41 protein-coding genes and 1 pseudogene (1 of these 42 only partly in view) are annotated in these 44,914 nt (G+C 35.6%); 24 read left to right on the forward strand and 18 right to left on the reverse strand.

Annotated features, from left to right (window positions below; genetic code table 11):
• Nucleotides 1-96: the 3' portion of a D-arabinono-1,4-lactone oxidase gene (locus ACLBWW_RS24465; RefSeq protein WP_098048178.1), read on the forward strand. 1,218 nt of this gene lie to the left of the window's left edge; only the last 96 of its 1,314 coding nucleotides appear in the window; the start codon falls outside the window, past its left edge; the stop codon is at nucleotides 94-96.
• A 7-nt stretch (nucleotides 97-103) separates the two neighbouring features.
• Here ACLBWW_RS24465 and ACLBWW_RS24470 read toward each other — a convergent pair whose 3' ends face one another.
• Nucleotides 104-1,255, reverse strand: coding sequence for a VanZ family protein (locus ACLBWW_RS24470; RefSeq protein ID WP_048541767.1), 1,152 nt, complete (start codon nucleotides 1,253-1,255; stop codon nucleotides 104-106).
• 172 nt (nucleotides 1,256-1,427) lie between these two features.
• On the opposite strand from ACLBWW_RS24470, the gene ACLBWW_RS24475 reads away from it, so the two are divergent.
• On the forward strand, nucleotides 1,428-1,631 hold the full coding sequence (locus ACLBWW_RS24475; RefSeq protein WP_001268332.1) for a hypothetical protein: 204 nt from the start codon (nucleotides 1,428-1,430) through the stop codon (nucleotides 1,629-1,631).
• Between the two features lie 118 nt (nucleotides 1,632-1,749).
• Here the strand turns inward: ACLBWW_RS24475 and ACLBWW_RS24480 are convergent, their stop codons facing one another.
• Nucleotides 1,750-2,562, reverse strand: coding sequence for an undecaprenyl-diphosphate phosphatase (locus ACLBWW_RS24480; protein WP_048541769.1), 813 nt, complete (start codon nucleotides 2,560-2,562; stop codon nucleotides 1,750-1,752).
• A gap of 131 nt (nucleotides 2,563-2,693) precedes the next feature.
• Nucleotides 2,694-3,212: pseudogene (locus ACLBWW_RS24485) on the reverse strand (methyl-accepting chemotaxis protein); the annotation flags it as partial.
• 646 nt (nucleotides 3,213-3,858) lie between these two features.
• Here ACLBWW_RS24485 and ACLBWW_RS24490 point away from each other — a divergent pair.
• The 5 genes from ACLBWW_RS24490 (at nucleotide 3,859) to ACLBWW_RS24510 (ending at nucleotide 7,922) form a co-directional block, all read left to right on the forward strand.
• Nucleotides 3,859-5,115, forward strand: a complete 1,257-nt coding sequence (locus tag ACLBWW_RS24490) for a 3D domain-containing protein (protein ID WP_048541773.1) — start codon at nucleotides 3,859-3,861, stop codon at nucleotides 5,113-5,115.
• A gap of 112 nt (nucleotides 5,116-5,227) precedes the next feature.
• A complete protein-coding gene (locus ACLBWW_RS24495) occupies nucleotides 5,228-5,446 on the forward strand; it encodes a helix-turn-helix transcriptional regulator (RefSeq protein ID WP_000154013.1) in 219 nt (72 codons plus the stop codon).
• The gene (locus ACLBWW_RS24500; RefSeq protein WP_098077393.1) at nucleotides 5,439-5,912 is read left to right on the forward strand and encodes a DUF2178 domain-containing protein; all 474 of its coding nucleotides are present in this window, start codon (nucleotides 5,439-5,441) and stop codon (nucleotides 5,910-5,912) included. Before ACLBWW_RS24495 ends, ACLBWW_RS24500 begins: the two co-directional genes overlap by 8 nt.
• A 116-nt stretch (nucleotides 5,913-6,028) precedes the next feature.
• Nucleotides 6,029-6,661 (forward strand): class A sortase, encoded by a 633-nt coding sequence (locus tag ACLBWW_RS24505; RefSeq protein WP_048541777.1) that lies wholly within the window; start codon nucleotides 6,029-6,031, stop codon nucleotides 6,659-6,661.
• A gap of 139 nt (nucleotides 6,662-6,800) precedes the next feature.
• Complete coding sequence (locus ACLBWW_RS24510; protein ID WP_048541779.1) at nucleotides 6,801-7,922, forward strand: YHYH domain-containing protein; 1,122 nt, start codon at nucleotides 6,801-6,803, stop codon at nucleotides 7,920-7,922.
• A 29-nt stretch (nucleotides 7,923-7,951) separates the two neighbouring features.
• Here ACLBWW_RS24510 and ACLBWW_RS24515 read toward each other — a convergent pair whose 3' ends face one another.
• Nucleotides 7,952-9,337: a peptide MFS transporter gene (locus tag ACLBWW_RS24515; RefSeq protein ID WP_048541781.1), complete on the reverse strand. Its 1,386-nt coding sequence runs from the start codon at nucleotides 9,335-9,337 to the stop codon at nucleotides 7,952-7,954.
• 252 nt (nucleotides 9,338-9,589) lie between these two features.
• On the opposite strand from ACLBWW_RS24515, the gene brnQ1 reads away from it, so the two are divergent.
• Together brnQ1 and ACLBWW_RS24525 are read left to right on the forward strand one after the other, a co-directional pair.
• The gene (gene brnQ1, locus ACLBWW_RS24520) at nucleotides 9,590-10,891 is read left to right on the forward strand and encodes a branched-chain amino acid transport system II carrier protein BrnQ1 (RefSeq protein ID WP_098630985.1); all 1,302 of its coding nucleotides are present in this window, start codon (nucleotides 9,590-9,592) and stop codon (nucleotides 10,889-10,891) included.
• Nucleotides 10,892-11,027: 136 nt separating this feature from the next.
• Complete coding sequence (locus ACLBWW_RS24525; RefSeq protein WP_098633576.1) at nucleotides 11,028-12,749, forward strand: DUF2339 domain-containing protein; 1,722 nt, start codon at nucleotides 11,028-11,030, stop codon at nucleotides 12,747-12,749.
• 35 nt (nucleotides 12,750-12,784) lie between these two features.
• On the opposite strand, the gene ACLBWW_RS24530 is transcribed toward ACLBWW_RS24525, so the two are convergent.
• Both ACLBWW_RS24530 and ACLBWW_RS24535 read right to left on the reverse strand, forming a co-directional pair.
• A complete protein-coding gene (locus ACLBWW_RS24530) occupies nucleotides 12,785-14,332 on the reverse strand; it encodes a DNA-binding protein (RefSeq protein ID WP_046957300.1) in 1,548 nt (515 codons plus the stop codon).
• Nucleotides 14,333-14,513: 181 nt separating this feature from the next.
• Complete coding sequence (locus ACLBWW_RS24535; RefSeq protein WP_048541791.1) at nucleotides 14,514-15,905, reverse strand: amino acid permease; 1,392 nt, start codon at nucleotides 15,903-15,905, stop codon at nucleotides 14,514-14,516.
• A 280-nt stretch (nucleotides 15,906-16,185) separates the two neighbouring features.
• Here ACLBWW_RS24535 and ACLBWW_RS24540 point away from each other — a divergent pair, with 280 nt between their 5' ends.
• The 3 genes from ACLBWW_RS24540 (at nucleotide 16,186) to ACLBWW_RS24550 (ending at nucleotide 18,248) form a co-directional block, all read left to right on the forward strand.
• Nucleotides 16,186-17,478 carry an NCS2 family permease gene (locus ACLBWW_RS24540; protein ID WP_097815105.1) on the forward strand — a complete coding sequence of 431 codons (1,293 nt, stop codon included), beginning with the start codon at nucleotides 16,186-16,188 and terminating at the stop codon, nucleotides 17,476-17,478.
• Nucleotides 17,479-17,614: 136 nt separating this feature from the next.
• Entirely contained in the window at nucleotides 17,615-17,815 is a 201-nt protein-coding gene (locus tag ACLBWW_RS24545; RefSeq protein ID WP_000301181.1) for a helix-turn-helix transcriptional regulator, read from the forward strand.
• A gap of 4 nt (nucleotides 17,816-17,819) precedes the next feature.
• Nucleotides 17,820-18,248: a hypothetical protein gene (locus ACLBWW_RS24550; RefSeq protein ID WP_447614283.1), complete on the forward strand. Its 429-nt coding sequence runs from the start codon at nucleotides 17,820-17,822 to the stop codon at nucleotides 18,246-18,248.
• 39 nt (nucleotides 18,249-18,287) lie between these two features.
• Here the strand turns inward: ACLBWW_RS24550 and ACLBWW_RS24555 are convergent, their stop codons facing one another.
• From ACLBWW_RS24555 to ACLBWW_RS24590, 8 genes are all read right to left on the reverse strand, one after another.
• The gene (locus ACLBWW_RS24555; RefSeq protein ID WP_048541798.1) at nucleotides 18,288-18,725 is read right to left on the reverse strand and encodes a GNAT family N-acetyltransferase; all 438 of its coding nucleotides are present in this window, start codon (nucleotides 18,723-18,725) and stop codon (nucleotides 18,288-18,290) included.
• Nucleotides 18,726-18,739: 14 nt separating this feature from the next.
• Nucleotides 18,740-18,997, reverse strand: coding sequence for a DUF4022 family protein (locus ACLBWW_RS24560; RefSeq protein ID WP_116442944.1), 258 nt, complete (start codon nucleotides 18,995-18,997; stop codon nucleotides 18,740-18,742).
• Between the two features lie 53 nt (nucleotides 18,998-19,050).
• Nucleotides 19,051-20,880, reverse strand: coding sequence for a monovalent cation:proton antiporter family protein (locus tag ACLBWW_RS24565; protein WP_048541800.1), 1,830 nt, complete (start codon nucleotides 20,878-20,880; stop codon nucleotides 19,051-19,053).
• Nucleotides 20,881-21,149: 269 nt separating this feature from the next.
• Entirely contained in the window at nucleotides 21,150-21,461 is a 312-nt protein-coding gene (qoxD, locus tag ACLBWW_RS24570) for a cytochrome aa3 quinol oxidase subunit IV (protein WP_000531382.1), read from the reverse strand.
• Nucleotides 21,462-22,064: a cytochrome aa3 quinol oxidase subunit III gene (gene qoxC, locus ACLBWW_RS24575; RefSeq protein WP_000729313.1), complete on the reverse strand. Its 603-nt coding sequence runs from the start codon at nucleotides 22,062-22,064 to the stop codon at nucleotides 21,462-21,464.
• A gap of 13 nt (nucleotides 22,065-22,077) precedes the next feature.
• A complete protein-coding gene (gene qoxB / locus ACLBWW_RS24580) occupies nucleotides 22,078-24,012 on the reverse strand; it encodes a cytochrome aa3 quinol oxidase subunit I (protein WP_000762383.1) in 1,935 nt (644 codons plus the stop codon).
• 33 nt (nucleotides 24,013-24,045) lie between these two features.
• Nucleotides 24,046-24,921 (reverse strand): cytochrome aa3 quinol oxidase subunit II, encoded by an 876-nt coding sequence (locus tag ACLBWW_RS24585; protein WP_001176181.1) that lies wholly within the window; start codon nucleotides 24,919-24,921, stop codon nucleotides 24,046-24,048.
• A gap of 282 nt (nucleotides 24,922-25,203) precedes the next feature.
• Nucleotides 25,204-26,619: an amino acid permease gene (locus ACLBWW_RS24590; RefSeq protein WP_098124122.1), complete on the reverse strand. Its 1,416-nt coding sequence runs from the start codon at nucleotides 26,617-26,619 to the stop codon at nucleotides 25,204-25,206.
• A gap of 380 nt (nucleotides 26,620-26,999) precedes the next feature.
• Between ACLBWW_RS24590 and ACLBWW_RS24595 the strand changes: the two genes are divergently transcribed.
• The 8 genes from ACLBWW_RS24595 (at nucleotide 27,000) to ACLBWW_RS24630 (ending at nucleotide 34,690) form a co-directional block, all read left to right on the forward strand.
• Nucleotides 27,000-27,710 (forward strand): C39 family peptidase, encoded by a 711-nt coding sequence (locus tag ACLBWW_RS24595; protein ID WP_046957293.1) that lies wholly within the window; start codon nucleotides 27,000-27,002, stop codon nucleotides 27,708-27,710.
• Between the two features lie 132 nt (nucleotides 27,711-27,842).
• Entirely contained in the window at nucleotides 27,843-29,018 is a 1,176-nt protein-coding gene (locus tag ACLBWW_RS24600) for an amidohydrolase (protein ID WP_098887474.1), read from the forward strand.
• 1 nt (nucleotide 29,019) lies between these two features.
• On the forward strand, nucleotides 29,020-29,217 hold the full coding sequence (locus tag ACLBWW_RS24605; protein WP_000719861.1) for a DUF3311 domain-containing protein: 198 nt from the start codon (nucleotides 29,020-29,022) through the stop codon (nucleotides 29,215-29,217).
• Nucleotides 29,214-30,686 carry a sodium:solute symporter family protein gene (locus ACLBWW_RS24610; RefSeq protein WP_447614284.1) on the forward strand — a complete coding sequence of 491 codons (1,473 nt, stop codon included), beginning with the start codon at nucleotides 29,214-29,216 and terminating at the stop codon, nucleotides 30,684-30,686. Before ACLBWW_RS24605 ends, ACLBWW_RS24610 begins: the two co-directional genes overlap by 4 nt.
• A 101-nt stretch (nucleotides 30,687-30,787) precedes the next feature.
• On the forward strand, nucleotides 30,788-32,266 hold the full coding sequence (gene gerLA / locus ACLBWW_RS24615) for a spore germination protein GerLA (RefSeq protein ID WP_095205680.1): 1,479 nt from the start codon (nucleotides 30,788-30,790) through the stop codon (nucleotides 32,264-32,266).
• Nucleotides 32,267-33,391: a spore germination protein GerLB gene (gene gerLB / locus ACLBWW_RS24620; protein ID WP_048541809.1), complete on the forward strand. Its 1,125-nt coding sequence runs from the start codon at nucleotides 32,267-32,269 to the stop codon at nucleotides 33,389-33,391.
• The gene (locus ACLBWW_RS24625; RefSeq protein WP_048541812.1) at nucleotides 33,375-34,541 is read left to right on the forward strand and encodes a Ger(x)C family spore germination protein; all 1,167 of its coding nucleotides are present in this window, start codon (nucleotides 33,375-33,377) and stop codon (nucleotides 34,539-34,541) included. The genes gerLB and ACLBWW_RS24625 overlap by 17 nt, the downstream gene beginning before the upstream one ends.
• An 11-nt stretch (nucleotides 34,542-34,552) precedes the next feature.
• Nucleotides 34,553-34,690 carry a hypothetical protein gene (locus ACLBWW_RS24630; protein ID WP_000493982.1) on the forward strand — a complete coding sequence of 46 codons (138 nt, stop codon included), beginning with the start codon at nucleotides 34,553-34,555 and terminating at the stop codon, nucleotides 34,688-34,690.
• A 62-nt stretch (nucleotides 34,691-34,752) separates the two neighbouring features.
• On the opposite strand, the gene ACLBWW_RS24635 is transcribed toward ACLBWW_RS24630, so the two are convergent.
• From ACLBWW_RS24635 to ACLBWW_RS24645, 3 genes are read right to left on the reverse strand one after another with little or no spacing between them, the layout of a single operon-like run.
• Nucleotides 34,753-36,153: a nucleoside recognition domain-containing protein gene (locus ACLBWW_RS24635; protein ID WP_048541814.1), complete on the reverse strand. Its 1,401-nt coding sequence runs from the start codon at nucleotides 36,151-36,153 to the stop codon at nucleotides 34,753-34,755.
• Nucleotides 36,131-36,853: a FeoB small GTPase domain-containing protein gene (locus tag ACLBWW_RS24640; protein ID WP_048541816.1), complete on the reverse strand. Its 723-nt coding sequence runs from the start codon at nucleotides 36,851-36,853 to the stop codon at nucleotides 36,131-36,133. Before ACLBWW_RS24640 ends, ACLBWW_RS24635 begins: the two co-directional genes overlap by 23 nt.
• Nucleotides 36,850-37,107 (reverse strand): FeoA family protein, encoded by a 258-nt coding sequence (locus ACLBWW_RS24645; protein ID WP_000252989.1) that lies wholly within the window; start codon nucleotides 37,105-37,107, stop codon nucleotides 36,850-36,852. Before ACLBWW_RS24645 ends, ACLBWW_RS24640 begins: the two co-directional genes overlap by 4 nt.
• A gap of 509 nt (nucleotides 37,108-37,616) precedes the next feature.
• Between ACLBWW_RS24645 and ACLBWW_RS24650 the strand changes: the two genes are divergently transcribed.
• From ACLBWW_RS24650 to ACLBWW_RS24665, 4 genes are all read left to right on the forward strand, one after another.
• Nucleotides 37,617-38,519 carry a phosphate ABC transporter substrate-binding protein PstS family protein gene (locus ACLBWW_RS24650; protein ID WP_048541819.1) on the forward strand — a complete coding sequence of 301 codons (903 nt, stop codon included), beginning with the start codon at nucleotides 37,617-37,619 and terminating at the stop codon, nucleotides 38,517-38,519.
• A gap of 71 nt (nucleotides 38,520-38,590) precedes the next feature.
• The gene (gene pstC, locus ACLBWW_RS24655; RefSeq protein ID WP_447614287.1) at nucleotides 38,591-39,481 is read left to right on the forward strand and encodes a phosphate ABC transporter permease subunit PstC; all 891 of its coding nucleotides are present in this window, start codon (nucleotides 38,591-38,593) and stop codon (nucleotides 39,479-39,481) included.
• A gap of 2 nt (nucleotides 39,482-39,483) precedes the next feature.
• Complete coding sequence (pstA, locus tag ACLBWW_RS24660) at nucleotides 39,484-40,404, forward strand: phosphate ABC transporter permease PstA (protein WP_048541821.1); 921 nt, start codon at nucleotides 39,484-39,486, stop codon at nucleotides 40,402-40,404.
• A gap of 149 nt (nucleotides 40,405-40,553) precedes the next feature.
• Entirely contained in the window at nucleotides 40,554-41,063 is a 510-nt protein-coding gene (locus ACLBWW_RS24665; RefSeq protein WP_447614285.1) for an AAA family ATPase, read from the forward strand.
• Between the two features lie 41 nt (nucleotides 41,064-41,104).
• On the opposite strand, the gene ACLBWW_RS24670 is transcribed toward ACLBWW_RS24665, so the two are convergent.
• Nucleotides 41,105-44,149, reverse strand: a complete 3,045-nt coding sequence (locus ACLBWW_RS24670) for an efflux RND transporter permease subunit (RefSeq protein WP_048541825.1) — start codon at nucleotides 44,147-44,149, stop codon at nucleotides 41,105-41,107.
• Nucleotides 44,150-44,914 lie beyond the last annotated feature (765 nt).

Below are 44,914 nucleotides of genomic sequence, written 5' to 3' on the forward strand. Positions count from 1 at the left end.
CATTCGTTTCTAAAGGCGAGGAAGTTTCTAGATGAAGCAGAAATGTTTTCAAACCCTTATACAGAAAAATTATTTACGATTATGAAAAAAAGCTGACAAAGTATTACTTGTCAGCTTTTTTTAGTATGATCGCATTTCTTGTTTGACTAATACGCTCGTAAAATAGTAATTTATCACGACTAAATACATGCAATAAAACATGAATAATAAATAGACCGTTAATTACAAATTGGAATAATAGTATAACTAGTAATACTAAAGGCTCTGTATGATTTAAGATAGAGCTACTCGAAAGAATATAATTGATTCCGCCTAAAATGAAATAGAATATCCCGTAACGAATGAATAATTCTTTTAGTGTAATACGCTCAGCTTGTCCTTTAATATAAATTCGAAGCAACGCTTTTCCTATTGTTCTTCCATTCGTAAAGTATGGAATGATAATAAAGTAAATAAAGATCGAACACGTTATGAAAATGAGTTCGTATATGTTCGTGTAAGATTGAATATTAGAAACAAAGAAGGAATTTCCTTTGTTTTTAATGACAGGTACAACGATAGATAAGAAAATCCAATCAATTTGCATCGCGATAAAACGACGAACGAATCCGACTGGTTTTGTTTCTAAATCAATATGAATATCTAATTCACTTGTTTTCGGAAGGAAGTACGTAAATATTGGTGCAATGATAAAACCAATTACGCCGCCTAACGTGTTTAAAAACAAATCGTCAATATCAAATAAGCGATAGGCACAATTATAAATACCATATAATCCAGTTACTTGTGTTAACTCAAAGAACAGTGAAAGGCAAAAAGAAATGCACACTGTTTGTAAGAAACTACGTCGGAAATAATAACGTAAGTAAATACCAAATGGAACGGTTAATAGAACGTTAAATGTTACTTGTAAAAACGCAGATTCTTTTAATAGGTAGAAATAAGTAGCTGGTTTCGTTAAAATTGCCGAGGTATGATTACTAATTTCTTGTATGAAATAAAATGGTGATAGTTGCATATGTTGCGTATTAGCCGGTTGTAGGCTACAAGTATCATATGTTTGTGGTAACGGCAAAATCACAAGAAAATAGGCATTTAATAAGTAAAGTAATAATGAGTATAAAATAAATGAACGCCATTTATTTAAATAACCATACTTTCGGTAGTTAAATATTAAAAAAGGTATTAAGAGAAACATTGCTAAAATAGGAAATAAAATAAATGCTGTTTTTACTGGAAATAAATATGCAGTCAAAATGAAGCTCCTTTCATTGAAAATTCGTTTATCATTATAACGTTAAAAGAGCCTGAAAACAAAATTAAAATATTTCGAAATAGAAAAAATTTCAAATTTAAACGGGATTAAGTTATACTAAATTTAATATAAGGATATTGTGATTATTATAAGTTGAGAGAGGGTACAAGATATGCGATATGAGCTTTTTTCTGTAAGTGGGGATCATATTACAACTTTTGAAAGTGCATGGCGTTTTCAGGAGGGAGAACAGATTTTTGTTCATGATGATCAAACAAAACGAAATTTTATTATTATCCGCCTAACGCATGATGTATTTCAACAAAATAAACATGTTATTCGTTTGTATTGTCAAGAAAAGAAAGTATACGCATAAAAGAGGGCCCCTCTTACTGTACAGAAAGGTAAGAGGGATTTTATCATTATAAAGATATAAAAAAGCGAGTCATCCTAGTTTAATAGAATGACTCGTTTTTCGATTTGTAAGTTGAACTTTATAAGAAAATAAGAGTAAGTACACCTACGATAATGCAATAGAAAGAGAAATATTTTAAATTTCCTTTTGCCATAATGTTCATAAACCATTTTAAAGAAATATACGTCATGATAAATGTTGCGATAAATGCAACGACATATGGCACGAATAATGTGTCTAGGTTTGGATCTTTTGCAATGTCTGTAATACTTAGTAATAAACCACCTAAGCTAACAGGGATATATAGTAAGAATGAGAAACGAAGAGCTGTTTCTTGCTTCATACCAAGTAACATCGCTGCGACGATTGTTGCACCTGATCGGCTTATTCCAGGAATTAGTGCGCAAGCTTGTGCTAATCCGACGATGATTGCATCTTTCATAGAAAGGTCGCCATCATTTTTACGCCCACGCAAGTTTCTAATAATCCAAAGGCCGACAGCAGTAATAAGGAGGGAAATCCCAACCATCTTCACACCTTTTAAGTACTGATCGATGTAATCTTTAAATAAAACACCAATAACACCTGCTGGAATGGTCGCAATAACAAGGTAAATAATAAAGAAGAAATCTGATTTTGCGCCTTCCGCTCTTGTAAATATATAAGATAGACCATTCTTCGTTAGACGAATTAAATCGTTTCTATAAATAAGTAATACAGCTAATAATGAAGCTGAATTAACAAGTAGTTCGAAGCTAAATCCTTCTATTTTTAGTCCTAGCAAATGTTGTGCTAAAACGAGGTGACCACTTGAAGAAATCGGAATGGGTTCTGTTAGTCCTTGGAACAGACCAAGAATTAAATATTTTAAAATGTAATGAAATTGTTCCATAATAACCTCCTTGTTTATTAGTCGAAAGAAACAACTTTTCCATTATAACAAAGATATGGATGAATATTGAAAAGAAATAAAAATTCGAAATATAATAAAACCCCCTTATAGCGCTAAAGGGGGTTTTATTATTAATGAGAAGCCGCTGTTTCTTGAAGACCTTTAGTCAATTGAACATCGACTTTTTCGGCATCATGAATATGGTTCATAATAGTAGTATTTAATTTTTGGAACATTTGTTGTGTATTAGAGAATTCACGTAATATATCATCATTACAAGATTTTTGGTTTTCGATAGCTTTAATAACATTTGTAGCACCGCTTTGTAACGTTTGAATCATAATTAAAATATTTTCAATTCTAGCGTTTGTATCAGCACTCATTTCGACACCTTCATCAACTAAATGCAAATTATCTTTTGTGTTATCGTATGCTTTTTCAATTTCTTCTTGAATTTTTTTCGTTAAGTTACCGATGTTTTTTGTACTTTCGGCTGTACTTTCCGCTAGTTTTCTTACTTCATTGGCAACGACAGCGAATCCTTTACCGTGCTCTCCAGCACGCGCAGCTTCAATACTCGCATTTAAAGCAAGTAAATTTGTTTGTGCTGCAATGTTTTGGATGACTTCTACAATTTGCTCGATTTCTTTTGAGCGTTCGCTTAAATGATTCATACTGTTAGACGTACGCTGCGATTGTTCACCTAATTTGTTAATTACAATAAGTAAACGGTGAACAGATTCTTTTCCTTCATTAGAACAGTCAATAATTTCTTCAATTGATTGAATTAAGCTTTGTTCTTTTTGTAACATTTCGTTATTCAATTCATTGGAATGTGTAGTACGCGTTGAAACATTTTCGAAACATGAGTTTAATTGTTGAACTAAATTTTGAAGTGTATGGTGTTGATTATTTACAAGTTGATGCTCTTGAACGACGCTTTGCACACGGTCGTGAATAGAAGAAATGATTTCTTGTTTTTCAATATCTTTTTGTTTTAATTCTGCTTCTAATTCCTGTATACGATTTTCTAATTGATCAATTTTATGTTGGAGTGATTTCTTTTGAGTAAACATATATTTATTTCAACCGCCTTTAGAAGTTATATTTTCTCTATATTTGGATTTTAGCATCTTTTATAATTTTTAAATATAGGAATTGTTAAATATTTAAGAATCTATTACATTTTATGCATAATTCCCTTTTTTTCGTCATGAAAAATAAACTGTATTTAATGGTATTGTAAACAAACTGTAAAATAAATCATGTATAACTGTATAAGAAGGGAGTCGGATTATGAACTATTTTAAGCGAATCAGTAGTCTAGTATTAGCAGGCATTATCGGTCTTTCTAGTACAGTCGCTGTAAAAGCAGAGTCAAACGACGAGAAACTTAACAACATGCAACAGCAATTGCAGCAAAACGATGCAGATATGCAAAAGAAAGAGCAAGAGAAGCAAGCTGTTAGTAAAGAAATTAAAGGTATCGAAAACGAACTACATAATTTAAATAATACAATTGCAAAAAATAAAGAGGATCAAGCTGCTATTCAACGTAAAATCGATGAAACACATAAGCAGATTGAGCAAAAAAAGAATGAAATTGTCGTTTTAGAGGATAAAGTCCTTGCTCGTAAGGATATTATGAGAAAACGTATGGTTTCTGTTCAAAACAGTTCAAATACAAGTTTAGTAGTGGAAGTTGTAGTAGAGTCAAAAAACTTTGCAGATTTCTTACAACGTATGAACGCAGTTTCTACTATTTTAGAAGCTGATAAAGAAATTTTACGTCTACAAGAACAAGATCTTCGTCAAATTGAAGAGGATAAGAAAACAATTGATGAAAAAGAAGCATCTTTAGTAGTAGACAAACAAAAATTAGCAAAAGCACAAGCTGAGTTGCAGGATAACTTGAAAAAGCGTCAAGATAACTTACAAACAGTTCAAGCTAAATATAATCAGGTTGCAAGCCAACTTAATTTAGCAGCAGAAGAAAAAGCTAAAATTGAGTCAAATATGAAGGCCGTACAAGAAACAATTGCTCGTGAGCAAGAAGCAGCAAGAATTGCTGCAGAAGAGCGTGCAAAAGCAGAAGCAGCTGCAAAGGCTGAGCAAGAAGCTTTAGCTAAGGCACAGGCTGAAATTGCTGAAAAACAAAAGCAAGAAAAAGCTAGTAAACCAGCTGAACCTGTAGCGAAAAATACAGTAACAGAGTCTAAACCTGATACGAAACCAGCTCAAGGTGGAAAAGAATTTTACGTAACAGCAACTGCTTATACAGCTGATCCATCTGAAAACGGCTATAAACCGGGTGAAACTGTAAAATCTAGGTTAGGACATAATTTAACTGCAAATCCAAACATGAAATTAATTGCTGTAGATCCATCTGTTATCCCACTAGGTTCTACTGTATATGTAGAAGGATATGGAACAGCAATTGCTGGAGATACTGGTAGTGCAATAAAAGGGCATATCATTGATCTATTAATGCCAAACTCAGCTCAAGCTAATGAGTGGGGTAGAAGAACAGTTAAAGTTAAAATTTTAAATTAATATGTAATCCAACTTTACAATACGTAAAGTTGGATTTTTTTATAAAAATAATGTTAAGTTAAGTTTACATTTTGTTAAGGAAAGCATACAATGAAATTGAGAGGTGGTAAAATTGACCATTTTAAATAGAGTGAAGGAGTTAAGAGCTCGCTTTAATTTTTCCCAAAGTGTATTAGCAGAAAAGGTTGGAGTGACAAGACAAACAATCGCGGCAATTGAAAAAGGGGATTATGTCCCTTCACTGTTATTAGCACTTACGATTTGCGATGTATTTCAGTTAAAGATGGAAGATGTGTTTGTTTTAAATAAGGAGGGGGAAAATGATGAATAGAATTGCTGTTTCTTATATTGTAAATGTGCTGAGATTTGTGATTGCTTGTTGGGCATTTATTGAACTCTATTATGCTTGGATAGAGCTGGCAAATATTATTGAAACTGAGAAATTGCCATTTGAAGTAACAATCAATATGATACCATTAGGATTGTTAACAATTGTAGCTATTATAACGACGATTTTTTATAAAGTTCAAAAGAAGAAACATAAAGCACTTTCTTATTGGATGTACCCATTACTCTTTCCACAAGAAGATGAGCGGGAAAAAGAAATCACACAAAAGGCATGCCGAACAACATTTATTTCATTTTGGTACGGAGTAGTTATTGCTATTGGATTTTTAACACTTTCTCCTGTAGCCGATTTATATATTCCTGGATATCCGTTATATATTTTATTTTTCATGCTTTTTGTTCAAATGACAGTCTTTCACGTATCACTATACAGAAATAAATTAGCTTAAAAAGAAACCTTCTTGCACGTGCGAGAAGGTTTCTTTTTAGCTTACACTTGTACATATAGCAATATTATCTTATCATTTTATATAGAGTAAGATTTTGTAAGGGAAAGGAATTGTATATGAATAAGCAAAGAATTTATAGTATAGTAGCAATCCTTCTATTTGTTGTAGGTGGTGTGTTAATCGGAAAGCCATTTTACGATGGATATCAGGCTGAAAAGAAACAGACTGAAAATGTGCAGGCTGTTCAAAAGATGGATTATGAAAAACATGAGACGGAATTTGTAGATGCTTCGAAAATTGATCAACCAGACTTGGCAGAAGTAGCGAGTGCATCATTAGATAAGAAACAAGTAATTGGTCGTATTTCGATCCCGAGTGTTTCATTAGAACTTCCTGTTTTAAAATCTTCTACTGAGAAAAACCTATTATCAGGTGCAGCAACAGTAAAAGAAAATCAAGTCATGGGAAAAGGGAATTATGCATTAGCAGGACATAACATGTCTAAAAAAGGTGTTTTATTTAGTGATATAGCCTCTTTAAAAAAAGGTGATAAAATTTATTTGTATGATAATGAAAATGAATATGAATATGCGGTTACTGGTGTATCTGAAGTAACTCCTGATAAATGGGAGGTTGTCGAGGATCATGGGAAAGATGAGATAACGCTTATTACATGTGTATCTGTGAAAGATAATTCTAAACGTTACGTTGTTGCTGGTGATTTAGTAGGAACGAAGGCGAAGAAGTAAAAAAGAAGGTCAACTCTTTAAAGAGTTGACCTTCTTTTTTACTAATGTTGAGAAATAATAGAATATTTTAGTTAGTATTTAAGTATTTTTCTATTTATGTATAATAAAGTTAGCATTCAAGATTTTGGGAGGAACAAGAGTGAAACAACAGGTGAAGAAACTTCTTTTAACAACAAGTGTAGCGTTATTGGTAGCTCCAATTTCAGCCTATGCGCATCCAGGGCGTACAGATGCTAATGGGGGACATACGTGTCGGACAAATTGTGAAAAATGGGGATTACAGTACGGGGAATATCATTATCACAATAAGCCAGCTTCTAGTAGTGGTGCAACGAGTCCAGCTCCTAGCCCAAATGATAATGGTGCTGTAGAAGCCGAAAGACAAGTAGAAGCGCAGCGCAATGCTGAGGCTGAAAAACAACGTGCCGCAGAGGAGCAGCGTAAAGCTGAAGAAGAGAGACAACGTGTAGCGGAGGAACAAAGAAAAGCAGAGGAAGAGAGACAACGTGTAGCTGAAGAGCAAAGAAAAGCAGAAGAGGCACGTAAGCGAGAGGAAGTACAGCGTCAAGCTGATATGGAAAAAGGGCAGCTTGAGGGACAAAAAAGTGGAGAGACTGATTTTAAAGCAGGGAAAAATGATGCGGAATCACATTTAGCTGGAAAATCAGATACATATAAAGAAGCATTCAAAACTGCATATGTTGCATCTTGGTCTTTAGAAGAGCAGAAGAAAACGCATTTTGAAAAAGGAAAAGAGCAAGGTTTAGCACAAGAGACGATGGAAGATAGTCAAATTGCTCCGGAGTTTAAGCCGAACTTTGCAGAAGGTTTCCAAGTAGGGAATAAAGAAAGAACAGAAAACATTGAAAAAGAGCAAGCTGAACTAGGGGAAAAGGCAGGTAAGGAACTAGCCGGAAAGAACCCTGGAAATAGAGAGAAAGATGTGTACGTGAAGGTGTATGAAACAGCTTATGAAAAGGGCTATAAGTCTACAAAAAAAGCAGTAGAAAAGGCTGGCTATAAGTATGCATTTGAAAACTATGATTTGAAAGTTCCTGCTAAGTATGAAAAAAATGAATCGTTAAAGAAATGGTTTATTGAAGGATTTAAATCAAATAAAAAAGCAGCAGAAATTAGAGAAGAAGGATATAAAAAAGGAGACAGTTGGCTTGCATTCTTCTATAAGAATTTTGTGCCAAGTGAATATAAAGAACATAAAGAGCTGTACGAACAAGCGATAGAAAAAGGTAAGAATGCATAAAAAAGATGAGGGATTTCCCCTCATCTTTTTTAATCCATCCATTTCACTAATTTCTTAGAAATTAGTAATAAAACACAACCTAATACAATTGCTACAGCTCCGATTACGGTAAATACTTCAGCATATCCAAGTGAAGTTGTGAAGCTTGCAAGTTGTCCGCCTAAAATGTTGGCGATTCCTGAGCTTGCTAACCATACTCCCATTAATAAAGAAGCAAGTTTTACTGGGGCAAGAGCACTAACCATTGAAAGTCCAACAGGTGATAGGAATAGCTCACCTAACGTATGGAAAAGATACGTAAAGACGATAAATAGTAAGTTTGCTTTTTCTGTAATGTTATGTTCATCACTACCAGTTTTTAATGTAGCGATAACGAGAATGATATAACCGATACCGAGCAAGATCATACCAAGTCCCATTTTAGTTGGGATTTTTAAATCCCCGCGCTTGCGAGTTGCAAGTTTTGCCCATAATGCTGAAATGACTGGAGCAAGTAAAATAATAAATAATGGATTGACCGATTGGAACCAAGATGTTGGAACTTCCCATCCGAACACAGAGCGGTCTACAAATTTGTTTGTATATAATGTTAATGAGCTACCAGCTTGTTCAAAGCCAGCCCAGAAGAAGACAACGAAGCATGTTAAAATGACGATAACTGCGGTACGTTGTTTTTCTTTTTTTGTTAACGGTGTATCTCCTACTGATGGTTGTCCATCTGTTGTTTGCAAATCACGAGTTGGTTTTTTACCGATATCACCAAGGAAGCGATTTGATAATGTTGTAAATAAAATTTGTCCAATGATCATTCCGATTGAAGCGGCTAAGAAACCGTAACGGAATCCAAAGTGAACAACGCCATCCACTGTTGTTTTGAATAAATTTTCTGATAAAAATCCGCAAACGAGTGGAGCTAAAAATGAACCGACGTTAATACCCATATAGAAAATTGTAAATGCACTATCACGTTTTGGATCGTTCTCTTCGTATAATTCCCCAACCAGTGTAGAGATGTTCGGTTTGAAGAATCCGTTACCGATAATAATAAGCGCTAATCCGAGGTATAGGCCGACTTGGTTTTGCATGGCAAATAGTGTAAGGTTACCGATTGCCATTGTTATACCACCAATTGTGATCGCTTTTCGTCTACCTAGGAACCGGTCTGTTAAGTATCCACCAATCATTGGTGTGAAATAACAGGCTCCAGTGTAAAATCCGTAAATGGATAGTGCCCACGCAGGACTAAACCCAAGACCACCGCTTACTAAAGCTGTCGTTAAATATAATGTTAATAATCCTCGTAATCCATAGTAACTAAATCTTTCCCACATTTCTGTAAAGAAGAGTAAGTATAAACCTGGAGGATGTTTCTTTTTTCTTTGTTGTTCTCTTTCTAGTTGTATCGCTGATTCCATGTTATTTTCCTCCTGACACAAACAAAAACAAAGTTAATAATTTTGTACATTTAATATTTTACCTTATTAACTATTATAAGTCAATAAAGGTTGATTTTTCAGAAGAAATTGGAAAAGAGATATAGCTATAGAATGGGTGTTTCTTTTATGTTAGACTATGGACTATGTTTTCTTTGTTAGGAAGCGGATTATTGCACTTTTTTATATGTGAAATTGATTTCATGAAAGATGAAATTAAAGAAGGAGAAACAAATGAAATTGTTACAGAAAAAAGAAATTTTACTGATTAGCCTTATGTTATTCTCGATGTTCTTTGGAGCGGGGAATCTTATATTCCCACCTTTCCTTGGGTATGAAGCAGGAGAACATGTGTGGATTTCGTTAATAGGATTTATTATATCAGCAACAGGTCTTCCTATATTGGGTGTTATCGCTATTGCGAAAGCGGGAAGCTTTCAAACGTTAGCGGGGAGGGTTCATTCTTCATTCGCCATTATTTTCCCATGTATCGTGTATTTATTTATTGGACCAGGTCTTGGTATACCACGTGCAGGAAGTTTAGCTTTTGAAATGGGACCAGGTCAGTTCTTCACAGAATCGGGAAGTATAGTTTTATTATGTTACACGGTTATTTTCTTTAGTATTGTGTACTGGTTAAGTTTATCACCGTCTAAATTAATGGGGTTGTTCGGAAAAGTTTTAACACCGTTATTATTAGGTATGATTGCCCTTATTTTTATAAAGAGTATGTTTACATCAGTAGGCAGTGTGAAAGAGGCTACTGGAAACTATGAACAAGCTCCTATGTTCCAAGGCTTTTTAGATGGATATTTAACAATGGATGCGCTAGCCGCTTTAATTTTTGGGATTGTTATTGCAAATGCTCTTCGTGCAAAAGGTGTTGAAGATGATAAAGGTTTAGCGAAATATATGAGTATTGCTGGAATTGGTGCAGGACTTTTATTATCTATTATTTACATCATACTTGGATATGTTGGTTCAATTAGCGGTTCGTTAGGTACATTTGATAATGGGGCGAACGTGTTAGCGCAAGTTATGACTACATTATTTGGACAAGGCGGGGTCGTTTTATTAGGTCTTATTTTTACGATCGCGTGCTTATGCGTTTCAATCGGGCTTGTTACATCTTGTAGTCAATTTTTCGCAAGTGCATTTCCGAAAGTAGCGTATAAAGTTTGGGCATTTATATTAAGTTTTGCTAGTATGATTTTAGCTAATTTAGGATTAACACAAATTTTAAAAGTATCAGTACCGATTCTTGGGTTTATTTATCCAGTTGCATTAACGCTTATTATTTTAGGGTTATTCCATAAGTATATTGGAAAGTATGCATACGTATATGCAGTAACTGTTGGGATTGTAGCGGTATTTAGTGCAATCGATATTTTCAATAAAAATGTAATGATGAATCAGTGGACGTCAATATTGAAATACATTCCGTTTTATACAGAAGGTGTTGGATGGATTGTTCCAGCTATTATAGGTGTTTGTATTGGTGTCATCGTTAGTGTTGTTCTAAATAAGAATAAATGAGTAAAAAGGTGTTTTCCTATTTCGGAAGACACCTTTCTTTTTTTAGGAAAAATGGTATTGAAAATGAATAGACTAAGAGTATGATAAAGATAATTGGTAATATATAGATTTTGAATGAATGATGAGGGGGGAGCGTATGAAGGAGGATTTAAATAAGAAAATAGAAGCGCTCGAAACGGCAATTGAAACAATTCAAGAAGCGCTTTTTGAATTGAAAGCAAAACAAAAAGAAATAGAAGTAGAAAATGCTCAGCAACATGTTAGTAAGGAAAAGGAAGAATATATTGAAACGGTAACGGAGGAAAAACAAAAAGAAGAAGTAGTTACAATAAAAGAGCCTGTGCAAGAACGTGAGGTAAAACAAGTAGATATATCTGCTTTTAAACCAGAACCATTTAATATTATTAAGTTTTGCCAAACGTGGTTACCACGCATATTTGTCGGTATTATGTTACTTGGAGTAATCTGGTTGTTTAAAGCAGGGGTAGATGCTGGATTATTAACGCCAGCAATACGAATTGTGTTTGGTATTGTCCTATCAATCGGTTTTTATTATATAGGGGATATTCAAATTAAACGAGAGCGGCAAGCGTTAGGGTTAGTATTAGCAGGAGGAAGTATAACGGGTATAGTTTTAACGACATTTGCGGCACATTATTTATATGGCTTTATTCCGGCGAGTGTCGCGTTTGTATGTAATATTGCATGGGTCATTTTAGGTATTTATGTAGCGAAGAGGTATCAATCGGAATATCTTACTATATTCGTAGCCGTAGGAGCTTTCTTCGTGCCATTCTTATTAAATAGTACGACTCCTAATCCTTATATTTTCTTTGGATATGAGACGATACTAACACTTAGCTTATTATGGTATGCGTTGAAAAATCGTTATCAGTATTTATATATGATTTCTTATGCTGTTGCTGCTATTGTCCTTTTTGTTTTCTTTGCTATTATGTCAATGTTAGTAGAGGATTTGCAAGTACAGTTAACAGTTGTTTATGGTTTGATTCACTTACTATTATTTTGGCATATGTTTACGGAGAGAAGCTTTATATTAGAGCCACGCTTGGCGATATTTAGTGCGAATGCAGTTTTCTTTATATTAGCCATTTCAAAAATACCTGAATTTACAACATGTGGATTAATGATTAGTGCACTCGTTCACGCTACGATGTTCGTGTTTGAATATAGAAAAAATAGGCATTCTTCATTTACAAATCTTTTATTTGGTTTCGCAATGGGTGCATTTAGTTTAGCGATTTTATATGAGTATAGTTTAGTGAATGCAGCGATTGTATTATTATTACAAGGTTTCCTCGGTATGGTGACTGCTATTAAAGTAAAACAACAAATAAAATTATATGTTAGCGCGACGATTTACGCGATTGGAATGATACAGACTATTTTTAGCCCGTTCGATCATTTTGTTTCAGCTGGGTTTGTTGCTCATATTATTTTAATAGGTACATTTTATTACTGCATGAAACGAGCGAAAGATGTATTAACGAGCTTTGGAAAATATGTTTATTCTATAGCACTCTATTGGTTTATGGTTATCGTATTTATTGCAATTACTAGAGTCGGTGAAGTGCTGTCTACAGATGGAAGTATAATAAGCGTATCTGTATCGTTATTATGGATGGTATATGCATTATTTGCCGTTTGGCTTGGAAGGAATAAAAATATGAATGAAATATTGTATGCCGGCTTAGTCGTGTTAGTCGTAACGATAGGGAAGCTATTCCTTCTGGACTTACCAGAAGTATCGATGATGATCAGGGCTGTGTTATTCTTAATTGTAGGTAGTATAGGTATCGTTATTTCAAGAATGTTTTTCTCGAAAGAAGAGAAGTGAGAAGAAGGCAATCCGCATGCGGATTGCCTTTTTCATCATTTCTTATTAATCGTTACAGCCTCACTATATTTTGCTGTTGTATTTTGGCGTAGACGAAGTGTTGCTTGTCCAGTTGTATTTGAATCAAGTTGTACGTTCACAATTTTTTCAGCAGAACCAAAGCTGTTTGTTGTGAATGAGAAGGCGCTACTATATCCGAAAGTAGATGGCCAAGTGCCGTTTGTATTTTGGACTTTTGCTACTTGTGTTCCACCAGTCGAGAAGATACCTAAAGAATAGTTATTATAAGTTGTATTAGGTAATAAGTTGTTTACTTGAATCTTTATTTGGAACACTTCATTGTTTGGTAGAATGCTAGGGCGTGTAATCACATAATCATTTGCTGTTACGGCGCCGTTATATCCGTATGAACCAGATTTAAATGTATTTGTATTAAACCATTGGTAACCCGCGTTTGGTGCACTCCAAGGTTCTGGTTGTGGCTCTGTTGATAAGCTTGGTTGTTCAAATGTTTGTAAAGCAGTAGGTGAATCAAGTTGTAAACCGTTTACTTGATCTAAGCTTGTAAATGTTTCTTTATTCGATAGCCAATTTACGATATTTTCTAGTAAGATAGCATCGTTTTCTTCTTTATATCCATCGTAAGTTTTCTTTGTTTGGCCAGAATCTTCACGAACGTATTTTGGCGATGCATCTTCAACTGGAGAAGAATCACCGATAAAGGCAGCTTTTCCAAGTCCTACTTTTGCGATTGCAGCATATGGACCCTCTGCAACGCCACCGCCGTTATAAACACCACTATCAACAGCGTTATTCCATTTTGACGGATTTTCTGGAAGATAAACAAGTCCTTTTGCTAGTTTTGGGTTTGTAATTGCTAGAGTAGAACCAGCGTGCATTGCTACAGATGAAACACCTTTTGTAATTCCAAATGATTGTTCAGGCGACACAATATTTTTAGCTGCAACATCACCGATTGCATTGTAGCGGAAGCGAATACCGAAGTTGTCAGATAGCCAATCAGAGCTTTCTACTCCTTGCATAGCTTGTGAATTTACTTCCTCACTAGACATTCCTTTTGCAGGATTATCCCAAGCACCGCGTCTGTATCCATTAAATACTTCAGAAGAGTCCCAGCGATTTTTATTACGATCTGCATTATAATGATCAGCAATGAAGAAGATACTACCGCCATTTTTCACGTATTGTAACATAGCATCTTGTTCAGATTTTTTGTAAGGAATATTTGCCTCTGGAACGATAAACACGTTGTAATTTTTTAAGTCGTCGTATGTAATAGGTGTTGATTTACGAAGTTCTTTTACATGATATCCATTTTGGGCAATGCCGTTTCCGAAATCAGAAAAGCCACCATCAATAACCCAGTCAGCAGTCCCGGCCGTTTGACCGTGTGTATTATCGAATAATACTTTCTTCCCGCTATTTTGATTTACAACCTTTGCAGCAATTTCAGGAGCTGGGTCTACAGAGCTTTCTGCATAAGTAGACGGTATGAACGAACTCCCCATACTAAGTGTAATTGCTGTTGCTAAAGAAAATGTAATCCACTTTTTATTCTTCATAGAAGAATCCCCCTAATAATAAATATATGTGCTTTAATAATGTAATTTATTTTTCTGAAAAAAAAAAGACGGAAAACGTAAAAAATATTAAAAAATTGTAAAAATACCGTGAATTTTGTTGAGAAATATTTATATAGACAATAAAAAATCCCTTCCAAGTAATAAGGAAGGGATAGCTTGTTTAACTAATCTTTGAATTAGGTGTTTCATCAATCTTATGAAATCCTTTCATATAATACACGATAGCTAAGCCAATAAGCCAAATTGGGCCAACGATTAATGCAATTCGTGTATCTTCTGAATACGCCATTATACATAGTACAAGTGCAAGGAAGCCAAGTGAGAAGTAAGAGCTTAATGGATGTAAAGGCATTTTATACGTTAGCTTGTCTTTTTTCTCAGTTGATAATCCTTTACGGAATTTAATTTGAGCGACTAATATAATCCCCCAAGTCCAAATTGCCCCGAAAGTTGAAATACTAGTCAGCCATGTAAACACTTTTGCGGGCACAAGATAGTTTAATATAACACCAACGAGTAAAACGATAGCTGTTGCTACAATTCCTTGACTCGGAATACCGTTTTTATTTAAACGACCAAATCTTTCAGGTGCTTTCTTTTGCTGAGCTAATGTAAATAGCATACGGCCTGTACTAAATAAACCACCATTACAAGAAGAAAGAGCTGCTGTTAATACGACAAAGTTAATAATACCGGCTGCTTTTGCAATGCCGATTTGTTGGAATGTTAATACGAATGGACTTCCTTTCTCGCCAAGTTCGTTCCATGGATAAATTGCCATCATAACGAATAATGCCCCGACGTAAAAGATTAGGATTCTCCAAAATACGTTATCGATAGCTTTTGCGAGTGTTTTCTTCGGGTTTTGAGCTTCACCAGCTGTAACACCGATTAATTCAACGCCTAAATAAGCGAATAACACCATTTGCATGGAGAGTAGTAACCCAGAAAAACCATTTGGGAACCAGCCACCATGTGACCAAAGGTTTGAAATACCAGTAGCGATACCACCGTTTCCGAATCCGAATAAAATAATACCAGCTCCAACAATTATCATACAGATAATTGTGACAATTTTGATGAGAGCAAACCAAAACTCAAGTTCTCCAAATACTTTTACTGATAAGAAGTTGAAAGCGCTCATTAATAATAGAGCGAGTAGTGCCCAAGTCCAGCGCGGGATATCTGGGAACCAGTACTGCATGTAAATGCCAGCCGCCGTAATTTCAGCCATGCAAGTAACAACCCATAAAAACCAGTAGTTCCAACCAGTAATATAGCCAGCAAGTGGGCCGATATAATCATTAGCGTATTTACTAAAAGAACCGGCAACCGGTTGTTCAATTGCCATTTCTCCGAGTGCTCGCATAATGAAAAAAATAACGAGTCCAGCGATCATATAACCTAGTAAGATGGAAGGACCGGCTAGTTTAATAGCAGAAGCGGATCCTAAAAATAGTCCAACGCCAATGGCTGAACCGAGTGACATTAAAGTAATATGTCGTTCTTTTAAACCTCGATTTAAAGTTTCAGATTTGTTTGTGTGCTGCATAAGAAGAATCCTCCTTGTAGAGTGAACGATATTTGAATGCGTTTGCTAAATATTTAACTATTTAAAATTATAAAACATTTCTATCTGTTATGCTACAAAAATAAACATGATTAACTGTACTACATCTGTACTTGTCAGACTTAAACTTAAAATTCGAACTATTAGTGAATATATTGACTCTTCTTTTTATTGATTGTTAAGATTAAGTATTATATTTTCTCACATACTAGTAAGAAAAGAATATGTGATAATAATTCAGATGTAGGAAGGGTACATAACCATGTTTCAATTACAAAAATATAACACTTCTGTGAAGCAAGAGCTTTTAGCTGGCATCACAACTTTTTTTACATTTGCGTATATTCTTGTCATCAATCCGAAAATATTATCTGATGCAGGTGTACCATTTGATCAAGCTTTTACGGCAACTATTATTGCGACTGTTATAGGGACGCTATGTATGGCGTTTTTAGCTAACTATCCAATTGTTATTGCTCCAGCTATGGGAATGAATGCGTATTTTGCTTATTCTGTTGTTCAACAGGCAGAGGGGATTACATATGTCATTGCGTTTTCAGCAGTATTTGTAACAGGTATCATTTTTCTTTTATTATCTTTCACTTCATTTAGGCAAAAGCTAATTGTCGCAATTCCTGATAGTTTAAAACATGCAATTGCAGGTGGAATTGGACTATTTATTGCTTTTATTGGATTACGCCTTTCTGGAATTATTGTTGATCATCCATCTAATTTAGTTACGATTGGTGATTTTCATTCTCCAGCCGTTATTTTAACTTTAATTGGTTTAATATTAGCGGCGGTATTAATGGCATTACGTGTGAGTGGTGCATTATTTATTAGTATGATTGTGACAGGAGTTATCGCCTTCTTTACAGGGCAACTGAAGTTTACGGATAAAATTGTTGCGATGCCTCATTTACCAGAGGGAATTATCGTTTCAAACCCAATCAACGCCTTTTCAGATGTAATTGAATACGGATTATATGGTGTTGTATTTTCATTTTTACTTGTACTGTTATTTGATACAACAGGTGCACTACTCGGTTTAATTAAACAAGCAGGTTTAATTACAGATAATACAGAGAAACGTTTTGGTAAAGCGTTTATTGCAGATGCAATTGGCGGGACTACAGGCTCTATATTTGGAACAAGCCCAACAGCAGCGACGATTGAATCGTCAGCTGGTATTGCTGCAGGTGGTAAAACAGGATTAACAGGTATTGTAGTTGTCGGTCTAACGATTATAACGGCATTCTTCAGCCCTGTGATTGCTTCTTTATCAAGTGTAGCCGCTATTACAGCTCCTTCATTAATTATTGTAGGTAGTTTAATGGCGCAAAGTCTTCGTGATATTAATTGGAATGAATTTGAAGATGCATTACCAGCATTTTTAATTTTCGTTGGTATTCCGTTAACGTCTAGCATTGCGAATGGAATTGCAATTGGATTTTTAGTGTATCCAGTCTTAAAAATTGTGAAAGGGAAAGGGATGGAAGTACATCCGTTACTATACTTATTTACAATTTTATTTGGATGTCATTTATTCTTATAATATAGATATAGGAAAGGGGCTTCTTATGAGAGGCTCCTTTTTTGTGTATAATAAGGTGAAAATCAAATTAATGGCGTAAAATATAAATTACTTAATGGAATATATATGTTACAATATAGGTGAAGGAGGAACATGAATGGCTGTAAGTAAAATAAAAGTCGCGCGTGTTCAGTTAGATTTAACACAGCAACAATTAGCAGAAAAAGTAGGCGTTACAAGGCAAACGATTAGTTTAATTGAGAAGGGGAAATACAATCCATCTTTAGATTTATGTTTAAAAATTTGTTATGCAGTAGACAAAACATTGAATGATTTATTTTGGGAGGAAGAGGAGTGAGAGGATGAGGATTGTTAAAGATGAACGTTTAATGATTGAGGGGCTAAAACATATTAGACTCGTTTTCATCTTACAAAATATCGTCATACTAGGTATTGTTTTTTATCGCTACGTTTTGCAAGATGCAGGATATGAAAGTGTTTCAGATTTATTAATGGTATTTATGTGCGGGATCGTAGTCATTAACTTCTTAAATTTAAAACATTCTGTAGAGGCATATGAGCATACAGGTGGAGTATCACGGAGCTATTTTATGAAATTATTATTTATTCCAGTAGGTATTGTTAGTGGAATTTTAGCTATTTGTATCATTGTAACACCAGATATTTCTATAAAGGAAATTAGTATAACAGGACTTATTATGTTTGCTTGTTTTTTAGTTCCTAGTTTGTTTATATACATATATATGAGAAAAATAAAAAGTGAAGATTGAAATATAAGAAAAGCTTTCCCATATTGCGGAAAGCTTTTCTTATATTCTTTTATATAGTACTTTATGAAGGCCAATCGGTTCAATTTCAAAGATTTCACCATATTCTTGGAAGCCTAAGCGCTTGTAATAGTCAGCTACAGTAATTCGGCCATTACACCATAATATATTTGCTTTACGTCCTTGCAAGACTTGCTCGGCCTTCTGAATTAAGGAACTCCCAGCACGTTTGTTTCGAAATTCAGGTAATGTTGCCATTCCTCGTAGACGATAATGAACACCTGCTAGTAAGTCAGGGTATATCTCTTTTGAGAAGGAAGCGATACTAATTAGTTCATCGTTTATAAATGCGCCTAAGTGAAAGGTGTCTGTTTCATAGTCGGAAGAGTATTTACAATCTGCTAATGTTTGATTCGGGCGTAAAATTTTTTGACGTAATACGTAAGTTTCAGATCCCTCAATATTTTTCACGGTAATCATATTAACATCCTTTCTTATAAGGCGTTTTCTGTTAGTTGTATAAAGAAATAGGCAGGTGCGGCGAAAAGTCCGAGTATGCTAGCAGTTCCGAGAAGGAGTGAAAGTAAGAGGCAAGAGTATTTTATTCCATTCGATTTTTTCCATCCGTAACTACAAATTTCAATGCTAACACCGATGAGAATAATGGCAACGAGTATTTCCGCCAATAATAAAAGAGCTAAAGTTACAATAGACATAATGTGATCCATCCTCATAATATATGATAGTAACATTTTACCATATAAAATGGAAAAAAATGCCCCTCAATTATGTGAGGGGCATTTTTCTATTCTAATATGCTTTTTAGTGTATCGATATGTTCTTTTGAGCCAGTTACAAGTAATGTATCGCCGTGTTGTAGGCTTGTATCACCATGTGGGATTAATGCTTTATTTCCACGATAAATTTGAATGACGAGTACATCGCCTAAAAATGGAAGGCGACGAAGTGCAACGCCGTTATATTTATTACTCCGTAGTTCCACTTCACGGACTGTTTCGTTTGCTGTTGTAATTAAGCGAACGAGACTTGGTTTATCAATAAGTGCACGTAATAGAATACGTGTAGAGTTGATTGTTGAGAATACGGCGATATGTTCTTGCGTTGCTTTTTCTTGTAGAAGTGGATCTTCTACACTTGCAATAACATGTTCAACGCCTAGTTCTTTTGCGTGTTCTGCTAATAATAAGTTTTGTTCATCATCACTTGTTGCAACAACAACACGATCTGCATGAAATGCTGTTTGTTCAGTTAATGATGCGATTGTGATGTCATCTAATTTCACGATAGGGAAGTCATGTGATTTTGCTTCCTCATCATTTATTTTATTTTGACGCATCATATATAGTGTTACGTCATAATCTTCTCGTTTTAAATCAAGTGATAACGGAAGGGTAATTCTACTTGCGCCAATAATAGAAACTTTTGGTTTTGGTGTTTCTACTTTTGGGAACATTTTTTTAAATAATATAGGTGCAAAAATACAAGTAATAACTGCGCTTAAAATAAGGGAAGCAGATAAGCTCGGACTGATGATCCCTAGTTTTTCACCAATTTGTGCGGCTGCAATAACTAAAGAAAGTGTCGATGTTAATAAGATGGCACTTCCTAGTACGATATTACGTGGATACCATTTTCGTAAGACGAGTGATGGTAACAATTTTGATATAAAGAGTCCCACAATTAAAATTGGAATCATTAGCATACTAGAAGGTTCTTTGAAAATAGACCAAACCTCTAAGTTTACACCAACCATCACGAAGAAAATAGGAATGAAGAAACCATATCCGATGGAATCCAGTTTTTCAACCATATCTTCATTTGGTGATAATAACGATACAAGTACCCCTGCTAAGAAGGCACCTAAAATATTTTCAGCTCCAACAGATTCAGATAACCCAACTAATATTAAGATGAGTGCAAAAACAGCTCGTGTATCAATTTGTACACTACCAGCTTTTAAGCTATCTAAGTATGGAATGTTTTTAAAGCGTTTTGCAACGAAGTAAATAACAATACCAGCGCCGAATAGAAGAAGAAGGAGCCACATGCTTTGACCGCTTTCGGAATTTAATCCGACAAATACAGCAAGTAAAATCATTGTAACCAAATCTGCAATAACAGCGACTAATAAAATGATTTGGCCGATTGCCGTTTTTCCTAAGTTATTTTCTTTTAATGTTGGTACAACAACACCTAAAGAAATAGTGGAAATAATTAAAGTCATAAACATTGCATTATCTACGAATCCTAGCCATACGAATAGTAATGATAGGGCATAAGATAAGATGAAAATAAATAAAAAGATAATGCTTGCTGCTTGGAATGTGTTTGGTTCGTTTGTCGTATTCTTTTTCCCTTTTTGTTTAAAGATAGAAAAATCAATTTCTAAACCGCTTAAGAACATTAAGAAGATAAATCCTAGTGTCGATAAGACTTGAAGCCACATATCTGGCTGAATAATATTAAACCCACTTTTACCTACAAAGATTCCTGCGATGATTTCTGCAACAACGACAGGAAGTGCTTTTAATTTAAAGCGTTGTAACAAAAGGGGAACGAAAAACGCGATTGCAACGACAACCATAAGTGATAGAACAGAAGTATGATGTTCCATTGCGTTCTCTCCCTTCAAATAAATATAGTACCTATTTAGCCATATAATAGGTAGAAAAGCAACGCATATGGATTCGATTTCATAAAGAAAGAGTTTTCTTAACATTTGTCATAATAAGTATATTTTTCATGATTCTGTTGTTAATTCCGTAATGTGGATGTAATAGGTGAGGGGATAAAGTGAAACTTTAATCAGTGGGGGTCTTACTGCTCGTTAATGCGGGATAAAAAAAGACTGCTGAGGAATGTCAGCAGTCTTTTTCATGTACATTACATTGAGAAGAAGATCCATACAGTTAAACCAACTGTTGCAGTTGCAACGAAGAAACTGTATATCATAGTAAGAATTTGAACTCTTCCTTCTCCTTCTTTTAAATGCATGAACATAATTAATTGTAACAACGCTTGCGCAACAGCCATTACGATAATAGTTGTTAAGATTGTTGAAAGTGGCAGGTTTGTATAAAGTGCCACGTATAACGCTAGAAACGTTAGTGCAAGCGATAAAATAAATCCGAAAACGTGTGACCAAGGGAATCCGCTATGCGCATGTCCGTTTGCCTGGTTGTTATTTTGACCCATTTACGCCACCATCCCGTTCAAGTAAACTAGTGTGTAAATAAAGACCCAAACAAGATCAAGGAAATGCCAGTATAAGCTGATAATAAATACTTTACGAGCTGTAACTGGTGTTAAACCTCGTTTTAAAATTTGGATAATAACACAAATTGCCCAAATGATACCGCCTGTTACGTGGGCTCCGTGCGTTCCAAGAAGAACGAAGAATGCAGATAGGAAAGCACTTGTTTGAATTGTTGCGCCTTCACCGATGTACATAATGAACTCTTCGATTTCAAAGAATAGGAAACCTGCACCTAAAAGTAATGTAAGGATGAACCATCCAAGCATTGCTTTTTGGTTGTGCTTACGCATTTCGTGAATTACGATACCACATGTGAAACTACTTGTTAAAAGTAGTAATGTTTGAATTAAAAGCGTTTTAAGTTCAAATAGTTGCGCTGGGGTTGGGCCATCTGCCGTACGACCAGCAAGTACTAGATAAGAGGCGAAAAGTGTTGCGAACAGCATAATTTCAGCCCCAAGAAAAATCCAGAATCCTAGGATATTCAATCTGCTTTGCTCGGATTGATATTCCAAAGGTAAGCTTTTATCTAAAGCCGCCATATCATTTCACCTCTCATGCTATATGTTCTGTTTCTTTAATTTCATCAACACTTACGTAGTAGCCATCATCATAATCGAATGAACGATAGATTAAGCAAGCTAAAATACCAACGCCGCCGATTGCTGCAAGCCAGAACCAGCTAAATACTAATGCGAAACCTGCAAGACCGAAGAATAAAGACGCAATAATAGGCACACCAGAGTTACTTGGCATGTGAATTGGTTTGATATCTTCTGCTGCTGGTGTAACTGTTTCGCCGCGTTTTTTCATGTACCAGAAAGCATCAGCTTCTTTGATTTCAGGAAGTTTCGCGAAGTTGTAATGTTGTACAGGAGATTGAGTTGCCCATTCAAGTGTACGGCCATCCCATGGATCTCCAGTTGTGTCACGTTCACCGTGACGAGCACTCCAAATTACGTTGTAACAAAGAATTAGGAAACCAATACCCATCATTACCGCACCAACAGATGCGATTTGGTTTAGCCATCCCCATCCAAGACTTTCAGAGTAAGTGTACATACGACGAGTCATACCGTCTAAACCTAAGAAGTACATTGGGAAGAAACAGATATTGAATCCGCTCATAAAGATCCAGAATGTCCATTTACCTAGGCGTTCGTTTAACATATGACCAGTCATTTTTGGATACCAGAATGTGAATCCAGCAAGCATAGCGAATACTGTACCTGCGATTAATACGTAGTGGAAGTGAGCAATTAGGAAGTAGCTGTTATGGTACTGATAATCAGCTGCTGCCATACCAAGCATAACCCCTGTAACCCCACCGACTACGAAGTTTGGAATAAATGCCAATGACCAAAGCATTGGAACTGTAAAACGAATACGTCCTTTATACAGTGTAAACAACCAGTTAAAGATCTTAACCCCGGTTGGAATCGAAATCGCCATTGTCGAAATCGAGAAGAATGAGTTAACCGCTGGACCTGCACCCATCGTGAAGAAGTGATGAAGCCATACGACGAAACTTAGTAAAGAAATTGCAACCATTGAGTATACCATCGCACTGTAACCGAATAGACGTTTACGTGAGAATGTACTAATGATTTCAGAGAAAATACCGAATGCCGGTAAAATAACGATATATACTTCAGGGTGCCCCCATACCCAGAATAGGTTGGCCCATAACATTGGCATACCGCCGCTCGCCATCGTAAAGAAGTGAGCATCGAATAGACGGTCAAATGTCATTAATGCAAGAGCAACTGTTAATACTGGGAAAGCGAAAATAATGATAACTGTTGTAATTAAGATTGACCAAGTAAACATTGGCATTCTCATTAAAGTCATACCAGGTGTACGCATTTTTAAGATAGTAACAAGGAAGTTAATACCGGTCATTAGCGTACCGAGACCTGAAATCTGTAATGCAATTGCGTAGTAGTTATTTCCTACACCAGAAGTAAACTCTGTACCTGCCATTGGGAAGTAAGAAGTCCACCCAGCGTCTGGAGAACCACCGATTACGAAAGCGATGTTGAATAACATTGCTCCGACAAAGAATAACCAGAAACTTAAAGCATTTAAGAACGGATATGCAACGTCACGAGCACCAATTTGTAATGGTACTACAAGGTTCATTAATCCCATAACGAATGGCATCGCCATGAAAAGAATCATAACTGTACCGTGTGTTGTGAAGATTCCGTTATAGTGTTCAGCATTTAAATAAGTTGTTTCTGGGAATGTTAACTGTGCACGGATCATTAAACCGTCCATACCACCACGGAATAACATGATAACCGCAGAAATAATATACATGGCCCCAATCTTTTTATGGTCAACAGTTGTTAACCATTCGTCCCAAAGCCATTTCCATTTTTTATACTTTGTTAGTACGAAAATGATTGCTAATGTCACAAGAACGATAGAAGCGTCTGCACCGTAAATAATCGGGTCACCTGTGACAAAGAATTCATCAAGCTTCACTGTGTTCACTCCAATCTGTTGGAATAATAGCTATTATTTTTTGTTTTTGTAGTAGTTGTAATCACAATATTCAAGTGATTTTGGATCTACATAACTTAAGTGGTGACTAGAGAATGTCATACGACCAACTACACCAGGTTTAACAATTTCGTTGTACTTATCTTCTGTTAGTTTAGGAGCAGTTTGTTGTACTTCTTTAACCCACTTGTCATATTTCTCTTTAGTTTTTGCTTCAACTTCGAACTCCATATGTGTGAATCCTTCACCAGAGAAGTTCGCACTACGGCCTAGGTAAGAACCAGGCTTATCAGCTTGTAAATAAAGATCCATAATCATGCCATCCATAGTGTACTTCATACCACCAAGTTCTGGTACCCAGAAAGCATTCATTGGACCGACAGAAGTCAGTTTGAATTGAATTGGTACACCAGCTGGGATGTTTAAATAGTTAACGGTTTCAATTTTTTCCTCTGGGTAACTGAATAACCATTTCCAGTTTGCAGATGTAACATAAATCTCAACTGGTTTAATATGTTTGGACTCTTCCGGAACCTCTTCCGAAGCATACGTTGCTTTTACTGTTGGAATCGATAATGCGATAACGATAATAACAGGAACAAGCGTCCAAATAATTTCTAATAATGTGTTACCGTGTTGTTCAGGTGGCTCGTAGTCCATATTCTCTGGTTTTTCACGATAACGAATCAAGATGACTGTAAACAAGATGAATACAATTGCGATAATTAATGACATAAGCAAGAATGACCAAACAATTAAATCATACTGTGCTTTTGCAACAGGTCCTTGCGGATTTAATACTGCGAGTTTCTTATCACAGCCGCCGAGGAACAGAAGTAATGATAACGGAAGAAGCGAAGCCAGCTTCCAAAACGTTTTCTTTAGTTGCACGATTGAAAATCTCCTTTCTCCTTGGATTGAAACTATGCCAATAAAACAATATAAACCTATTAATTTATAGATGGCAATAGTTTTTGTGATATTGTTAAAAAATAGACACAAATGCACACTTTTTAAGGTGAATATCATTTGTAACTTGATAACATTGTAAACTATTTTCCAGTGAAAAACGTGATTGTGGAAATTTTAAGATAAATAAAGTTATACCAAGATATCCAAGAAATAGAAAAAAGCTATCTTATGATAAGGAAGATAGCTGAATATTTTGTATATTTAGTTTACTTCTTTTTTTAGATTTATTTGTTGTTCAAATGTGTCAACTTTTTTATATTTTAATTGGTATAAAATGTAACAAAAAATCATAAATGGAATACCACAATAAAGAGCAATTCTCTGATCTGGAATGAAAGCTAAACTAACAAATGTAATGAAATTGAGTGAGAATGCTACGATTGGAACGATTGGATAAAGCGGTGTGCGATATTTTAAATCATTAATGTCCCCGCCGTTTTTTAAGAAATTTCTACGGAAGAAAAACTGTGAAGCTGCGATTGACATCCAAACTACGACAGCGGCCATAGCTGCAATAGATGTTAAGACTAAAAAGACAGTATCTGCCGCAAATATACTTGTTAATAGAGACAAACTTGCAAAAATTAGACTGAAAATTAATGCGTTTAGTGGCACTCCTTTTTTAGTTAACTTTGTAAAAGCTGGACTTGCCATTCCTTGTTTTGCCATCGCCCAAAGCATACGAGAATTTGCGTATAGACCAGAGTTGGCTACGGATAATACTGCTGTAATAATAACAAAGTTCATAATGTCAGCTGCATATGGAACACCAGCCACATCAAATACAAGTACAAATGGACTTTCGACTAGATTAGCCTCTTGCCATGGGAGTAAACCTACAACAACTGATATTGCTAGGACGAAGAAGAAGAGAGTTCGCCAAATGGTATTTTTAATCGCTTTTGGAATTGTTTTTTCAGGGTTTTCACTTTCTCCTGAAGCAATTCCGATTAATTCTGTTCCTTGGAAGGAGTAATTTACTGTAATCATCGTAAGAAGAACAGCTAATGCACCGTTTGGAAATAATCCGCCATTTTCAGTGAAATTGTGAAGCATTGGCGCTGGTTTTCCATTAAAGTCTAGTAGACCGAACATAACTGCACCACCGAGTACGATGAAAATAACAATGGTTGCGACTTTTACACTTGCGAACCAAAATTCTGCTTCTGCATATGCCTTTGCTGATAATGCGTTTACAAGAAAGAGTGCTGCTGCAAATGTAACACACCAAATCCACGAAGAAACGTCTGGAAACCAACGTTTCATTAAAATACTTACAGTTGTTAACTCTACCCCAACTGTAACAGCCCAATTTAACCAATACATCCAACCGACAACAAATCCAAAACCAGGTGAAATAAATTTGCTTGCATAGCTTTGGAATGAACCTGCTTCTGGCATAGCAACTGATAATTCACCAAGACATAACATCGTTAAATACATAACAAATCCACCGACTAAAAATGCAAGAATAGCACCACCAGGACCGGCGTTATGGACGATTTGACCAGATCCCATAAATAGGCCAGTTCCGATAACACCACCAAGTGCAATCATAAATAGGTGTCTACTTTTCATTGTTCGTTTTAAATCTGTGTGTTCTACTTGTTGATTCATATGCCCCTCACCCCGTTATTTTCTTGTATGTATGAATTGATTTTCATTCCGAGTTTTTAATCATTAGTGGGGGATGTGACACATACTCGGCTTATTTATTATGAAATGAATGGAGTATGTAAAAATGCGAACTATGATTAAATACTCTAAGAATGTTTTTATTAACAAGGTGATATCTTCACTATGTTAATTATTTTGATTTTAGCAAAAATATTCAAAAAAGTATATTGTTTTTTCTTTTTATTAAAAATAATTAGAATCTTATAACGATTAAAGTGTAAACAATAATTCACAGAATCTTTCTAGCAAACTAGTAAGAAGAAAGGTACAATGATAAGAGGTATGTCTGTAAAATAATAATTAATGGAGTTTTGTTTAAAATGAAAAAGTTAAAATATCTTTTTGTTTTTGGAATTATATTTGCTGCCGCGTTTTTTATAGGGAAAGATAAAATTATACAAAAGGCGCAAGTGTTCCGTTTAGAGTTTCTATCTGAAATGAAAGAAGCGACTATGATTGAAAATGTTCCGTTTATAAAGCAGTTACCAGAATTACCTCGTGGATGTGAAGTTACAAGTTTGGCTATGTTGCTACAATACAAAGGTATACAAGTAGATAAGATGCAACTTGCTAGCGAAATTCATCGTGTTCCATTTGAACAAAATGGTTTACGTGGAAATCCTTATGAGGGGTTCGTTGGAAATATTTATACGAAGGCAGAGCCAGGATATGGTGTATATAATCAACCCATTTTTAATTTAGCAGAAAAATATGCTCCTGAAAAAGTAGTTAATTTAACAGGTAGAGACGTACAAGATATGTATAAAGTAGTTAGTTCCGGTTCGCCAGTATGGGTCATTATTAATACAACGTTTAAGCCACTAGCCGAGAGTAGTTTTGAAACATGGAATACAAGCTCTGGCGAAGTGAAAATTACATATTATGAACATAGTGTAGTAATAGTTGGGTATGATCAAAACTTTGTATATGTAAATGATCCACTTAAAAATAATCCGCGTTTTGCTGTTCCGCGAGCAGAGTTTGAGAAAGCTTGGGAGCAAATGGGGAAACAAGCGATTACTATTTTATAATACTGAAAAAGTCATCTTTTTGATGGCTTTTTATTTTTAAGTTATTATAACGGAAAATTCAGAAGATTCTTTTAAAAGTTAACAATTCACGTTATAATAACATTTAACTTGGTGAAGAAGGGGCGAAGAGAAATGGATGTTGCAAAGGAACTGGTTTTATCGAAAAATCAATTAATTGAGTGGAGAAGGCATTTTCATAAGTATCCAGAGTTATCTTTTCAAGAAGAAAAAACATCACAGTTTGTATTCGATATACTTCGAAAAATCCCATATTTAGAAGTGTCAAGACCTACTAAATATAGTGTAATGGCAAGGTTGATTGGTAAGCAACCTGGTAAAACCATCGCGGTTCGTGCTGACATGGACGCTCTTCCTATTCATGAAGAAAATGAGTTTGATTTTATTTCTACATATCCAGGTGTTATGCATGCATGTGGCCATGATGGACATATAGCGATATTACTTGGGGTCGTACATAAGTTAGTAGAAAAAAGAGAGAAGATTAAAGGGGAGATTCGTTTTCTCTTCCAACATGCAGAAGAAAACTTTCCTGGCGGTGCAGAGGAAATGGTTGCAGCGGGTGTAATGGAAGGTGTGGATTATATTATTGGTGCTCACCTTTGGGCATCGTTAGAGGTTGGTAAAATAGGTGTAATTTATGGTCCTGCAATGGCTGCCCCAGATGTTTTTAAAATTACGATAGAAGGAAAAGGTGGACATGCTGGAATCCCTCATGAAACGGTTGATAGTATTGCAATCGGTACACAAGTCGTTTCGCAACTTCAGCACATTGTATCTCGCCTCACGAATCCGTTAGATTCTCTTGTAGTATCTGTTACGCAATTTCATGCTGGGACAACCCATAATGTGATTCCAGAACAAGCGGAGATTGAAGGGACAGTGCGGAATTTAAGACATGAGTTGCGAGAAGAAACAGAGAAAAGGATTGAACGGATTGTGAAGCATGTGACGGAATCTTACGGAGCGAAATATACATTTTCTTATGAATATGGATATCGACCAGTAGTAAATGATTATGAAGTTACAGAGATTATTGAGCAAACTGCATTACAGCTTTATGGAAGGGAACGAGTTACTCGTTTACAACCGACGATGGCTGGGGAAGATTTTTCAGCGTTTTTACAAAAGGCACCAGGGACATTCTTTTTTATTGGAGCGGGAAATAAAGAGAAGGGAATTATATATCCGCATCATCATCCTCGTTTTACGATTGATGAAGATGCATTACCGATTGGAGTGGAAGTCTTTGTATCATCTATTATGAATTTTATAAGTAAAGGAGAATGAGATGAAGAAAATACACGTATTAGCGCTTATTCCAGTTTTTTGTTTAGTTGTTGGACCTGTATTTGCTAATTCAGTTACTCCTTACGTATTAGGGATGCCATTTTTATTATTTTGGGTATTATTATCGGTGCTCATTACGTCTCTTTGTATGGGGCTTGTGTACGTATTTGATCCTGCTAATAAGGGGGATGTAAAATGATCGCCTTACTTATCATTATTTTATTTTTGTTTCTCGCACTATTTTTAGGAATTCGGGCACAACATGGAAAAGATATGAATTTAGAGCAATGGTCAGTTGGAGGAAGAGGCTTTGGCACTATTTTTGTTTTTCTTCTTATGGCAGGTGAAATTTATACGACGTTCACATTTTTAGGCGGAAGTGGATGGGCGTATAGTAAAGGAGCACCTACTTTCTATATTTTAGGTTATGGTGCACTAGCTTATATTTTATCTTACTTTTTATTGCCGCCAGTTTGGAAGTATGCGAAAGAGCATAATCTTGTTTCACAGCCAGATTTTTTTGTGAAGAAATATAAGAGTCAGACGCTTGGCATTATCGTTTCTGTCATTGGGGTTATTTCAATTATCCCATACCTTGTTTTACAGTTAAAAGGATTAGGTATTATCGTTTCGGAAGCATCTTACGGCAGGGTATCACCAGTTATTGCAGTGCGGATTGGTGCGATTGTTATAACGATATATGTAATGGTTTCAGGCATACACGGCTCTGCTTGGACAGCCGCTTTGAAGGATATTATGATACTGTTTATCGTTATGTTTTTAGGTATATATTTACCATATCATTATTACGGAGGTTTTCAGCCGATGTTTGAAGCTGTAGAAGCAGCAAAACCAGGATTTCTATCTTTACCTGATGAAGGAATGAGCATTTCTTGGTTTGTTTCTACTATTGTATTAACAGCTCTCGGTTTCTATATGTGGCCCCATACATTCGCTTCTGCTTTCTCTGCAAAAAATGAAAAAGTATTTCGTAAAAATGCGGCAATTATGCCATTGTATTCTTTAGTTTTACTTTTCGTGTTCTTTGCAGGATTTGCAGCTATACTGCAAGTTCCAGGGTTAAAGGGAGGGGATGTAGACCTTTCGTTATTCCGTCTCGCTCTTCAAACATTTGATCCATGGTTTATTGGTATTATTGGTAGTGCAGGAGTATTAACAGCATTAGTTCCGGGTTCTATGCTTGTTATGGCGGCGTCTACTTTATTAGCAAAAAACATTTACCGAACAATGGTCCCATCTGCTTCAGATAGACAAGTTGCTAAAGTGGCAAAATTATTTGTGCCTGTAGTAACGCTTGTAGCTGTTTTGTTCACTTTTAAAGGTGGAGAAACAATAGGGGCACTTCTTTTAATGGGATATAGTATAGTGACACAACTTTTCCCTGCACTTGTATGTAGTTTGTTTCCACGTCAAGTTATTACGAAGCAAGGGGCAATTGCAGGGATGGGGATTGGGTTGTTAGTGGTCGCATATATTACTTTATCTGGTTCAACTATAGCTACGATGTTTCCAGCTTTCCCTCAATATATAAAAGATTTAAATGTAGGTATAGTCGCATTGTTAATGAATATGATTGTGATGTTTATCGTTAGCGGGTTCACGAGAAATGTGTCTATAAAGACAGACAGTATAATAGTAGAAAAGTAATCCGTGTGCTAGAGCTATCTTTGAAAAGAGATAGCTCTTTTTTGTATATATTTTCTTCTATTAGCGGAATCTAACTAAAAACTTGTTGAAAAGGAAGTTAGGTGGGGGAATTGTTAGAGTTAAAAGGTAACTTATTTGAAGTTATGAAAGAAATTAGGGATGAATTAGGTTCGCCTAATGATTTAACAATTAGGGAAGTTGCCCTTGCGGGTAGTTTTACACGCTGTGCGGTTATTTTTTTATGTGGGTTAACAGATAAGGATAATGTTTATAAATATGTAGTTCGTACACTTCAATATGAAGAAGTACAAAAAGAAGAAGCTGTTGTTCAAACATTATTGGATCGTTTTATTTCTATTGCAGAAGTCGGTATGAAGACAACGTTTCCAGACATTATAAATGCGATTTTAGCAGGAGACACAGTTATATTAATTGATAATATTCAAACCGCTATTGTCATTAATAGCCGAGCATGGGAAAAAAGAAGTCTAGAATCTCCAGTAACAGAAGATTTAATACGTGGACCAAGAATTGGATTGAATGAAGATATTAACGTAAATAAGATGTTAATTCGCCGCAGCTTACGTGATCCGAAGTTACGGTTTCGATCCTATATTATGGGGAAGCGATCGCAAAAAGAAGTAACTTTAGTCTATATAGAGGATATTATTAACCCTTATATTGTAGACGAATTAGATCGAAGGCTTCAATCAATAGTGGCAGACGTTATTCTTGAGACAGGAACGATTGAGCAATTAATTCAAGACAATAATTTATCACCATTCCCGCAATTTTTGAATACAGAAAGACCTGATAATATAGTGGCTGCGCTAGCGAAAGGAAAAGCGGCCATTTTAGTGGACGGATCACCATTTGCTCTTATCGCTCCACTAGTGTTTGTTGATATTTTTCAATCTGTAGAAGATCATTATGAGCGCTGGGTAATTGGTACGTTATTAAGAATTTTACGTATGGGATCAGGTATTGCTGCTGTTTTACTACCTGCCACGTACGTAGCGCTTGTTTCGTATCATCAAGGGCTTATTCCCTCTAAATTAGCTTATTCTATTGCGGGAGCGAGAGAAGGGGTACCATTTCCGGCATATATAGAAACGTTAATGATGGCATTAACGATGGAGTTAATACGAGAAGCGGGAATTAGGTTGCCAAAACCGATGGGGCAAACAATTGGGATTGTAGGTGGTCTTGTAATTGGAGAAGCTGCGGTGAACGCAGGGATTGTAAATCCGTTTTTAGTAATTATTATTGCAGTTACTGCAATTGCTACATTTTCACTGCCTGTATATAGCATTACGATTACGTTTCGGATTTTACTTTTTGTCTTTGTTTTAGCGGCGACTGCTTTTGGACTATATGGAATTATTTTAGCTCTTATTGCACTTGCGATTCATATTACGAATTTAAAGAGTGTTGGGGTGCCATATACAACGCCTATTGCTCCTGCATTTTATAAAGATTGGGAAGAAGAAATGATCCGCTTGCCAAAATCAATGTTGAAAGAAAGACCAGAGTACTTACAAACGAAAGATTCTACAATACGTCCAAAGGAGCGAGAGTAATTGAAGCCATTTGAATATGGGGATGAAGAGATTGGATCTCGGGAAATTGGTTTTGCGGTATCGTCAACAATTATCGGTATAGGTGCATTATCTATGCCGCGAGATATTGCTACGCAAACCTTATTTTCGGACGGTTGGATTATTTTGCTTTTGGGTGGATTAGTCTGTGCGGTTTTAGGGTGGTTTGTAACGAGGGTAGCTATTTTATTCCCAAAACAAAACTTTGTTCAATATACGAGTGCACATTTGACGAAGCCTGTTGCATACACAATTAGTAGCATTTTAGTATTAACGTTTGCTGCTTTGACAGCATATGAATCGCGAATGATTGCAATTATTTCACAAACGTATTTATTTAGTGATACACCAGTGCAACTATTGTCTTTCTTTTTCCTATTAGTTGTTATTTATGGAGTAGCAGGATCGAGAGCGGCTTTATTAAGGCTAAACGTTTTGTTTTTACCTATAGTTTTAATTGCGATAGTGCTGCTTTCTTTATTGAATATAAATTTAATGGAAATAAATAATTTACTACCAGCTTTTCAAACGGACGTCAGTCAATATGCTGTAGGAGTTAAAAACTCTATTTTCACATTTATCGGATTTGAGGTAGCTCTGTTTTATGCTGTGATGTTGAACGATAAGTCAGTGAAAAAGGCACCGATGGCAGTTGCAAAAGCGGTGATGGTAAACGTGTTGTCATACATTTTAATTTATGTAACTTGTATTAGTGTTTTTACATATATGACAACACGTGGATTGACATATCCAACAATTGAACTCGGGAAAGAAATTGAAATTGGTGGGGGGTTTTTAGAAAGGTTTGATGCGATTTTTTTTACTACTTGGATTATTACTATTTATAACACTACAGCAATGTATTATGACGTCGCATCTTTATTGTTTTGTGCTATGTTTCCGAAAGTGAAGAAACATATTTTTATTTTCGTAAGTGCCCCGATTATTTTTATGCTGAATATGATACCTAGTAGTTTGAATGACTTGTCAAATTACGGAACTTATTTAGCTTGGATAGATATGGGCTTTGTCGTGTTAGCACCTTTGTTAGTTTTTATTGTATATAAAATAAAAAGAAGGAATGGTAGAAATGAAACACCTTCTTAAAATTATAATGCTTCTAGTGTTAGCGGGATCGATAAGTGGATGCTCTGAGTTAGAAGAAATAGAAGAAAGAGGATTTGTAGTAGGTGCAGCCTATGATATTGTGAAAAAAAAGAAAGCGAATCCAATTATGAAAGGGACGTATCAGATGGTACTCCCCAGTAAATTGTCGCAACAAGGTGGACAAGGTGGTGGAGATAGCGAAAATTATATTAATGTGAGTGCGAAGGCAGATAGTGTCTTTGAGCAAATACGAATTATTGCCAAAAAAATTAGTCGCTCACTATTCTTTCCGCACATACAAGTGATAATTTTTTCTAAAGACTTATTATCGAATCCATATGTTTTACAAAATACGTTAGATGTATACATTCGTGATCATGAGATGAGAAGAAATATACGTTTGTTCGTTTCTAAGAAAAATGCAGAAGCTATTTTGAAGCAGAGCGCTAAGCCTGAAAATTTACCGGCGCAGTATATTGATATGTTAGCTGAACATCCTCCGAAAAATGCTCAAATGATTGAGGCTGCAAGAATTGGTGAAGTTCAGGAAAAGATGATTTCCAACCGAAGCTTCGTATTACCTATTCTTGAATTAACAAGGCAAGGGGTACAAATGAACGGTGCAGCGTTGTTTCGCGGGAAGGATAATAAGTGTGTAGGTAGTTTGAATGGAGAAGAAACATTTGGAATAAATTATATAATAGGTAAGAAAATTGGAGGATTCTTTACCATTCGTAAAAAAGACCAGCTTATTACATATGAAATTCATAAAATGCGTCGAAAGATTAAAGTATCTACAGAAAATGCTACAAAACCGAAGTTCGATATTCACTTGTTTTTGGAAGGAACATTGGCTGAGTTGCATTTTAGTGATCATAAACAAATTATGAACGAAAAGCGATTAAAGAAAAACATCACGGAGGAAATGGAGAAGCGCATTCAAAAATCGATTAAGCTTGTTCAAAAAAAATATAAGGTAGATGTATTAGAGTTAGGGGACGTATATAAGCGGCATAATTATAAAGAATGGAAGAAGATAGATAAGAATTGGGATCAAGGTGAAAATTACTTTAGTAATGCTGAGATTACTGTTCATGTTCATCCGACAATTGAGCATTCAGGTTCAGCTTTACCAAAAAGAGTAAAGTAAGGTGATGGAAGGTGTTTACTGGATTAGGAATTAGTTGCACAATATTAATGGCGATTCTTCCAGGGGCAATATACTTTATTCATAAGAAACTCACAATGTATGGAGCACAGCCTTGGAATACTGATGCACAAAAAAAGAAACCTGAATGATTTCAGGTTTCTTTCGCACAAAGCATATGTGAAGGGGGATACCTTCTATGTATGCTTTGCTTTTATACAAGCCCTAACCAATGTACCAACTGTGTAGAGAGGAATGTCACAACAATGGCGATAACGGTAGGGATTGCAAACGATAAGAATGTCCACTTTGCACTTTTTGTTTCTTTATATATGTTAACCAGTGTTGTTCCACATGGGAAGTGAAGAAGTGAGAACAACATTGTGTTTAACGCTGTTAACCAAGTCCAACCATTTTCTAAGAATAGATTTTTAATTTGATTAAAATCGTCTATTTCAGTTAAAGCTCCAGTTGATAAATAAGACATTAATAAAATAGGGATAACAATTTCATTCGCTGGTAGTCCAAGAATGAATGCAGCTAAAATAAATCCATCAAGTCCTAACATTTTAGCGAACGGATCTAGGAAGTTTACAAAATACATAAGTAAGCTTGTGTCACCGATGAAAATATTAGCTAGTAACCAAGTTAATGCAGCCGCAGGGGCAGCTACAACGATAGCTCGTTTTAAAACATAAATTGATTTATCGAGTGTTGCACGTACAATTGTATTCCAAACTTTTGGTTTACGGTACGGTGGTAACTCAAGAGTGTAGTGAGTTGGCACACCTTTTAAAGCTGTTTTTGATAGTACCCAAGAAACAGTTAATGTCATAATAACACCAATTACAACCATTCCAACTACAACGCCAGCAGTAACTAATGTTTGCATACTACCTGTATAACCAGCAGCCATAAATAATGAAGCCATTAAAATTAACATAGGCCAGCGACCGTTACAAGGAACGAAGTTGTTTGTTAAGATTGCAAGCATACGTTCACGTGGTGATTCAATAATACGCGTTGACATAATAGCGGCTGCATTACAACCAAATCCCATTGCCATTGTTAAAGATTGTTTGCCATGTGCACCGGAGCGTTTGAATAAGCGATCCATATTAAAAGCGACACGTGGTAAGTATCCGTAGTTTTCTAATAGTGCGAACATAGGGAAAAAGATTGCCATAGGTGGTAACATAACGCTAATAACAGCACCGATACCACGGAATAAGCCGAGTATTAAAATGCCATGTAACCATTCGGGTGCATGTGCTGCCTGGAACCAAGATGTTAAATACCCTTCGGCCCATCCGAAGAACTCAGCAATCATATCAGAGGGTACGTTAGCACCTGCGATTGTAAGATAAAAAATGATAGATAAAATACCGAGCATAATTGGGAATCCCCAGATTGGAGATGTGAAAATTTTATCTAGTTTTTCAGAACGATACAATTTATCAGTATTTGTATATTGGACAGAATCTTTACATATGCTTGCAGATGTTCGGTAAATATCTCCGACAATATCATCTCGTATATCTTCTTTTGAGAGTGCTTGTGCATGTTGAATAATATAGTCTAATGGAAGAGCTTTACTGGCTGAGTGAGATTCCATTCATTACGACCTCCCTTACAAGTGGTTCATTATGGTGTTTTTGAAGTGTAGTTAAGAAATTTTTATCTCCATCTAATATACGTAACGCAATCCAACGTGCTGGATACGTATCACCGAACACTTTATAAATTTGTGGTTCTAATTCCTGAATCATATTTTCGATTTTTTCACTGTAAGAAATTTTAATTGGTGCTGGAATTAATTTTTTATTTGCTACTTTAGCGATAACACTTAGCAAATGCCCAATACCTACTCGGTTACGAGCAGAAATCTTAACTACAGGTACACCGAGCGATTTTGCTAATTTCTTTTCATCAATAACGATGCCTTTTTTCTCCGCTTCATCAATTAAATTAATACAAATGACTACATTGCTTGTCATTTCCATCACTTGGAGAGCTAAATTTAAATTTCTTTCCATTGCAGTTGCATCTATAACAACGACAGTTACTTCTGGTTTTTCAAATATAATATAATCTCTTGCTACTTCTTCATCCGCAGAATTTGAATATAGTGAGTAAGTTCCAGGTAAATCTATTAATGTATATTTACTTCCGTTATGTTCATATTCCCCTTCAGCTTTTAAAACAGTTTTTCCCGTCCAGTTTCCAGTGTGTTGTTTTAAGCCTGTTAAAGTGTTAAATAATGTACTTTTCCCGGTGTTCGGGTTGCCAGCTAAAGCAATACGATGTTTGCTCATCTGAAATCATCTCCTATTAATACCCCGAAAATAAGGGAACTTTCTTCCTTACGTAGTGCGATAGTTGTATTGCTTACTTGATAAGCGACCGGATCTCCAAGCGGACTGCGCTGTAATACTTTAATTGTTGCCCCAGGGATAAATCCTAAGTCTAATAAACGTCGTTTCATAGTTCCTTCTAATTGTATCTTCTCAATTTGTACAAACTCTCCTGTCTTAAACTCGGAAAGTGGTTTTGTATTAGCCGATACCATAAAAGTTACCTCATCTCTATATTGTTTGTTTAAGTTTAAAAAGTTTCCTTAGGTAAACTTTTTGTTAATAATATAGTAGACTACATTGGATGATGCTGTCAATTGGTACTTTAAAAATATTCATTTATTTTTAGAATTGTTCCAATTTATTTAGTTGTACTAAAAAATATTACTGAAATTCTGTTGAATGTAAATAAAGTAAGAGTGTAAAAGTTAAAAGATACAATGTATTTGTAAATGTATTTTTAATTAAAAGGGGAAAAGAGCGAAAAACATTTACATTGAATTTACATTTTTAAGAATAAATTTACATTACTGCTTAATTAGTGTGGATTTTGTTGGGTTCTTTAACTATAAATGTTGGGATTCCTAGCTTTTAAGGGTTATTATCGTCATTTACTTAAAATTAAAAATTGCTTAACACTCACATAATATTGTTGTCCTACAATGAATTTGTGTTCGAAAGAAAATGAATTCGAAAAGTGATAATCCAAATGGGGGTACAAGACATGGTTATGAAAAAAGGTATTAAATTTTCTTTAGCGGCTTTAGTGGTGGCAGGAGCGTTAGTTGGATGTGGGAAAGCAGATGATACAGCTAGTAAAGAACCTGCTAAAGGAAGCGATAATACAAAACAAGAATTATCAGGTACGATTGCAGCAGCTGGTTCTACAGCTCTTCTACCTCTTGCGGAGGAAGCTGGAAAGAAATTCATGGAGAAAAATTCAAAAGTTTCTATTCAAGTGCAAGGTGGCGGTAGTGGAACTGGGATTAACCAAGTAGCATCGGGTGCAGTACAAATTGGTAATTCAGATGTTCCGTCGGGAGATAAAATAAAAGATGCTGAAAAAGCGAAAGAATTAGTAGATAACAAGGTTGCGGGTATTGCATTCGCGCTTGTCGTAAATAAAGATGTAAAAGTTGATAACTTAACAGTGCAACAAGTACAAGATATCTTCACTGGGAAAGTAACAAACTGGAAAGAGGTAGGCGGGAAAGATGAAAAAATCAACGTAATTAACCGTCCAGCTTCATCTGGTACACGTGCTACATTTGAAAAGACAGTTATGAAAGAAGCGAAAATTAATGATGGAACTGGTACAACACAAGATTCTAACGGTGCAGTAGAGCAAGCGATCAATTCTACTCCAGGTTCAGTAAGTTATTTAGCAATGTCTTACATGGTTGGCGATAAAAAAGGTGCGCTACAAACAGTGAAAATTGATGGTTCTGAACCAAAAGTTGAAAACATTTCGTCTGGTAAATATCCATTCTGGTCTTACGAGTACATGGTAACAAAAGGTGAAGCGAAAGAAGCAACGAAAGCTTACATTGATTATGTAAAAGGCAAAGACTTTGAAAAGCAAGTAGAAGATATGGGTTACATCCCAATGTCTAAATTAAATAAGTAATAAATTTTTATGGGGCTGGCTGCAAGGCCAGTCCTGTTCATTTCAATCTATGAAGTGGGGTCTGACCTGTGATGAAGGGGAAAAAAGAAATTAATTACGTAAAAAGTGAATATATAGGAAGATCGCTTGTTACGTTTTGTGGTATTTTTATTGTTTTAATTACATTAGCTATTATTGCGTTTATTTGCGGTAAAGGTATTCAATCTTTTACACAAAGTGGTATCTCATTTACTGAGATGTTAACATCGACAAAATGGAATCCAAATGCTGACGAGGGAACCTTCGGGGCTTTGATTTTTATTGTAGGTTCAACGGTGGTTTCGTTAGGTGCGGTTATTATTAGTGCGCCAATTGCTATAGCTCTTGCTATATTCATGAATTTAATTTCGCCAAATTTTGGAAATAAAGTATTGAAGCCTGTTTTAGAATTATTAGTTGGTATTCCTTCGGTTGTATACGGATTATTAGGGGTTACGATTTTAGTGCCACTATTACGTGATTCGTTCGGGGGAGTGGGATTTAGTCTAATTGCGGGTATTGTTGTATTAAGTATTATGATTTTACCTACTATTGCTAGTATCGCTTCTGATGCAATACGCTCTGTTCCATTTGATTATTTAGAAGCTTCTTATGGTCTAGGATCAACGAAATGGCAAGCGGTTAGCCGAGTGATTGTTCCTGCTGCGAAAAAAGGGATTTTAACAGGTGTTGTTTTAGGTTTAGCGCGTGCTTTTGGTGAAGCATTAGCGGTTCAAATGGTAATCGGGAACACAATTAAATTACCAGAAGGAATATATAGCCCGACAGCGACGTTAACTGGTATTTTGACAATGGACATGACAAATACATTAAACGGAACTGCTTGGAATAATGCGCTATGGACTTTAGCGATGATTTTGCTTGTTATTTCATTCCTGTTTATTTTAGTAATTCGAGCGATTGGGCAAAGAGGTGAGCGATAATAATGAATGCAAGAACGGTAAATAAAATTTGGACAGGTATCTTTTATGCAGTTGCAGCTTTAGTTGTAGCTCTGCTAGTATTCTTAGTGTTTGAAATTCTGCAAAAGGGATGGGGATTTTGGGATCCTGATTTCTTGTTTGGAGAACCAAGTAATACAAGAGCTGGTGGTGGGATTGGTCCACAGTTATTCAATTCCTTCTACATGCTTGTTATAACGCTTGTTATATCTATTCCTCTTGGGTTAGGGGCTGGAATATATTTAGCAGAGTACGCAAAACAAGGGCGCTTTTTAAATTTTGTTCGTTTATGTATTGAGACAATGGCGTCGTTACCTTCGATTGTTGTTGGTTTATTCGGTTTATTAGTATTCGTTACCATGACAGGTTGGGGATACACAGTAATGGGCGGTGCTCTTGCTTTAACTATTTTAAACTTACCAGGTTTAACACGTGTTTGTGAAAATGCGATTTCAGAAGTGCCTCATAATGTAAAAGAGGCAAGTCTTGGATTAGGTGCAACGAAATGGCAAACAATCGCTCGTATTATTATTCCGTCGTCATTACCGCAAATTATTACAGGTATTATTTTAGCGGCGGGTCGTATATTTGGTGAAGCGGCAGCGTTAATTTACACAGCGGGTTTAACATCCCCGATTTTAAATTCAGCAGCGGACTTCTCAAGTCCTGCGCATCCTTTAAATCCATTTAGACCAGCTGAAACGTTAGCGGTTCACATTTGGAAGTTAAATTCTGAAGGAGTTATTCCGGATGCAAAGTTGATTGCGACAAAATCTGCAGCTGTATTAATTATTATGGTATTACTATTCAATGTTATTTCACGCTTGGTAGCATCTGTATTGCACAAACGTTTTACAGGAACGAAAAGAAAAAGTAAAACGACGAAGAAGATAAAAGCAGCATAAAATACAAAAAGAACTCTCTACTTATAAGTAGAGAGTTCTTTTTGTATTTTAATATAGAAGGAATGGATGTAATGATTGTTGAATTTGGGATTGATTATATAGATGAATAGGTTCGGACGAGAGGGGGAGTTAATTTATTTCTTCTGCAAATGTCAGGTTTTCCTGGATCGGGAAAATCGACAGTTTCTAAGCATATAGCGAAGTTAACAGGTGCTGTAATTGTAGATCATGACGTTTTGAAATCGGCATTGTTACAATCATTAGAAATGAAAGGGGTTGAATCGACAATTGTTGGAGGAGTATCATACGATATTGAATGGGCATTGATTGATTCTTATTTAGAACAAGGGCATAGTGTTATATTGGATAGTCCGTGTCTATATGAAGGGATGGTTGAAAAAGGAATAAAATTGTCTAATAAACATGGTGTAAAATATAAATATATCGAATGTTACCTTAATGATATGGAAGAGATTAATCATAGGCTGCAAACACGTAAACGTATGGCCAGTCAGATTGGAAAAGTGGATTCGGAAGTAGCTTTTAAAAAGTGGTTAGATGGTAGTAAGAGACCTTCGAATACTGAATATCTTATTGTAGATTCTGATAAACCTCTAGAGCGATATGCTCAAAAAATGATGGATTATATGAGTAGGTAGAGAAAAGCGTTATCTTCATTCGTGAAGATAACGCTTTTTCTTTAAATATCAGGTGTTTCTGTAGAAGTGCTTATTTTTCTGCGAGAGCGTCTTTTTCTTCCGATTTTATCTAATAGTTCATACATAACTGGAACGACTACTAATGTAAGAACGGTTGAGACTGCTAAACCACCGATGACAACGACGGCAAGACTTTTTGATACCATGCTTCCTGCTTGCGATTGACCAAATAGGAGAGGGAGCATAGCGACGATTGTCGTTATAGCTGTCATAATGATTGGACGTAATCTAGTGGATCCCGCTTCTAGTAAGGCATCTCTTGTTTCCATTCCGTGTTCCCGATTTTGTTGCACTCTTTCTATTAATACAATAGCGTTTGTAACAACAATCCCGATTAACATTAATGCGCCGATCAAGGAATTTACATCAACGGGTGTTCCTGAAATGATTAATCCTAAAATACCGCCAACAGCAGCTAATGGCAAGGAGAACAAAATTGCAAAAGGAGCGCGCGCCTGTCCGAAGGTGATAACCATAATTAAATATACAATCCCGATTGCAATCCCCATAATTTTGAATAAATCAGTGAAGTTCTCTTGCATAGATTCAGTTGCACCTGCAATAGTTACTTTTGCGCCGCTAGGTAAGTCTAAGTTAGCTATCGTTTCGTTTACTTCTGCGCTTACTTTACTTAAATCTTCATTTGAGGCCTCGGCAGTAATTTGAATCGTTTCTTTTCCATCTTTATGGAAGACTTCTGTTTGAAGTTGCTTTTCTGAAATAGTTGCAATGTCTTTTAAAGGAATTGGTCCATTGATAGGTGATAGTATGTTTGTGTTTAAAATGTCTTCTTGTTTAGTGATGTTTTCTTTTTTGTGTTCTATTATAATAGTTGTTTTTTCATTATTGATTGAAACTTCACCAATAGGTGATTTCTTCATAAGGAATGCTACTTGTTGTGCTGCTAATTCTGGTGTTAAGCCTAGTTGTTCGGCCTTTGTTTGATCAACATGGATTTGCCATTCTTTCTTAGAGTCTTCTAAATTTGTTTTTACTTTAGAGAGAGCAGCCATATCTTTTAGTTTTGTTTCGACGATAGTAGCAGCCTCTTTTAAATTCGTTTCGTTAGTTGCTGTTACGTTAAATTGCAAATTGTTGCCACCACCAGAGCTTGAATAACTCGTTTTTATATAATCTAGTTCAGCAGGCTCAAAAGCTTTATGTTCTTTCTTTAACTCTTTAATATATTGATCAATATCAGAGCCTTTCTTGAAGACTACAAATATACTGGCAAGATTATTTTTTGTCGTTTGCCCCCATTGTGCATCTTCTGCGCTAGATCCCATTCGCAAAATAACATCTGTTACATCCGAATTAGAAAGTAATTTCTTTTCGAAATCGAAGGCTTTTTGTTTTTGTGTTTCAGGAGCGTAATCAGCTGGGAAAGTCATATTAATAGATAACATTGTGTCGTCTTCAGATTTTATGTTCGCTTTCGGTAGTAATACATAGGCTGCAATCGATCCTGCGAATAATAAAAAAGCAGTAAGTAGAATAATGAATTTATGCGAAAGAGCCCACTTTAATGTAGCGACATATCGTGGTGAAGAACTTGGCTTTTTGTGCTTTGTTTTTTTTAGTAGTAAAAAAGCCATAAGTGGAACAACTGTTAGTGCAACGATTAAGGATGATAGTATAGAATATACAACTGCTAATACCATAGGTAACATTAATTTTCCGATTACTCCTGATACGAGGCCGATAGGTAAGAAAACAGCGACTGTTGTTAAAGTAGAAGAAGTAATTGCGACGGCGACCTCTTTCGTTGCATCGAGAATAATATCTTTAGAGAAAGATTCTTTTTGTAAACGACGGAAAATATTCTCGATGACAACGATACTATCATCAACGAGACGTCCAACTGCAACTGCTAAACCACCAAGCGTTAAGGTGTTAAGTGTGATGTTAGATTGGTGTAGTAAAAAGAGTGTTAATAAAATAGATAATGGAATACTGACAACGGCGATGAGTGTCGTTCGGAAGTTACGCAAAAAGATTAAGATAATTAGAGTTGCAGCAATTGCTCCAAGAATTACTTCTTTGCCCATACTAGTAACAGCATGTTCAACTTGCTCATGAGTTGAGGCTAAAAGTTTAATAGAAAACTGATCTTTATATTGTTTACTTATATCTTTGATTTTCTTATCGATTTCCTTTCCGATTGCAACTGCATTTTTACTTGGCTCTTTCATGATGATTAATCCGGTTCCTTCTTCTCCGTTTATATGCGAGATTGTATCGTAGTGTTGTTTAAGTTCGATTTGAGCAACATCTTGCAATTTTACTTGAGGTGCAACGGTTATGTTTTTAATATCATCTACATTTTTTATATCCCCAATGACACGAAGGTTATATTCTTCTTTATTAACGGTAATTGCTCCGGCTGGAGTAGAAGTTTCTTTTCCTTGTAAAACTTTTAATATTTGTTCTGTTGTTACGTTTTTATCTTTTAATTGGTTTGGGTCTAGTATGATAGATAATTCAGAGGCTGATTTTCCGAAAAACATAACGTTGGCAACACCATCAATGCTTTCGAGTTGTGGTACGATTTCTTTTTCGATTTGTTTTTCATCTGCTTTTGAAAATCCGTTTTGCTTCTGGATCGCAATTTGAGCGAGTGGAATCATAGAAGTATTTAATTGGCTAACTATGGGTTTAGTTGCATCTTTAGGTAATTTAATTGTGTTAATGGCCTTTTCAACCTCGCGTGCTGCGTCTTTCATGTTTGCTTTGGATGTATACGCGATATCGATACGTGATAACCCCTCGTGCGTAGAAGAGGTGATGCTGTCGATGTGTTCTAAATTGCGAAATTGTTTTTCGAGGGGATCAGTTACTTCTTTCGTCATCGCTTCAGCGTCGAGTCCTTGGGATAAGGTTGTGACAGTGACTGCTGGATTATCGATGCTTGGTAAAAATTCCATAGGTAATTTAGATCCAGAATAAACGCCAAGTACGGAAATGAGAAAAACCATGATGATAACAGCGGCGCGGTTTTTTAATGAAAACTTTGTTAACCTATCCATAAAGTAATTCCTCCATTGGTTTATTTATAGTTGAGTACGTCCTTTCTTACTATATAACAAAAAATGGATATTTTTCATTAATTAAATGTAAAAAAATTCTAACAATAATCTTAAGTTAATGTTTTTTGTTGGAATTTCGTTATTTATTCCGCTATTCGCCGAGCGATAAGACTATTACCTAATCGAGCTGTCTGTAAACAACCGATTCGTTCAATTAATAGTTTGTGTGGAGGAACAAAACTAAAAATCGGCATGTTTGCTTTATGTAGGAATTGGTGAATCTATTTTTTTAGTTTGGATTGATTTGTTTTTTTATATTGTTAGTCTATAGAGAAGTAAATGATCAGGGCTTTAATATAGAAGAGAATGAAAATCTAGGAAGGGGGTTATGAAATACAGTTTGGTTAACTAGAATGTATTGGTATACAATTTAAATAGCTGTTTTCCATAGATGGGATGAGGTGTCTCTATATAGAAGAAAGTAGGATGGATATTTTTTTGTGTTTTTTTTAAAAAAACACTTGTTATTTAAAAATCATGATGGTATATTAATAAACGTCGCTGATGCGGGAACGCAGAAAACGACAAAAAAGAAATTTTGAAACGTAGTTGACATCGAAAAATGAAGATGTTAATATGATGAAGTCGCTTCTGAAGCGGCAGACAAGTTCTTTGAAAACTGAACGAAACAAACAACGTGAAACGTCAATTTTTATTTTTAGATGCTAGACAAACTAACTTTATTGGAGAGTTTGATCCTGGCTC

It is taken from the genome of Bacillus sp. M5A3_1b (genome assembly GCF_053345335.1).

What these genes read in the sequence shown, in the direction of transcription:
- ACLBWW_RS24565 (WP_048541800.1), bottom strand. Translation starts at nt 20,880, where the DNA reads ATGGAACATCATACTTCTGTTCTATCACTTATGGTTGTCGTTGCAATC.
- ACLBWW_RS24480 (WP_048541769.1), bottom strand. Translation starts at nt 2,562, where the DNA reads ATGGAACAATTTCATTACATTTTAAAATATTTAATTCTTGGTCTGTTC.
- qoxC (WP_000729313.1), bottom strand. Translation starts at nt 22,064, where the DNA reads ATGGCGGCTTTAGATAAAAGCTTACCTTTGGAATATCAATCCGAGCAA.
- ACLBWW_RS24625 (WP_048541812.1), top strand. Translation starts at nt 33,375, where the DNA reads ATGAAACACCTTCTTAAAATTATAATGCTTCTAGTGTTAGCGGGATCG.
- ACLBWW_RS24475 (WP_001268332.1), top strand. Translation starts at nt 1,428, where the DNA reads ATGCGATATGAGCTTTTTTCTGTAAGTGGGGATCATATTACAACTTTT.
- ACLBWW_RS24515 (WP_048541781.1), bottom strand. Translation starts at nt 9,337, where the DNA reads ATGGAATCAGCGATACAACTAGAAAGAGAACAACAAAGAAAAAAGAAA.
- ACLBWW_RS24605 (WP_000719861.1), top strand. Translation starts at nt 29,020, where the DNA reads ATGAAGAAAATACACGTATTAGCGCTTATTCCAGTTTTTTGTTTAGTT.
- ACLBWW_RS24505 (WP_048541777.1), top strand. Translation starts at nt 6,029, where the DNA reads ATGAATAAGCAAAGAATTTATAGTATAGTAGCAATCCTTCTATTTGTT.
- ACLBWW_RS24645 (WP_000252989.1), bottom strand. Translation starts at nt 37,107, where the DNA reads ATGGTATCGGCTAATACAAAACCACTTTCCGAGTTTAAGACAGGAGAG.
- ACLBWW_RS24540 (WP_097815105.1), top strand. Translation starts at nt 16,186, where the DNA reads ATGTTTCAATTACAAAAATATAACACTTCTGTGAAGCAAGAGCTTTTA.
- ACLBWW_RS24670 (WP_048541825.1), bottom strand. Translation starts at nt 44,149, where the DNA reads ATGGATAGGTTAACAAAGTTTTCATTAAAAAACCGCGCCGCTGTTATC.
- ACLBWW_RS24545 (WP_000301181.1), top strand. Translation starts at nt 17,615, where the DNA reads ATGGCTGTAAGTAAAATAAAAGTCGCGCGTGTTCAGTTAGATTTAACA.
- qoxD (WP_000531382.1), bottom strand. Translation starts at nt 21,461, where the DNA reads ATGGGTCAAAATAACAACCAGGCAAACGGACATGCGCATAGCGGATTC.
- ACLBWW_RS24650 (WP_048541819.1), top strand. Translation starts at nt 37,617, where the DNA reads ATGGTTATGAAAAAAGGTATTAAATTTTCTTTAGCGGCTTTAGTGGTG.
- ACLBWW_RS24595 (WP_046957293.1), top strand. Translation starts at nt 27,000, where the DNA reads ATGAAAAAGTTAAAATATCTTTTTGTTTTTGGAATTATATTTGCTGCC.
- ACLBWW_RS24490 (WP_048541773.1), top strand. Translation starts at nt 3,859, where the DNA reads ATGAACTATTTTAAGCGAATCAGTAGTCTAGTATTAGCAGGCATTATC.
- ACLBWW_RS24635 (WP_048541814.1), bottom strand. Translation starts at nt 36,153, where the DNA reads ATGGAATCTCACTCAGCCAGTAAAGCTCTTCCATTAGACTATATTATT.
- ACLBWW_RS24500 (WP_098077393.1), top strand. Translation starts at nt 5,439, where the DNA reads ATGAATAGAATTGCTGTTTCTTATATTGTAAATGTGCTGAGATTTGTG.
- ACLBWW_RS24610 (WP_447614284.1), top strand. Translation starts at nt 29,214, where the DNA reads ATGATCGCCTTACTTATCATTATTTTATTTTTGTTTCTCGCACTATTT.
- ACLBWW_RS24535 (WP_048541791.1), bottom strand. Translation starts at nt 15,905, where the DNA reads ATGCAGCACACAAACAAATCTGAAACTTTAAATCGAGGTTTAAAAGAA.
- ACLBWW_RS24640 (WP_048541816.1), bottom strand. Translation starts at nt 36,853, where the DNA reads ATGAGCAAACATCGTATTGCTTTAGCTGGCAACCCGAACACCGGGAAA.
- ACLBWW_RS24530 (WP_046957300.1), bottom strand. Translation starts at nt 14,332, where the DNA reads ATGAAGAATAAAAAGTGGATTACATTTTCTTTAGCAACAGCAATTACA.
- ACLBWW_RS24550 (WP_447614283.1), top strand. Translation starts at nt 17,820, where the DNA reads ATGAGGATTGTTAAAGATGAACGTTTAATGATTGAGGGGCTAAAACAT.
- ACLBWW_RS24665 (WP_447614285.1), top strand. Translation starts at nt 40,554, where the DNA reads ATGTCAGGTTTTCCTGGATCGGGAAAATCGACAGTTTCTAAGCATATA.
- ACLBWW_RS24555 (WP_048541798.1), bottom strand. Translation starts at nt 18,725, where the DNA reads ATGATTACCGTGAAAAATATTGAGGGATCTGAAACTTACGTATTACGT.
- ACLBWW_RS24560 (WP_116442944.1), bottom strand. Translation starts at nt 18,997, where the DNA reads ATGTTACTATCATATATTATGAGGATGGATCACATTATGTCTATTGTA.
- pstC (WP_447614287.1), top strand. Translation starts at nt 38,591, where the DNA reads ATGAAGGGGAAAAAAGAAATTAATTACGTAAAAAGTGAATATATAGGA.
- pstA (WP_048541821.1), top strand. Translation starts at nt 39,484, where the DNA reads ATGAATGCAAGAACGGTAAATAAAATTTGGACAGGTATCTTTTATGCA.
- ACLBWW_RS24525 (WP_098633576.1), top strand. Translation starts at nt 11,028, where the DNA reads ATGAAGGAGGATTTAAATAAGAAAATAGAAGCGCTCGAAACGGCAATT.
- brnQ1 (WP_098630985.1), top strand. Translation starts at nt 9,590, where the DNA reads ATGAAATTGTTACAGAAAAAAGAAATTTTACTGATTAGCCTTATGTTA.
- ACLBWW_RS24590 (WP_098124122.1), bottom strand. Translation starts at nt 26,619, where the DNA reads ATGAATCAACAAGTAGAACACACAGATTTAAAACGAACAATGAAAAGT.
- ACLBWW_RS24600 (WP_098887474.1), top strand. Translation starts at nt 27,843, where the DNA reads ATGGATGTTGCAAAGGAACTGGTTTTATCGAAAAATCAATTAATTGAG.